The following is a 57,671-nucleotide window of genomic DNA, read 5'->3' on the forward strand; positions in this document are numbered from 1 at the left end:
AAACGTCCAGGATATTTTAAAACATATTCAAAAGATTGTGAACGTTTCCCGGAACTCTCCCCAGTTTTTCCTGGAGAAGCCTCTAAACTCTGTTCGTTCAGAGATTCCATTACTTCGTCTGCTGAAATATTATAAGCTGTCAGACGATCCGGTTTCAGCCAGATACGCATTGCATATTCACGGGTTCCAAGAATATCCGCAAAACCTACTCCACTTACCCTTCTCAATTCGGACATTACGTTGATGTCTGCGTAGTTGAAAAGGAATTTCTGGTCAGCTTTGGGATCATCACTGTACAGGTTAATATACATCAACATATTGGGTTCTTCCCTTGTAATCTTTACCCCTTCACGTACTACCAACGGCGGCAGTTTGTTTACTACCGAAGATACACGGTTTTGTACGTTTACGGCAGCAACATTGGGATCGGTTCCCAGGTCAAAAACCACCTGAATGGAAGCCTCCCCGTCATTTCCTGCATCAGAGGTCATATATTTCATCCCAGGAACTCCATTTAGCCCCCTTTCTAAAGGGATAACTACAGATTTGATCAACAATTCGTTGTTGGCTCCGGGATATTCCGCGGTAATATTTACTTTGGGTGGAGAGATAGACGGGAACTGTGTCACCGGAAGTTTTACCAGCGACAGAATTCCTAAAAATACAATAATCAATGAGATTACTATAGACAGAACAGGTCTGCGAATGAATTTCTTAAACATACTACTTCACTTTAGAGTCCCTACTCTGCTTTTAATTTCAATGTCTGAAGAACCTTTTTAGGATCCTGGAATTTTGTTTTTACCTTCTGATCATCTTTTACTTTCTGAACACCTTCCAGAAGAATCTGATCTCCTTTTGAAATTCCTGAGCCTACCACATACAGATCCGGAAGTTCGTATGCTACTTTAATGTTTCTGGATTTTGCCATTCCGTTTTTATCGATGACAAATACATATTTCTGGTCCTGAATTTCATAGGTAGCTTTTTGCGGAATGATCAATGCATTATGAACCGGCATCGTCATCTGAACTTTTCCGGTTTCTCCGTTTCTCAGAAGTTTATCCGGGTTAGGAAATTTGGCACGGAAAGCAATATTTCCGGTTTCGTTATCAAATTCTCCTTCAATAGTCTGAATCTCCCCTTTCTGCGAATAGGTTTCTCCGTTTGCTGTAATCAGGGCTACCTGGTTGCTTCCTCTGTCTGCCGCGTGCATCTGATAGCTTAAATATTCAGGTTCTGAAACGTTGAAATAGGTGTAGATGCTTGTATTATCTGACAATGAGGTCAACAGATCTCCTTCGTCCACAAGACTTCCCAATTTCAAAGGGATTCTGTTGATGATACCGGAAAACGGAGCTTTAATGTCTGTAAATGACAAATGGATCTGAGCCAGTTTCATTTCTGCATTGGCGGCATCCAGTTTTGCTTTTGCCATGGCTTTTTCATTTTTAGAAACAATATTGTTTCCAGCCAATGTGCTTGCATTTTTTAGCTCGATAGACGCCTGTTCTACCTCTGCTTTTGCTTTTAATAATTCTGCCTGATACAGTTTAGGCATAATCCTGAATAAGGTCTGTCCCGCATGTACATATTGTCCTTCGTCCACAAAAATCTTCTCGAGGAAGCCTTTCTCCTGGGCTCTCACTTCAATATTTTTTACAGACTGGATCTGGGCAACATATTCTTTGTTGATGACAGTGTCCATTACTACAGGAGAGGTCACCGGATATACCGTAACTTCTTCTTTTTCTTCTTTTTTCTTATTGCAGCCAACCGCCAATAAAAGGGCACTCAACGCAATTCCCGAAGCAACTCTTTTTATCATAATTCTAGAGTTTGTATAAATCGTTAATGTTTTTGAATAGAAATAAAAGGGCAATAAAGTGATGACACGAAGTGATGATTACCAACATACACAACGCAAAATATTCTTACCTGAAATCAGGAAGAAAACTGAATGGTAAAACGAAATTTTAGATTCTGATAGAACGAATCAGAATAAATCTTTTGGTAGCCAGATCATGTACAAAGCCATGAATATCCGGTTTCAGCGTTTTATAGCTTTTTAATCCGAAAATATAGACCAGACTGAAAACTCCGGCAAAAACAACAATAGCCTGCCATACATCAGACAGCTGAAAGTCGTTCTCGGTAAGTTCAAAAGTAGATTGGTCAACATTATCCGCCATTTGCTGAACTGAAAGTTTTTCATAGGTCTGGTTCAGACGGTTGGCTCTTTTCGGCATATGATGAGAAACATGACCGGAATAGTCATTTCGGAGCGTTTTAACGTCGAGTCTGCTTTCCACTACAAAGAGCAGAAAAAGGCCGGTTAAAAAGTATACTATAAAGTTTCTCATTTTGAAGTCGCAAATGTACATCCTGTTTATGATATTATCATAGCGGATTAACAAAATTTAACGCTTCTTTAAAATACCTGAAATAGTTGATATGGTAAGATTCGTTTTTTTCCTTTATTCAAGGCAGATCAGCACAATCTATACCTTTATTCAGATATAGGCTGCTCTTCTAAAAATATCCTCTTTTTTTATAAATTATGAAAAATACTTCTATAAACTTGTTGCTTTTTTTGACATTTTCGAGAAGGTTTTCATTAAAATCTGGTTTTGAAAATAATTATTTTGTTAAAAAAACTAAATTTTATCATGATGTCAAATAATTAATACACCCTTATTGGTATTCTCTGATTTTTGAATTATTTTTGCCGGAAATTTACACAACAAATGAACGATGAAAAAAATACAATTTACTCTATTGAAAATAAGATGTTTAAAAAAACGCCCTTAGATCTTTCAATCACCAGTTTCTGACTATAATTATTACTTTTTGTTTTCCTGAAAAATGTTTGTAAAAAAGGCCTGCTAGTGCTGTCTTGATTAAAACATAGTGTTAGTTTATGTAAAATTAACATATATTTATTAAAAATATTCGTATTTTTATATAGTATTAACATCACATTTCATGAAACACTTTAAAATCACTTATCACTATGAAAAAATTATTAACACCAATCCTTTTGGGATTGACCATTATTACCTTAACAGCGTGTAAACATCCGGGAAAGGAAGCTGAAAACGTTACCGCTACTGCTAGTCCTGAAAATACGGACGAAATTTCCAAAAATGTATATGTTGACTCCTATGGCGAAAAAATAGAAGTCACCATCAACAAAACCAAAAATACGGCGACCATCCATTTAAACGGCAAAACTTATGACCTTAAAAAAAGTGATGCTTTACCTGAGTACACAGCCTCCAATGAAGAGTTCCAATACTCTGATATTAAAGGAAATATAACATTCTTAAAAAAGAATGTAGATATGGTGCTGTTTCATCTTAAACAGGCAAAAAAAGAATCAGGTCCGGCAAAAATGGCATCGTATTAGCATAACGTATCAAAATTCATATAAAAAAATAAAGAATTAAAAATTATGAAAAGTTTATATTATTATTTATCCGCTCTTGTTATAGCTACATTCCTGGTTGTATCTTGTAAACCACAAGCTACTGCACAAAAACCAACTAATGATATTACAGGGAAAACATGGAAATTAACAGAGCTTTACGGAAAGCCTATCAATCTGAAAAATCCTAAAAACAATCCTCACTTCAAGCTGAATATGGACGGGATGAGATATGAAGGTAATGCCGGATGTAACGGATTTGGAGGAACATTTGAGATCAAACCTGAAATGATGAGAATTAAATTCAATCAGGGAATGTCTACCATGATGGCGTGCGAAGATCTTGACATTGAAAACCAGTTTACAAAAGCAGTTCTTGCAGCAGATAATTATTCTGTAAATGGAAATACATTAACTTTGAACAAAGCAAGAATGGCTCCTTTAGCCAAGTTTGTTCTTGAATAATTGTATTTTTCCATACAATATAAAAAAGACGCCTTATTTCTATAGGGCGTCTTTTTGTAAGTATATGATTCTTTATTTCTTTTTATTATACATAAAATAACAAAGCAAAAGACTTATATTGACAAGAACAGCAAATGAATTCGATAAAATAATAGGCCATTCCTCTTTTACAATCCCGTACCATATCCATAAAGATAGCCCGGAAATCAGGATCAGCAGCATCAGTAAAGAAACGTCTTCCACATCTTTCTCTCTGATCACTTTCACCAGCTGAGGAATCATTGAAACAGATGTTAGAACTCCCGCTATTATACCTAATACATTTTCATTCATATCATGCCATTATACTATTGAAATCTGCTCAGGGAAACTTCTTTATGCAACGGAATATCTTCTTCTATAAAACGGATTAAATCTCTTGAGAAATAACATCCGTTCAGAATTCCGCGGGCTCCCAGTCCGTTGAAAACATACAGGTTATTAAACGTTTCATGTCTTCCGATAATCGGTCTGCGGTCTTTTACGGTAGGACGGAACCCAAAATTCACTTCCTCCACTTCAAAATCGTAAGGATAAAATTCAGAAAGTCCATTGACCAACTGAGTTACCGCCGATTCATCAATATGATGATGCAGCTGCTCTCTGTCATAGGTTCCTCCGTAAAAATAAAGTCCGTTTCCGGTTGGAAATAGGAAGTGTTTCTTTTTGATGGTTATATTTTCAGGGATCGGCTGGGAAAGTTTGACCTTGATGTGATGCCCTTTATTAGGATTCACCGCAATTTCAGAAAAATACGGATTGTCTTTCACTCCCATTCCTTCACAAAAGATCACATGTTTAAAAATAAAATCTTTGTAGGAGGATTCAGAAGGGTTCAGTTTCGTATAATCAAATTTTTCTTTTACCAAATGTCCGTTTTTTTCAAAAAAACCGAATAGAACGGCAAAAAATCCACTAACATTCAACCTCGCAGACTGATTCACCTTTCCTGTGAGAAAGTCGTTTTTTACTATGTTTAAATGATCAAATTTTTGATCAAGAAACTGAGCTAAGTCTTCATTTGCCGATTTCTTCAGCCAGAGATTTTGTTCATTTTCATCATGAAAGATCCTGTGAATAGGAGCATTGATCAGATAGTTTTCTCCGGTATAGGATTTTATTTCTTCAAGGCTCTCTTTCAGGAAGTCAATCTGCTCCTGAGCTTTCCAGAACGTCGTAAATTTTTTAAGCACAACAGGATTGATGATGCCTGCCGAAACCTGTGAAGCACTCTTTCTTCCTTCTGAGAAGATCACAAATGATTTGTTATTCTTAATGAGCTGATGGGCTAAAAAAAGCCCTGTATACCCGTCTCCTACAATAATATAGTCTACATTCTTCATATGAGAAATTTCATTTATTTAAAGGTCATATGCAATCCCCTATTTCTTTGATTATTGATTGACAATAAACAAAGGGACATTACATAATAAAAAAACCTGAGTAAAAATACTCAGGTTTTGTATAAATATCAAGTGAAATCTAGTAATTCCACATATCATTTTCCATTTCAAGAATCTGCGCTTTGATTCTATCACTTTCTTCTAACTGATCATCAGCATTTTTAGGGATATAATCTTTGATTGTACCGTCTCCTAAACCGCTTGAAGATTTATAGATGATGGAAGAGAATCTTCTTGCATTGATAATATCATCAAATGAAAGGTCAGCAGATGAATTCTTTCTGTTGAAAACATAGTTGTTTGCTAAAATATCTCTTGCATTCGGATAGAAGATCCAGAACAGGTCGATCAATTCATCGTTCCCTGCAATAGGCTTACCATCTGGTCCTATTACTCCCTGTACAGCAGGATCTGGTCCCATTGCTGCAATACCAAGAGGTCTGTATTTCATTTGTCCGTCTCTCTTATCGATGAACCACATTCCCATGATTTTAAGAACTTTTACTTTATCGGTAGTAGTCTTAAATACATCGGTGTATTCTTTTTTCTCCTTTTCAGTAAGTTGTCTTCCTGAGTTTAGAATATCGATAGCAGCATCGTTGATTCTTACATTCTCCAGTCTTTTCTGAATTCCTTCAGGTGAAAGTTTTACAGTAAAGTTTTCATCATCATATACCTGTTCTATTTTACCGGTTAAAGCCGCATCTAATAATAACTGGTATAGAGATCTTGTTGGTGTAGAAAGAAGACCGTCAGGATTATCATAATAGAATGGCTGATTGATCTTATCATTCATATCAATAATTTCCCAAACAAACATACTCTTAAGGATGTCTTTTTCTTCAACAAATCCGTATTCAAGAGGCTTTACTGTTTTATCTATAATAGTATCACCAACTTTTTGTTTGTTCTCCTCTCTCATCTTTCTAAACTCTTCCGGAGAAGAAGCGTTCAGAATAGTCTGGGAAAAAGCAAATCCCGAAACTAATACTAAAAGGGTGCTAATATATTTTTTCATAATAAATTCCAATTTTAGTCCTATTGAACGTTAATTAATATAGGAGTAATATTTTTGATCTGCTGTCCTTCAAGACCTTGTGCAGTTGCTTTAATATCAAAGATAGAAACTACATCTCCGCTTCTCAGGTTCTTGATCAATCCTGCAGCATCATTCAATGAATTACCGTGGATCAATAAAGCTGCTCTACCAGGTACTCTTACCATGAACTGAGTTACAGTAAACGATACCGGGAAGTCGAAGTCAGGAATAGCTGCCTGTACAGATTGGTTCGGGATAGAAGTTGCCGGCATCGACAATACATTCATACCTCTCATCTGACCTTGAGGTGGCGGAACATTCTTGATTCTATATTCAAATACCTGAGATACAGACTTACCATAAGGATCTATTCCGGATAGTGTTAACTTCACCGTAGTACCTGTTGTAGGTTTTACAATCCATTTACCAGGACCTGTACTTCTTACAGATGCTCCCGGAGCTGATAATGAAAGTTTAGAATTGTCAGCACCTAAGATTGATCCTGAAACAGGGTTCTCAAGTCCTCTATACATTACATTCATCTTATCTGCAGAAAGTAATAATCCTTTTTCAAGTTTTACTTCTCTAGGTCCTGCAATTACATTATAAGTATGCGTCCAAGGGAAAGACTGTGGCTTACCTGTAGCATCCGTCAATGTAATAGTACCTCCTAATTTATGTTCTCCGATACCAGCACCAGAAATAGGAATAATACCTTTTCCGTTTTCCTGCTTGCTCACTCCGGAAATACTGATCTTATTACTGTTAGAATAAGTACCCAGCATTACTTTTACTTCAGCCTGTTTACCTGCCTGAATATCTGTAGGTCCGGAAACGATAGGCTCATAGCTTGTAAATTTGATGCTCGCATCTACTTTTTCCTGAAGTAATAATGCTAATGCATCAGACTGAACGTTTCTGGCATCATTTTGGATAATTTCCAAATTGGATATTGCAGCAATAAGCGGCTGGTGATAAAATTTATTCTGAAACCAAGTCTTATCATTCGGAGATTTTCCTTTAGGATACTCTGCAATCAGAGACTTGTTAGCTCTTTCCACAAGATCTTTAAGCTGTGCATTGTTTCCAAAAGTAGCGTTGATATAATTTCTTACATCATCGATTTTTGCTTTCAGATCCAGTGCATTCTTTGAAGGTGAATTTTCATCTCCTTCTTTGAAGAAATATTCGGTAGTAGCCTCGTTATTGTTAAGTGCAGCAAAATTCTCACTTACATCAATATCTTTTCCTGTTTTAGGATCTTTATCATGGAACTCAGATTGTTTTTTCAACAAATCTTTTACATCCTGAGCATGTTTTACCAATACATCAATCTTGGTTTTCAACACTTTATAGTCTTCCCAAGGTTTTGCATAGGTATCCGGAACCTGCTGAGCTTTAGCTTCAAGTGTTCTTTCAAAGATCTTTTCGTTCTTTCTTTCCGTTAAAGTTCTGGTTTCATTTAATGCTCTGGTAGAATCATAATATGACCTGATGATTTCTGCATCAATATTGAGGGCCATCATCGCGATGAACACCAGATACATCAGGTTGATCATCTTCTGACGAGGGGTCTGTTTTCCTTGTGCCATTCTCTGTTCTTTGTTTTTTGATTAAGTAGTTAAATTTAGAAATGGTTAGGAATTAAGACTTCATCGCAGTTAGCATACCACCATAAACTCTATTTAAGTTATTAAGATTAGAGGTTAAACCTTGTAGCTCTTGGTTGAATTTTTCAGACTGCTCTGCAGATTTCTGCATATCAGCAACATATTTGTTAGCAAATTCAGACTGCTTTTTACCATTCTCAAGTTGAATTGCGTATAAAGCATTCATGCTTTCCATATGCTGAGCTGCTTTGTTTAGCTGCTCATTATATTTATGTGTAGAAGCAGAAACATCAACAGTCTGGTTGATCTGATCTACTGAGCTTGAAAACTTATTGATACCTGTTCTCAGACTTTCGAATAACTGAACATCTAATTTAGCATCTTTAAGCATCTGATCTAATTTGTTGGAAAGAGAGTTTTCTAATTCAGCAAATTGAGCATTTGTATTTTTAGTGGTTACATTAGAATGCAATGGGTTTGGGTTTGCATGTTTATCTAATAGTTCAGGATAAACATTTTCCCAAGCATAAGACTCTTCAGTTTTTGGAGGGTCGAATGCGAAAATGATAAAGATAATAGCCTCTGTAATAAGCCCTACGGTAAGAGCGATATTACCATTAATGGGTCCCAGAGTAATGTGAGTAATTTTAAGCCAAGCTCCAAGAATTACAATTGCAGCACCGAATGAATAGAAGAAATTCATCCAAGCATCTTTAGTCTTAAACATATTGCGTTAGTTTTTTTAATGTTAAATAAAATTGTATTGAAAAATAATTGTTTTGGTTTTATTATCTGTTAACTCTTCTTGGCTTAACAGCTGCTTCAGGAATATCCTGTACAGTTCTAAATCCGATATAGCTTCTTGCTGAATCCTTTCTTTCCCAATCTCTTGCACCCGTCATTAACGCATATCCTATATCTTTCCAAGATCCACCTCTTACAGATTTCTTCGTATCCAACTTGTCTTTAGTAGAAGGATTTAATGTAGAAGAGAATCCGTATGAAGAGTTATTATACGCAGATGATGTCCATTCAGAAACGTTTCCAGCCATATCAAATAACCCAAATCCATTTTTCTTAAATTTCTTAACTGGAGCTGTATATGTATAAGTACCTTTTTTCTCGTCTTCCATGTAGTTACCTCTCTTAGGTTTGAAGTTGGCAAGGTAGCAACCTCTGTCATCCATTAAGTATGGACCACCCCAAGGGTAAGTAGCATTTTGCATTCCACCTCTTGCAGCATATTCCCATTCAAATTCTGTAGGAAGTCTGAACTGCAATGGTCTTTGTTTTTTTCTTTTTAAGCTTTCGTTGTAATCTGTTTTCAATTTAGATCTGAAGTTACAGTAAGCTCTTGCCTGATCCCAGGTTACCCCTACTACAGGATAATCTTTGTAAGCTTTGTGCCAGAAATACTGTTCGAACAATGGCTCATTGTAAGCAAAGTGGAAGTCTTTTACCCAAACGGTAGTATCAGGATAAATCGCGATACTTTCGCTTTTCAGGTAGTTAGCTCCTCTTTCGTTATCTGCAACTGCAGCGTCCATATCTCCCCAACGGTAAGTATACTTCAGTTTACTTACGTCTAAAATTCTTTCGTTTCCAATTCTTGAAGAAGAAGGCAGATACATAGATTCTAAAACTTCTGCGTATTCTACATCCGGATATTTTGATGTACTCCAGTGTAATGGAATTTTCCAATCTAATCTTTTGCTGGCATCATAGCTTCCGTCTTCTCGGCCACCCTGGCCTTCCATATATTCTTGATAAGGTGTTAAATTTTCTTCTTTTTTAGCAAGGTATGCATAATCTCCTATAGCTGCTCCTTTACGTCCGCCTTCATCACCACCTTCTCCGGCAGCTTCAGCAAGTAAAGTTCTAGCGATAGAGTCTCTTACATAGTTGATAAATACTCTGTACTCCGCATTCGTAGTTTCTGCTTCATCCATAAAGAAGGAAGAAACAGTAACGGTCTTCAATGATGCTTTTTCAGGAGTATTTGTCGGATCCTGATCTGCTAAACCAGCAACAAATGAACCTGCAGGAATTGCAACCATTCCGTATGGTCTTTCCGCAACAAATGATTTTGTTTTTTCTCTTGGTATCAATTCTCCTTTTGTTCCTGGCTTCCCTACAGAAGAGCTGCCACCACCTGAACAAGATACCGATGCTACTGACGCAGACAATAATAAAAGAAATATCCTTTTCATGTTAATTTTTATAATTAAGCCGTAAATATATAATTTTTTTAAGAAACTTTTAAGATTTTTTTTGAAATAACGGAAGAAATCTAAATTTATTTTATTTACAACAACTTTTTATTCCACGGTTACAGATTTTGCTAGGTTTCTCGGTTGATCTACGTTGGCTCCTCTATATACTGCAATGTAGTAAGCAAGCAGTTGCAGAGGCACGGAAGCAACGATTGGAGAGAAACATTCTGATGTTTCGGGAATTTCAATAACATAATCTGCCATTTCGCTTACCTGACGGTCACCTTTATTAACGACAGCAATAATTTTACCTTTTCTCGCTTTAATTTCCTGAACATTACTTACAATTTTATCATAATGTCCTTTTTTAGGAGCAATGATTACGATCGGCATATTTTCGTCGATAAGAGCGATTGGACCGTGCTTCATTTCTGCAGCCGGGTACCCTTCTGCGTGGATGTAAGAAATTTCTTTCAATTTAAGAGCACCTTCTAAAGCTGCAGGATAGTTGTATCCTCTTCCTAAATAAAGGAAGTTTGTAGCTTTTATAAAATCTTTGGCAATATTCTGAGTCAGCTCATGGGTCGTATTCAACACTTCTTCGATTTTCTTAGGAATTGCATCAAGCTCAGCAATTAAGCTCATAAATTCTGCATTTCCTAAATTTCCGTTGTGTTTTCCTAATTTAAAGGCAATTAAAGTAAGGATCGTAAGCTGTGCTGTAAATGCTTTCGTAGAAGCCACCCCGATCTCAGGACCGGCATGCGTATATGAACCTGCATCAGTGATTCTCGCAATGGAAGAATCTACAACATTACATATACCATATATAAATGCACCTTTTTCTTTTGCTAATTTCAGAGCAGCCATTGTATCTGCCGTTTCTCCTGACTGAGAAATTGCAATCACAACATCTTTATCTGTAATGATAGGATTTCTGTATCTGAACTCTGAAGCATATTCTACTTCTACAGGAATTCTCGCATACTCTTCAATAAGGTATTCTCCGATAAGACCTGCATGCCATGAAGTACCACAGGCAATGATGATAATTCTGTTGGCATTTTTGAATTTTTCAACATGATCCCAGATCCCCGCCATTTTGATGATTCCTTCATCTACAAGAAGTCTTCCTCTCATGGTATCATGTACAGATTTTGGCTGTTCAAAGATTTCTTTAAGCATGAAATGCTCATATCCTCCTTTTTCGATCTGCTCCAAGCTAAACTTAAGCTCTTGAATTTCAGGCTCAATTTTAGAGTTTTCTTTGATCGTTCTAATATCTACTCCACCTTCAAGAGAAATGGTAGCCATGTGTCCTTCTTCAAGATAAATAGCTTCTTTTGTAAATTCTACGAAAGGAGAAGCATCAGAGGCAATGAAGTATTCTTTATCCCCGATTCCGATAGCCAGTGGAGAACCTAATCTTCCTACTACCAAAACTCCCGGATAATCTTCGTGAAGTACAGTAATAGCATACGCTCCGTATACTTCGTTTAATGCATATCTTACAGCAGTCGGGAAATCAATATCAGGATTCAGATCCATAAAATACTGGATAAGGTTTACCAATACTTCTGTATCTGTTTCAGATTTGAAAGTAAATCCTTTTTCTGTAAGCATTGTTTTAATGGTATCATAGTTTTCGATAATCCCATTGTGTACAATTGCTATTTTTCCGTTATTTGACAAATGCGGGTGTGAATTTCTGTCACTTGGAACTCCATGGGTAGCCCAACGCGTGTGCCCCATTCCAATTTTGGAAGTTCCTTTCAGTGCTTTCGAAATATTCACTAAATCCTCAACTTTACCTTTTGTTTTTTCTACTTCAAGCTTATTGTCTGAACCTTCTAAAACAATTCCGGCACTGTCATACCCTCTATATTCTAATCTTCTAAGACCATTGATTACAATTTCGTAAGCGTCTTGAAAACCTGTATATCCTACTATTCCGCACATATTTATTTTGTCTAGTGTTTATTGTGTTTTATTTCTTTGTTCCGTAAGTTATTATTAACTGAGCTTTATTAGCATTCGATGCATCTGACCCAACAAGAACAACTCTATTCATATCCACAGCTCTGGAAGTACTCCATCCACTGCTAATCTTCCCTGATGATCCAGCAATAAATGATCCCATACTAATATAAAAAGGTTTATTGGTTACCGTTACTTCCTTCCCATTTATATCATTTACCTTTTGTTCTTCAACAATAGCTTTTATGGTCTTTGTCACTACGAAATCATAATACTTCTTATCAGAATTATAATTATAGAGATTAAGTCCGTATAATGTATCAAATGATAATTGAGAAAGATCCAATTTTCCGTCATCAGTCTTAAGAAGAGGAATGATTGTAAATTTATTAGTAGTAGTTTTATTGTTATAGTTCCAGCTTGCAGGATCTACATACAATCTGATCTTAGCCCCTACGATACCGATTTTATTACTCGCATATAAAGCTTTAAGATCATTAATAATCCCATCCTGAATTTGTACTCCTACAGAAGGTCCCCCCATTCCCTGAACAAAAAGCCTAGAGTCACCGGTAGTTGTATTATTATTCATCAATGCAGTTTCAACAGCTGATCCGGATCTGTTATAGTCGTATTTTCCGATATGAGCATTTGGTGATGCCAAGTTAAATCTAAGTGCTGTTTGTGGTCTTGTTGTGGTACCGTTCTCCGTTTTATCATATTTGTAATACATGATCAGTTCCGTATCGTCTGGTGAGATTTGGAAAAGGTAACGGTCTGTTTCATCTACGGAAATCTTTATTCCTTTAAAATATCTGATGAAGTTGGCTGGATCACTCAATTCCGGTTTTCCTTTTTTATCAAGAATATGAGTCTGGAAGAAATCTGTATTAGAGAGTTTCATTCTGAATCCTAGATTTCCTGTAAAAACATCAGATCCATCTGATTTTCTTCTAATAGCTAAAGCGCTTACGTTTCCGTCGAAAGTTCCTGAACCTAGAAGTTCTCCAGTAGCCACATTGGCATTAGAACGTTTGAAAGCATCATCATTCGTATCTAAGAAAGTCGTAATCTCATTTACGTTGATTTTCATATTCTTGTAAGCCTGTCCTGCTTTTCCATACCTGTAAACCGGATAAGTCTTTTTCTCAATATTAACAGCTACATTTTCAGTTCCTACCAGAAAATCACTTTTCTCATAATTAGTAGTCGTCAATGAGTCTTTTTGGAAAAAAGTATTACTATCTGTATTGGCAGGCATTCTAAGTACCAAAACAACTGAATCTACTTTTGCGTTAGCTCCTCCAAAATCATTAGCAAAATTACTTGGCATTCTCAACTGAGTAATATAAGATGCCTTCTGCGTTCCAAACTGGCCTTCAGTAAAAGCACCTAGAATTGCAGTTCTAGATGTTGTGATAGAGCCATCCTGATTTTGAATATATCCGCTGATCAATCTGGAAGCATCACTTCTGATCGAGTCATTATTATTGATGTTATAAGCAATAACAGGAAAAGGGACCTCAGTACCTTGTGCTGCATCCGGATTGAATAACTGCTCTCCAAGAGCATCCGGATCTGGTTCACAGTTATAAAGAAGTGTACTTCCGAAAATCGCCAGTAAAAGCATGGCGAAAGTCCTTTTAAGAGTATGAGTCATTAAAAATGTGTTTTTTAATAAAGTTGATTTATTGAATCTATGTCAAGATATTCCGACTTCTGAGTTGCAGTTTCGTTGAAAGCCTGATCCAGGTCTTCATCAAGGAATTCATCACCCTTCACCACCATATCTACATAGTTCATACTTTCGATAACGAAGCTTTTGATCGTTGGGTTATCTAACGCTTTTAATCCTGAAATATTATCAAACTGCAGCTTTTCATCGATCTTTTTATCCAGAGCAGCGTCTTTCTCATTGTATAGAGAAAGGACAATTTTAGCGTCTTTAAAGTAAGTATCTGATTCGTAATATGTTTTAAGGTAAATTGGAACAAAAGAAGACATCCATCCGTTTAAATGAATTACATCCGGCACCCAGTTCAGCTTCTTGATTGTTTCAATCACTCCTCTTGCAAAGAAAATCGCTCTTTCGTCATTGTCATCGAAAGGGTTTCCTTCATCGTCGAAATAATATTGCTTTCTTTTGAAGTATTCTTCATTGTCAATAAAGTAAACCTGAAGTCTTTCCCCCGGAAGAGACGCTACTTTAATGATAAGAGGCTGATCCAGGTCATTGATAATAATATTCATTCCTGAAAGGCGGATCACCTCATGAAGTTGGAACTTCCGCTCACTTATTTGTCCAAATCTTGGCATAAAAACTCTTACATCATTGCCTTCTTGGTGCATCTTAAGTGCCATTTTGTTTACCACTGCAGCCATATTTGTATCTTCCTGATATGGATACATCTCTGTAGTAATGTACAGTATTTTTTGATTCGGCATAAACTTTCTATCTAATTTTTGTAAAAATGCTTTAATGTGCAAAATTACAAAAAAACATCCAACATTATTTTAATTAACATTTTTTTACGAAAATTCCGTTTTTCAAATTATTAAAAACACATATTATTGTGTGATATTTTTAGTATTTTTGAAATAGCATTTAAATAAACTATGGAAGTTATAAAAAACAGAAAAGTCCTTCAGGATTTTATTGAAAGACAGAAAGAAATGGGAAAAAAAATTGGTTTTGCCCCTACAATGGGAGCTCTGCACAAGGGCCATCTTTCGCTGTATGAAGAGGCAAAAAAAGAGAATGACCTTGTGATTTCTTCAATTTTTGTAAATCCGACTCAATTCAACAATGCGGAAGATCTTGAAAAATATCCAAGGGACATCAACCGAGATATTCTGATTCTTGAAAACTCAGGTCTTGTAGATGCCGTTTACATCCCCGAAGTTTCAGATATATACCCTGAAAAAGCAGAGAGTCAGCATTATGACTTTGACGGACTGGAAAATGAAATGGAAGGCAAATCAAGGCCGGGGCACTTTGACGGTGTAGGAACTGTGGTAGAAGAGCTTTTCAGACAGGTACAACCTGACAACGCCTATTTTGGAGAAAAAGACTTCCAGCAGCTTGCTATCATCCGAAAAATGGTAGAAAAAAAGCAACTTCCTGTAAAAATAACCGGAGTATCTATTTACAGAGCAGAAAACGGACTGGCATTGAGCTCAAGAAACCAAAGACTTCACGAAGACCGTAAAGAAGCTTCTAAAATTATTTATGAAACTCTGAAAAAGGTAAATGACTGGTTCAGAACCGTGACGATACCGGAAATCAAAGAAAGAGTTACCGATATTTTTGATAACCAACAGGGAATGAAATTAGAATATTTCCTGATTGCCGATGAAAAAACGCTGCAAGAAACTGACTTTTTCTATAAGGACAGAAATTTCAGAGCATTCATTGTAGTAGTGGTAGACGGAGTAAGATTAATTGACAATATGCATTTGGATTAACAACAAACTTATATTCTATAAACAAAAACTCTGAGGATAACTTCAGAGTTTTTTTGATTTATTATAGAAAAAACCGGTTAACCCAATAATTACGGGAGATGACAATAATATTATTATGAGTATTTTTACTTCAAGACCGTCATCCATCTCGTCTCCCATTCCTAGAAATAAAATATAAAAAAACTCCAAGCTCATTATAACTGCGCCTCCTAAAATATACCCGAATGATCTGGTATCTCTATACCTGATCTTTTCTCTTCTGGATTTTATGTAAGCAAGGATTAAATGATATACAAAAATAAAAAAAGAGATTCCTACTGAGCATAATACAGCAAAGATGATCCATACTGTAGCCTCATCAATTATACTAATATCACTCATGCTTTATCATATATGGTTAAATACAAAAATCAAAGGCCTCCGGAGGGAAGCCTTTGAAACACCAAATCACAAAATATTAATATGAAAAAAATTTACTTTTCAGTAAACTTGTGACCCGGCTGGGATTCGAACCCAGGACCCATACATTAAAAGTGTATTGCTCTACCAGCTGAGCTACCGAGTCGGCCACAATTAAGATTAAAATTAATATTTATTTCTTAATTATAAAAATTTTCTTTGCAGTGCCTGCGACTGGACTCGAACCAGCACATCCTTAGGAAACCACCCCCTCAAGATGGCGTGTCTACCAATTTCACCACGCAGGCAATAAAATTACAATTTTCAGTAATTTTCTTGCTAGTGACCCGGCTGGGATTCGAACCCAGGACCCATACATTAAAAGTGTATTGCTCTACCAGCTGAGCTACCGAGTCGGCCACTTTGTCAACAAGTTTTCATTTAAGTAATGTCCCTTGTTTTAAGTGGTGCAAAGATATGACTTTTTTCTTTATCTCAAAACTTTTTCGCAAATTTGTTTAAAAAAAATTCATGGTAATTTCATTGATCGGATACATGGGAAGTGGCAAATCTCACATTTCCAAAATATTAAGCGAAAAAATCAATTTTAACCTCATTGATCTGGATAAGGAGATTTCCAGGAGAAATAAATTAACCATTCCCGAAATTTTTGAGAAAAAGGGAGAAATTCACTTTAGAAAACTGGAAAGAGAGGCACTGGAAGAAATACTGGCTTCTAAAGAAAATGTTGTTTTAAGCCTGGGTGGAGGAACACCCGTCTACTATAACAATATGGAGATCATCAATCATAATTCTAAAAGTGTTTTCCTGAGAACCTCAGTGGGAACTTTGGTGGAAAGACTGTCTAAACAGAAAGAAAAAAGACCTTTGATTGCCAATATATCGGATGAAGATCTGCCGGAATTCATTGCTAAGCATTTATTCGAGAGAAATCAGTTTTATAGTAAAGCCCAGTTTACTGTAGGAACGGATTCCAGAGAACCGGAAGATATTGTGAACGAAATAATAGAAAAGCTCTATCTCTAGAGCTTTTTTATGTTTAATCTTCTGTTTCAGTTTCGTCACCTGTCTCACCAAAGAAATCATCCCAATCTGTAAAATCAGCGGCAATATCATTTCCCACATACTCATCCATCTCTCTTCTGTCTTTTTTGGTAGGTCTCCCCTCTCCTTTGCTTCTGTAATAATCCTGTGACATTTTACGAAGTTTCAGCAATTCGTACTGTTCTTTGTCTGTCACATCTTGTATATGGAGCGGAACCAGTTTTGCCCCAATTCTGCTTTTAGGAATCTGAAGTACCTTTATTTTATAGTCGATCTGGTTCTTACGAATTTTAATAACATCCCCCTCTTTTACCTCCTTAGATGACTTTACGGCAGACGTTCCTATAGAAACTCTGTTCTTTTTAATCTCCTCTGCTGCAATATTTCTCGTCTTATAGAAACGAATGCTCCATAAAAATTTATCTATTCTCATAATTTTTTATACTTTTGCCGTTATATTATTTGTAAAGTAATTAAAGTTTTTTGAAATGAAAAAAATATTTTTATATATCCTTGCCGGATCTTTATGCTTTTCTGCATGTAAAAAAGATGATGATGGTCCAGAACCATATAAAGAGCCAGAGGACATTGCAACGCAGAACAACTATGATGATCAGGCCATAAAGAAATTCATGGATGAAAACTATCTTGATGTACAGGGAAAAATAAAACCCTTCAGTGCTACAGATACCGCTGATGATCATGAAAAAAAATTATCTGAATTATCTCCTGTAACGTTACCTTCAGGTACCATCTATATTAAAAGAAATGGAGCACAACCTTCAGGTACAGATGTTAAAGACATTAAAGATGCAGACATCATAAAGATTATGGGTACAGGTATTGCTTATCTGGCGGGTGATAACAATGGAACAATTTCATTTTTACCCGAATCTAATAATATTACGTTGCTCAATACAATTACTGGAAATGTAGTTCCTTATATTGATCCTCCATATTATTATGTAAAACAATCAATTCTGAAAAAGGGTACAGGACCTGCCTCTAAAGCAGGTTACTACCAAATCCCTGGTTTCAGAGAAGCATTGCAAAAATTTCAGGCATTTGATCTTTCAAGTGGAGCTCAATATAATCTTCAGGGAGTAATTATTGTACCTTCTAGAGCTGCTTTTGCGAGAAATCCTCACTACCCTTATCTGAATATGTCTTACAGAAACAGAACATTTATCTTCAACTTCCAGATTTATGGAAGACAAGATAGACCTACTGATGACATTCAAGACCCAAATAACCAATAAATCTAAATAAAAATCGATCTCACAACCCAATAATGTGAGCCAATAAAGATTATAAAAAATAAAAAAACCACCTTTCTCAGGTGGTTTTTTTATATCTACAATTATATCTTTTTAAGATCTTGCTTTCTGCTTTACATTCCCTAAAATATCCGGGAAGTAGAGATCTGCAAGATGATCAAATTCATCACCTCTCATAAACATGGTAGCATCTACTTCTTCATAAGAACTTCTTCCGGCAGCCGCAATCAGTTCATTACAGGTATGCAGTGTATTTTTATGGAAGTGATATACTCTTTCTGCCTTATCTGTCACATCAAGCCCTTTAATAAGCATCTTATCCTGTGTAGCAACTCCCGTAGGACAATTGTTTGAGTTACATCTCAAAGCCTGGATACATCCTAAAGAGAACATAAATCCTCTTGCATTATTACACATATCTGCTCCCATGGCAACTGCTCTCAGAATATCTAAGCTGGTAAGTACTTTACCGCTGGCAATGACTCTCAGTTTATTTCTTACGTTATAGTTGTTCAGTGTTCGGTTGACAAAGATCAAAGCTGGTTCCAGAGGCATCCCTACTCCATCTGAGAATTCAGGCGGTGCTGCTCCGGTTCCTCCCTCTGCACCATCGATCGTAATGAAATCCGGATAGATCTTCAATACGTTCATTTGTACACATATATCTTCAAATTCTTTTGTATCTCCTATACAAAGCTTAAATCCTACGGGTTTCCCTCCTGAAAGCTCTCTTAACTGCTGTACAAACCTCAACAATCCGGCTGCATCAGAGAAAGAAGTATGTGATGGAGGTGAAATAACAGTCATTCCCGGTGTTACGTGACGGATGGCTGCAATTTCAGGAGTATTCTTAACTCCCGGAAGAACTCCTCCATGCCCTGGTTTTGCTCCCTGTGACAACTTGATCTCAATCATTTTCACATTAGGAAGCGTTGAATATTTAGTAAATAATTCAGGATTAAATTTTCCTTCATCATCACGGCATCCAAAATACCCTGTTCCGATCTGCCAGCATAGGTCTCCTCCTTCAAGGTGATAAGGTGAAATACCTCCTTCTCCCGTATTATGATAGAAATTTCCTTTTTTTGCCCCTCTGTTCAGGGAAATCTGTGCTCTGTCACTTAATGCTCCAAAACTCATTGCTGAAATATTGAATAAAGAAGCGTGATAAGGCTGTGTACACTGCTCTCCTCCTACCCAAACTCTTGGAAGTTCTTCTGACGGAGATTTCGCATAAATAGAATGCTTGATTCCTTCATACTTTCGGTGGTTCACTTCCAGCTGTGTACCGAATGCTACTGTATCACTCAGATTTTTAGCACGTCTGTATACTGCAGAACGCTGATTTCTTGGAAATGGTTTCCCATCGGTCTCCCTTTCGATGAAATACTGCTGCATTTCGGGTGAAATACTTTCGAAAAAGTACCTGAAGTATCCCAATACAGGAAAGTTCCTCAAAATAGCATGTTTCGACTGGTAAGCATTGTACACACCCAATGCATAAATGGCGGATAACAGTATCGGTATCCAATAATGCGCTCTGATCAGCAGTGCTATAATCCATGTAGCAACTACTAATACAATTCCCCAAGATAAAAACTTATCTCTCATGAATGTAGTATTTAAAAGTTTAAAAATAAATTTAGTGGAAATTTTGCAAAGAGCCTATGCTTTTGCTAAAAAATTTTGGTAGGAAGATTGCACAGAAACCGTGCCATCTGACAGGATTTTTTCTAAATTTAGAAATTCGATTTGATTTACGGATGCAGGGTCAAAGTCTTTCTGAACTCTCACATAGTTTTCTGTGAAGCCAAACATTTTCCCGTCTTTATTTTCGTGCTCCCAAAGTACAGGAAGCGTTTTACCCAGCTGGGTCTGATAAAATGCCATTTTCTTCTTTTCAGAAAGAATTCTCAGCATTTTGTTACGTTTTTTTCTTTCAGCTACCGGAACAACGCCGTTCATTGCAGCTGCTTCTGTATTTTCTCTTTCAGAATAAGTAAATACGTGAAGATAGGTAATAGGAAGTTCATTAAGGAAATTATAGGTTTCCATGAATAATTCCTCTGTTTCTCCCGGGAATCCTACAATCACATCTACCCCAATAGCCGCATCAGGCATTACCTCACGGATTTTGTTGACTCTGTCATTGTAAAGTTTTGTCAGATAACGACGTTTCATTTTTTTCAACAAATCATCGCTTCCGGACTGTAGCGGGATATGAAAATGCGGAACAAAGCTTCTGCTTTTAGAAACCAGTTCGATACTTTCATCTTTCAAAAGATTAGGTTCAATGGAAGAAATACGGATTCTTTCAATACCTTCTACCTTATCCAGTTCTGAAATAAGATCAAGGAAAGTATGCTCATGGCGTTTATTTCCAAATTCACCTTTACCGTAATCACCGATATTTACTCCGGTAAGAACGATTTCTTTTATATCTTTTGCTGCAATTTCTGTAGCATTTCTGAGAACATTTTCGATGGTATCTGAACGGGAAATTCCTCTGGCTAACGGAATGGTACAGTAGGTACATTTGTAATCACAGCCATCCTGTACTTTCAGAAAAGCTCTGGTTCTGTCTCCTATGGAATAACTTCCGATAAAGAAGTCAGTTTCTTCGATCTCGCATGAATGAACAATTCCTTCATTCTCGGATTTTTCAAGATCATCAAGGTAGCTCAGAATATTGAATTTTTCTTTAGCCCCCAAAACAAGATCTACTCCTTCGATCTGAGAGATTTCTTCAGGTTTCAACTGTGCATAACATCCAACAATCACCACCAACCCATCAGGATTGGCTTTCATTGCTCTTTTTACGTGAAGTTTACATTCACGGTCAGCATTTTCAGTTACCGAACAGGTATTGATAACATATACGTTCGCCTTTTCGTCAAAGCCTACTTTATCATAACCTGCATCTGTTAATTGACGGGCAATAGTAGATGTTTCCGCAAAATTTAATTTGCAGCCAAGTGTATGAAATGCGGCAGTTCTGTGAAAAGTAGACATTTGTTACTCCTGAATTTTATGGGTGCAAAGATAGTAATTTTAATGAGAACTCAAGATTGATTCAGTCTATTGTTTATATTCGTCCCTTACTTCAGGGCTGTTGATAAAGCATACGGACGAAAAATTAATTTCAGTATCATTTTCTTCAGGTTTTTGCAGATCTGCAATGCATTTTTCCCTTATCTCCCATATTTCATCTAAACTATAGCTGATTTTCTCATCATTAAGCCATTTTTGAAGAAATTTTTTGTGAATAGCTATTTTCATTGTAGTAATCTGATCATATTCTATCTCCACCTCCGCTAAGATGCTATCTTTAAATTTGTTATAATCTGATTGAGGTTTTGTAAAATCATAATACTGATCATTGATTTTTAAATAATTATGCGCTTCAGGAATGTAGGAAAGCTCATATTGACGGAGGGTATTTTTTATAGACGCAGCATATTCTGAATTCATTTTAAATATCCCGAGCATTAACTGTACCTGAGCTTTATTATTTTCCAACGCCAGTTTTCGCAATAGCGCATGCTTTGTACTACAGGTCCCTCCTATGTCTTCAAAAACACAGAGAATATTATTTTTATCCAGGTTTCTTTTATAAGGAAGTGCAGCAATATATTGACATGCAGCCTCAAAATCATGGATATTCAATTCTGTAAATTTTTCCGAGACACGCCCTTTTTCTCCATTTATTGTAAAATTCTCCCTTTCCATGACTTTAATTTTTCAGAAACCGATCTTTCATTTTATCATTAAATTCTCCGGATTTATTTCTGGCAATGGAAAGGGTCTTCCAATCTTCATTCTTGATCATTTTAGCGATGTAAACAATCTGGCCTATATGGTAAGGATAATGGGCAAGCTGTCTGAAAACAGCATCCATCACCGAATGAGCCTCTCCTCTGATATAAATGGTTGCATTGATATTTTCATCATTGATCTGTTCTAAAGCCTTAAAAAAGCAGTTCCATCCTTCTTCCCAGAAATCAACAATTTCTTTTTTGGTGGTAAATGTATTCATAAATTCTTCATCCCGGTTGCGCCACGACTTCTCTCCGTCTTCCGTAAGGAAATTGGTCCATCTTGAAAGCATATTTCCTGCAACATGTTTCACGATTATGGCAATAGAATTACTTTCTTCATTATACTGCCAGAAAATCTGTTCCTCGGTGAGCTGATCAAATGTTTTATCTCCAAGAGATTTATAATATTCAAAACGTTTTATAAACAGGTCTTTCATTTTTTCTAATTTGATAACGAATGTAAATATTTTCAAAAACAAAACCACCTCGGATGAAGTGGTTTTATCTATACAATTTATTTACAATTATTCTCTGTTTTTCACCAATACCCACCCTGAAAATTTCACAGGAGTACTTTTCTTATCATTTTCATTCCATGTTACAGAATACCAATATGTTCCGGTAGGCACTCTTCTTCCGCCCAGAGTTCCGTCCCATTTATAACCGTTAGATTTATCTGCCTGGAAAATTTTACCTCCGTAACGGTCAAAAACACTCAGGATCAGATTCTGTTTATTACCCAATGCGGAATAATCGATCACATCATTTATTCCGTCTGCGTTTGGGGTAATGACATTTACCAGATTAGGGACAACAATTCCTACTTCCATAGGGTCACAATCGTAGGCATCTTTTACCAATACTTTATATTCTCCTCTTGAAAGGTTGGTGAAAACATTGGAATCCTGCCACACAATATTGTCTATTGAATATTTATAAGGCGGAGTACCTCCCATTACAGATATAGTAATGGTATTGCTGGAAATATCAATACCGGAAATAACAGGCTGCTCAGAAGGAAGTACTCTTACAGTCTGCGTAGTAACGCAATCACCAGTCTTAAGCTTCACCCAATACACGCCAACACCTACTCTGATGGTTTGGGTAGTGGCACCTGTGCTCCATGCATAGCTTTTAAACCCTGGACCGGCATCCAATACCGTCTGGTCTTCTATACAGATGGTTTTATCTTTAAGAAGATCGGAATATACCGGCGGGATCACCTCCAGCGTAATTTTAGCAACATTGTAACATCCCTGTGCATTGATCACTCTTACATAGACAACTCCATTAGGAGCAATATAGGCACCGGCATTCAGAATTTCATTGGTCTGATTGACAGCATCCGTCAGTGAAGGGTAATATTTTTTGACAGGAATAGGATTCTGCTGAACAGCTACAGCCGCATTCGTCAGATTAAAGGATGCTGTAGATGGATTGGTTTCTATAAAGCATGATTTCAGTGTCACATCTTTCACCTGTACTACCGGATGGAATTTTAAAGTAATCTGTGCTACTGCACTACAACCAAACTCAGAAGTTACTTTCACATAAATAATTCCTTCTGCAGAAACAAATGCCATAGGAGTTGTAATCTCATTGATCCCGGCATTCAGATCCGACATTGTATGGTAATATTTCTTGGTCGCATTGGTTCCGGCAAAAACATCAGCGATTGTCAGATCAAAAACTGCTGTTCCTGCATTATTATTGTTACACTGCGTTAACGTTGCATTTTTAGTTGTAATAGCACCATTTTTGAATTTAAATTTCCCAACCTGTCTGCACTTATTAAGAGGATTATTGGTATTTGAAGGGTCTGTATAATTAATACTGTAAAAATAGATGGTACTTGTATTTACAGTTTGTGGAACGGTAATAGGATTATTTCCTGTCAGTGCATCATTCTGATTCACATGATAGCTTACGCCAAAATTCTGATTCCCGTTGATGATGCCGCCTGACAATGTAGAAAAATCAAATGAAACCGTGTTAGCACATATAATTACCTCTCTTGGATCAGCAGGGTTAGCGGCCGGAATTCCAGGAGGATTAAAGGGATGGGGTTGAATCGTAGGATCTGTGAACGGCGATGCCAGACTTGCCGTACCTCCCCACGTTAAAGAAAATGGGGCTGTTGTACTGCTTGTACTGCTTACCCAGTTATCGATAAACAAATAATACGTTTGGCCCGGCAATACATCCAGATATCTGCAATAAGGTGTAGAGGACCCTCCAGCAGCATTAGTAATAGTACTTGTCATATTCAATCCGGTAGCGGGACCTGGGCCTATCACTGTTGCAGCATTACAACGTATGGGTGATCCTAAAGCTCCACAGTTTACATTCGGGCCGAAAATCGCCCAGTCATAATCTGCATCCGGATTATTCGGAATAAGATCAAAAGTCAATGTTCCTCCGGTTGCAATCGTAATTTTATACCAAATTGAATTATGCTCACCCGTAAAGTCTATACAACTTCCGGAATTGACCAATTCCTTGATATTACCATAGCCTGAAGGACTATAAGTAATATTAGAATTCCCACAAACTGACAATGCGGTGGCACAATCTGCCTGGGAATAAAAAAGCTGCGATATACACAGCAGAATAAAAAATAAAGTTTTTTTCATAGATATATAATTTCATGGTTAAAAACAATAATGCATCAGGTTGATATTCAACCAATACCAAATATACCTATATTTTAATTACAAACAATAAAATTCCAATAATTTTGAAATGTTTCAAATAAAAACACTTATATATTAAATAATACCAACTGTAAAACCTATTATTTTATACTTGTAATATTACCACAAAGATTTTCAAGGTGAAAAATTTTATGGAAAGGGCTCTTTACTTCATTCAGGTGCTCTTTATCCTGGATAAATGTATATCTGGAGGCAATAGAATTCATGTCTGAAACAATGACCAGCCAGCATTCGTCAACGGATGTATCGTAATAAGGGAATTTTTCATTTTTCTTTTCAATAAGTTCCAGGATTTTCTCGGAACAGAGTTCATCAAAAAGATTCATACTATATTCATGAGTAATAAAGACGTTTCTTCTGTGAAAAGATTTTCTGATGCTTTTCACACAGCCTGTCGGTTTATTTTTTTTAATACTTTTATAAATACTGATAATATTTTCCTGCTGGGTTTCCAGATTATCCAACTTGGTATCTGCATGGAATTCTAAAAAATAAACACCACGATATTTCGTAGTGTCTTCTTGTTCTAATAATATTTCGGCCTGACGGAACATTTTATTCAAAGTACTTTCCACTTTCTTCATTTCCAGATGGTTGATTACTTCGGTCAATTCTATTCCGATTTTTTTGTCGTTGAGTTTGGCGATAAAGTCAGGACTTTCGCAGGTAAGGTTTTCAAATTTCACCTCGGGGAAATGATGCATAAAAGAGTTGAGAAGCAAAATCTCCGACTTCTTTCTGTATTTTTCACGGTCGTGAAGCGGGGATTCATCTATGGTACGGTGATATTTCTCTATGGGCTTTTTTTTCAAATGCCTGTTCAGGTAATATAAACTCAGATTCTTAATCAGATCTTCATCAGAAAACGTCTTTTTCATGTGTGATTTTTTTATTTAATTAAGAACACATGCAGCCATGGGCTTTCATCATTAAAAGTTTTTGATAATCAAAAATTTACACTCTTAAAGATAAGTAAAAAAACTATTCAACCCTTAGTTTTATCATTAATTTATTGATTAATTAATGTAAAGTTTATTTTCATTATTAATACCTTTGCTCTTTATAACACAAACCCGCATTTATGGATTTTAGGAATTTCAAAATACCCTACAACATCAATCCCCAATATTCCAAAAAAACTGCCTATTTTTCGATGGAATTTGCCCTTGAACAGGTACTGAAAATATACTCCGGAGGCCTTGGATTCCTAGCAGGATCTCATATGAGAAGTGCTTACAACCTTAAGCAGGATCTTATCGGAATCGGTATTCTATGGAAGTTCGGATATTATGATCAGGCAAGGAATCACGACCAGACATTACAACCGGTATGGACAAGAAAGCTGTACAGTTTCCTTGAAGATACGGGAATAAAATTTCAAATCGAAATCCACAGTGCCCCGGTTTGGGTAAAAGTATGGTATCTTGATCCGGAAATTTTCAATACAGCTCCTATGTTTTTCCTTTCTACAGATGTTCCTGAAAACGATCACGTTTCAAAAACCATCTGTCACAAATTATATGACGCCAACGAATCTACCAAGCTGGCCCAGTATATTTTATTAGGAAAAGGAGGCGCAAAGCTTCTGGATGAGATGAACATTGAAAGAGATGTCTATCACCTGAATGAAGCACATGGGCTTCCCGCAGCATTCTATCTGCTGAAAAAATACAATGGAGACCTAAGTAAGGTCAAAGAAAAGCTGGTTTTCACCACCCACACTCCGGAAGAAGCAGGTAATGAAAAGCATAATTTTAAACTATGCCATGATATGTCTTATTTCTCAGGATACAGCATGGAAGAAGTAAAAAGCATTGAGGGAACAGATGATGACCGCTTCAATCATTCGCTTTGTGCTCTGAAAATGGCAAGAATTGCCAATGGTGTTTCCCAGCTTCACGGAGTAGTTTCCAGAGCGATGTGGAATAAATATCCTGGAATTTGTGAAATCAAGTCCATTACCAATGCTCAGGAATTCAAATACTGGGCTGATAAACCGCTTTACAATGCTAAGGATGAAAATGACGAAACGGTTTTCGATTACCGTAAAAAGCATTTAAAGAAGAAATTATTCAGCATCGTAGCAGATCAGACAGGAAACCTGTTCAACCCTAATGTATTCACCATTGTATGGGCAAGAAGGTTTGCCGGCTACAAACGTGCAGACCTCCTTTTACATGATAAAGAAAGATTCTACAGACTTCTGAACAATCCAAAATACCCTGTTCAGATCATCTGGGCTGGAAAGCCCTACCCTATGGATTATTCTGCAATTTCTACTTTCAACACATTGGTTGAGGAAAGTAAGAATCATAAAAATATGGCTGTTCTTACCGGGTATGAGCTTTCATTAAGTAAATCCTTAAAACAAGGTTCGGATCTTTGGCTGAACAACCCAAGAGTACCAAGAGAAGCTTCCGGAACTTCCGGAATGACGGCAGCAATGAACGGCTCTGTCAACTTATCCACAGATGACGGCTGGATTCCTGAATTTGCAAAACATGGAGAAAATTCATTCGTAGTTCCAAAGGCTGATTACCTGAATATGAGTATCTATGAACAGGACAATTATGACCTGAACGCTTTATACGAAATCCTTGAGAACCAAATCCTGCCAACGTATTACGATCATCCTGACCAATGGAGAAAAATCCAGCAGAATGCGATGAATGATGTAAAAGACCAATTCAATAGTGATAGAATGGCGGATGAATACTATAGGGTGCTTTATGGTGAGGGGAAGTAATAAAAGGCGAAAGGGTGAGAGGGCTGAAAGGCAAATGAAGTAAAGAAAGCTAAGGAAGTGAAGAAGGCTGAGAGAGTTTAGAGAGACAATGTGAAAATGGCTAAAATTTGATAAAAAGGATTTGTTCTGTTTATTATGACGATTTTGCTGTTTGGCTTTTTTGCAGTTTTGCTTTTTGGCTTTTGGCTTCAACATAAAAAATGCCTGGGAACTTTCCCGGGCATTTTGTATGGTGAATTATTTACTTTTTTTTCTTCGGTGGCACTTTCAGGCCTTCTTCTCTTGCTTCAGAAATACCGATGGCTATAGCCTGTTTCCTGCTTGTCACTTTCTTTCCGGAAGAAGATTTCAGTTTTCCTTCCTTGAATTCGTGCATTACTTTTCCTACTTTGTCCTGAGCTTTCTCTGAATACTTGGTCTTGCTCATGATATTTTTTTTAAGATTTTGGCAGGGATACCCCTAATTCATAAACTCTGGCATGTTTCAAATACTTTGAACGTTCTCTGGAAGTTACCGACTCAAAATGTTCATTTTTGATCACAATGATCGGGTCTTCGATATTTTCGATCTCAAAATTGGCAAAATACCGCTCATCCGGACTTGTTTTGTCATTTTTTGCTTTTATTTTTTGCAGTTCTTCTGCATATTTTCTAAACCCCGGTTCTGAAGAATGAATAAATTTATATTCATCCCCTGCATCTACATAGTAATGAAGTTTTTTTTCTATCAATCCGGCTTCATCCGTAATTTCAGGGTTATCATTTCCATCTTTGAACCCTACTTCTACCAAAGTCCCCCCTTTTTTATGGGCACATTCTTCCGCATCTTTAAAACTGGAAAAACCTGTATAAACAATCTGATCGTTCAATACATAACGGTTTAGTTTCTGGTTGTATGCATTTGTTTCCATAATTATTATTTGATTTGATTATATCTTAATGATATTCAATTTTTTTGCCAAAAAGCGTATTTGAAAAGCTTTTTTATAGATTTTAATAAAATTATTATCTTTGAAATCCATTTACTATTAGAAATGAAAAAACTACTCTTAACTCTTACTGTAGCGGTGGCATTCCATAATGTATCCGCACAGGAAATCACTTTAGATAAAATATATTCGGGATATTACCGAGGAAAAGGTATTGCAGGAATTACCTCCATGAAAAATGGTGAGAATTATCTTGTTATTGAACCTACAGGAATTGCAAAATATTCTTATAAAACTTCTCAGAAAGAAGGGAATCTTGTTGATGGGAAATTTGAAAGCTATATTTTTTCTGATGATGAGTCTAAAATCCTTTTACAGACAGGAAGTCAGCCTATCTACAGACACTCTTTCCTTGGGAAGTTTGATGTAAAGGATTTAAAATCCGGAAAAGTAATCACCCTGAATGACGGAAAACCCGTTCAGGAGCCTTCATTCTCTCCTGATGCTACGAAAGTGGCCTTCATTTCTGACAATAACCTGTACTATCAGGATCTTGCTTCAGGAAAAATTACTCAGGTGACTACTGATGGAAAAAAGAACTCTATTCTTAACGGATTGGCAGATTGGGTATATGAAGAAGAATTCGGACATGCCAAGCAATACGAATGGACCAAAAATTCTGATGCCATTGTATTTGTAAAGTCTGATGAAAGCCAGGTTCCGGAAATCTATATTCCTATCTACGGAAAGAATCTTTACCCGGTTGAAATGCGTTATAAATATCCGAAAGCAGGTGAGAAAAACTCTGTAGTTTCTGCACAGCTATATCGCCTTGACACCGGAAAGATCATGCCGCTTAACTTAGGCTCTTTCAAAAATTATTATATTCCTAATGTATTCCAGACAGCAAAACCTGATGAAATGGTTCTGATTACGTCTGAAAGAATTCAGAATGCTTCAGATATTTTAAAAGTTAATACCAAAACAGGAGCCGTACAGAAGTTGTTCACGGAGACGGATGAAAAATGGATCGATACGGATAGTCCTACTTTGGAATTCCTGGAAGACAATTCTTTCCTTTGGGCATCTGAAAGAGACGGAAACCGTCATCTTTACTGGTATGACAAGGATGGTAAACTAAAAAAACAGATTACAAAAGGAAACTGGGAGGTAACCGATTATTATGGTTTCAATCCGAAATCTAAAGAAATTTATGTTCAGACTACTGAAAAAGGAAGCATCAACAAAGTGGTTTCCAAGGTCAATATTGAAAATGGAAAATCTCAGCTGATCTCTAATGCGGAAGGAAACAATTCTGCCAATTTCAGTAAGAACTACAATTATTTTATTGAAACTTCTTCTACAGCAGCAAAACCATACACTTATGTTTTAAAAGACGGAAACGGAAAGGCTGTAAAAGAACTTCAGAACAACAACGATCAATTACAGAAATTAAAGACTGATAATTTTGCTGAAAAAGAATTCATCACGATTCCTAATGCTGTAGGAGATCAGATGAATGCATGGGTACTGAAGCCTAAAAACTTTGATCCTAATAAAAAATACCCATTATTCATGTTCCAATATTCCGGACCGGGATCTCAGCAGGTTGCCAATTCATGGGATAACGGAAATGCCATGTGGTTCAATCACCTTGTACAGAAAGGATATATTGTAGCTTGTGTAGATGGACGTGGGACCGGCTATAAAGGGGCTAAGTACAAAAAAGTAACTTATATGAACTTAGGGAAATATGAGATTGAGGACCAGATTACTGCTGCAAAGTGGTTCGGAAACCAGTCTTATATCGATAAAAGCAGAATCGGGATGTTCGGTTGGAGCTTTGGTGGGTATATGACCAGCCTTGCCATGACTAAAGGTGCAGACGTTTTCAAAATGGGAATCGCTGTGGCACCGGTTACCAACTGGAGATATTATGATTCTGTCTATACGGAAAGATTCATGAGAACTCCTCAGGAAAATCCGGACGGATATGATAAGAACTCTCCTACAGAATATGCGAATCTTTTGAAGGGTAAGTTTTTATTAATCCACGGAACTGCTGATGACAACGTACATTTCCAGAATTCTATGGAATTCTCCGAAGCTTTGATTCAAAACAAAAAACAGTTTGACTTCATGGCTTATCCGGATAAAAACCACGGAATTTACGGTGGACAGACCAGACCGCAGCTGTATCAGAAAATGACGAATTTTATTTTAGAGAATTTATAAAAAATATAGATTTAAAAATCAATCGAGCCCCCTTTCAGAATCTGAAAGGGGGCTCTTCATCATACAAACATTCACTAAGGATATTTTACAGCTTTATCTAATTCAATAGGGTTATTATTAGATTTTATTTTTTGGCGTTCTCTGGCTTCTGCGGGTTTTAATTCTTCTTTTGAAAGAATAGTTCCGTCTTCCAGCAAGAGTTTCTTCCCTTCAGGAATCGTCAATGTTCCATTCAATGCATATTTAAAGGGATTGGAATAAAGGTCTAATCTTAATTTATTCAAATCTTTCTGACTAACGGGAATTGCCCTGGATATAGAAGCATTTAATGAATTACGCTGATAGTCATCCGGAATCTTTTCACTTTTAATGACAATGAAATAGTAGTCTTTCTTTGCATCATACAATTCCATGATCAATCCCGGCAATCCGTTAAACTTATAGGGTCCATAAGGTATCGGAATCTCTTTAGAAAACCAGGCAATCCAGTTTCTGCCACCGAACTGAGTGGTAGCTTTTTGAAGCCGGAGATTATTAATAACTTTTGTACTGTCCGTAATATTCCATTGTTGTTGGGCTTCTTCGGATATTTTATAAAAGTTGGCATCGCCGATATATTCATAGTTTTGATAGATATTCTTATTCTTCTTTTTGATAAGAAATGAAGTCAGCCTGTTAATTGCATATTTCCCGGTGGCACTTAATATGGAATCATTAATATAGTTGAGTCGGTTATAATAAGCTATATCGTTTTTTGTAACATCCAGATAGTAATTTTCCCGGATAATATCTTTTGAGGTTGAATCTTTCTTATATTTAACCTCATAGATGAACCTGTTGTTCTGGGAAAAAAACATCACCGTTCCCAGCAATATAAATAATAAACTTTTCATAATTTATTTTAATTTTCAGATAAAAATTCCGGGATAAAATACTCCAGATCGGCTCTTTCGTATTGGATAGGATATTCTCTGTCATTAAGAAAAATATTGGGTGTAAAGTGTACCCCATTATTTCTTACCCACTTTTCATGCCGCTTTAGTACTGTGATTGCATGTTCTGAATTTCCAAAGTATTTATCATATTTTTTATACCATTTTTCTTTGTTTTCACTATATCCCTGCACATCGTACCAACCACTCAGCGCTTCCAGAAACTCCGTCTTATTTTCACTGTTGATATAAATATTGCTAAGGTTAACATGAACCGTTCTGTTATCCTGATCATTTCTGCTAAGATCTATATCAAAGAAAATATTGATTCTGAGCTCGTCAGAATACTTCTGAACCAACTTTAGAAAAACAGGATAAAATTCTTTACAATGTTTGCAGAAAGGATTGGTAACAAAAGTCAGATTTTGATCTGAATTCTCATTTCCAAATACAAAAGCACTTGAAAAACCGGTATCCATCAGTTTCTTTTGAAGAGATAGATTATTTTTGAAAAACATGTAGTTTCTCCTGAATTTCAAATTTTTCTTGATTATATTTTCATTTTTCTGTGCCGCCTCATTTTTTCTTCTCAAATTCAGTAATACCATTAATGAGCTCAATGCCCCGATTAAAAACAAGGCTAAACTCCCTATATCCACACCTTTATTACCAAAGGAAATGAGATTGGCAGCTAATAACTGAATAAGTACAGAGATTATAATGACTATGCATACCGGACAATATTTTTCCACCACAAACACCTGATAGTACAGCGATAAAAATGCTACGGGTATAAAAACAAATAAACCATACTGATAAACCGTAAAAAAGAAACCCATGTTTTTTGAAAGAGAGAATAAAATAAAACAGGCAATCTGACTGGTAAAAAACAATAATGAAATCTCAGATAAATCTATTTTGTTGAAGAGTTTCCACTTTTTTGAATTAAAAACCATGTCACAATCCGTATTCAGATACTCACTTCTGCATACCCCAACCGGAATAAATGTGCCTTTTCCATGAGTTTTTTTGTAGGCTTCATTTGCAAATACAAACCCTATTAAAGCGGTAGCGGCAAAGGTTAATTTTAAAATAAAATCGGAAGAGTCATACCCTAAAAGAAACAGGATCAACAATATAAAAACGCCCCAGTTTAGGTAAGTATAGTCAAATTTTGGCTTTGTCCCTGTAAATTCGCTGTCTTTTTCTATAACAAGTATTATATTCTCCCATTTTTCAAAAAAATCATGGGCAGGAGAACCATCAATTGTAAGTTGATTATTTTTATTACTGACCACTGCCAACTCCCCTTCTACCAGAGCCAAAAAATCTTCAGGTAAAATATCTTTTTCATCATTACTTATTCTGTAGCTATCATTTTCTATATTGAAAAAGTTCAAAGCATCAGAAAATGCCAATAAACTTGGAAAATCCGGATGCCCTTCCAGCTGAAGTTCAAATTCGTCATTATCTATGGGGATTTTATGAGACTCAAGGTAGTTTATAACAGCAGTATAACTTTTGTGTGTCATTTTTCATCTTGGTTTTTTATTAAGAAAACAGCAACAGTTTCCTGTTGCCATTTTCAAAGAAGTGATTTCAGCTATCCACAACAAAATGTACCATTGCAATACGAATCACCATTACCATTATGCGTATTTGCACAAGCTGCATTGGTACATGCACAACCTAAACCATTAGGATCCGGTCTTCTTAACCCTCCTTTAATTGTTCTCTGTTCATCTCTGGATAAACTTCCTTTCAGTTTTTTTAAATCAATTTTTTTCATGATGTTTTTTTTAAAAATTGTTTTTTGTCACTATTGACATCTCCGAAACTAGAAAACAAATATCACTTGTAAGAGAAATAGACTTGTATATTTCATGTACAAACAGTCATTTACAACATGTACAAAGGCCGTACACGTTTATTTTAATAATAAAAAAAGTGCTCTAGAGTTAAAATTTTATATTTATTTCATTAATCGTTTACGAAGGAATTATTTATTTTATCAATTGAAATTAAAAACTTATTTTTGAAGAATTTGAAATTTGAATATATGAAGACTAAACATCCTAAAGGGCTGCCCTATCTATTCTTTACAGAAATGTGGGAGCGTTTCGGGTACTACCTGATTCTTGGAATCTTTGTTCTGTATGTAATTGAGCCTACCGGTATGAAAGGAGGGCTTGGGTTGCCAGACAAAACCGCTGATGACATTTTCGGAACTTATATTGCCTTGACGTACCTTACTCCTTTTATTGGAGGGTTTCTGGCTGACAGGGTTTTAGGATATATCAAATCTATTTATCTGGGAGGTTTTCTAATGGCTGCCGGATATATAGGAATGGGTGTTTTCAAAGATCTTCCTTTATTTTACGCTTCCCTGGCATTGATTATTATCGGTAACGGGTTCTTTAAGCCTACAATTTCCACTCTTTTAGGAAATCTTTATTCTGAAGAACCTTATAAGGCCAATAAAGACTCGGGATACAATATTTTCTATATGGGAATCAATATCGGAGCATTCATCTGTAACATTATTGCGGCGTTTATGCGTAATAAATTCGGTTGGGGTGAAGCTTTCATCACTGCGGGAGTCGGGATGCTGATCGGTATGGTTATCTTTACCATCGGAAGAAAACATTACATCCATGCTGCAGAAATGAAACCTGTACAGGAAGGAGATACCAAGCTTTCTGAGATCATGATGAAGGTATTTGTTCCTGCTATTGCTGCCGGAGCTATTGGTTGGTTTATTCCTAATAACATCTTTGGAAGTGACAGTACAGATGCCTTTATTTTCGCATGTATTCCTGTTATTTACTTCTATGCTTCTCTTTACTTTAAAGCTAAACCTGATGAAAAAGCATCGATTGGTGCATTACTTTCTGTATTCCTGATCAGTATGTTCTTCTGGGCTGTTTTCAAGCAAAACGGTACAGCGTTAACAAGATGGGCCAATTATTATACGGACAGAAGTGTTCCTGCTTCTCTTGAAAAACCATTGGAAGGCATCTATATGGTTGACGGAAAAAGCTATGAAGATAAAGAAACACCTGTCTATGACAACCAATTCCGTTCTCAAAAGGATGATAATGGAGATACTAAAAAAGAAATGGGCAAAGATGTCTATTTTAAAAATATTTCTCCTGAGCAACGTGCCGCTCTGGAAAAGAATCCGGAAAGTAAAGTATACTTATACAATACCGAATTATTTCAGTCAATCAACCCATTCTGGGTCATTGCACTTACTCCGGTTGTTGTAGGATTCTGGGCGTTGCTGAGAAGAAAAGGAAAAGAACCTCTGACGCCTACCAAAATTGTTTTAGGGTTATTTATTTCCGGGCTATCCTGTCTGGTAATGGTTTTAGCCGTAATGGCGGGAGATAACGGAGCGGTAAAAGTTTCTCCATTATGGCTTGTAGCGAGTTACGGAGTCATTACCATCGGGGAGCTATGTCTTTCACCAATGGGACTTTCTTTTGTTTCCAAGCTTTCCCCTGCAAGAATCACAGCATTGATGATGGGTGGATTCTTCCTTGCCAACTCGGTAGGAAACAAACTATCCGGAATCCTTGCAAGTACGTGGTACAGCTACGAGAATAAAACAAATTATTTCCTTGTCAATTTCGCTTTGTTAATATTTGCTACCCTTTTAGGACTTTCAATGTTAAAAAGGCTCAACAAAATCATGAAGGAAAAAGGACATTAATCCTTAATATTATAAAGAATATCAAGCTGCAGAAGTATCTGCAGCTTTTTTATTTAAAAATAAAATTAAAACCTTGTCAAAAACCCAAAATAAACTATATTTGTCAGTCTTAACAAAAATTAACAGTAAAAATGGATAATATTGAAGCATTGAGTCCGAAACCGGATGAATTTGTAGAGAATAAGAATTCCAGACATCCAAAAGGGTTATGGGTTCTTTTCGGAACGGAAATGTGGGAGCGTTTCAACTTTTATGGGATGAGAGCACTTCTGACGCTCTTCATGGTAAATTCCTTATTAATAAAAGAAGCGGATGCGGCGATCATTTATGGTGGATTCTTAGCTTTGTGTTATTTAACACCTCTTTTAGGAGGATTTATTGCTGATAAATATATCGGAAACAGATTCGCCATTATCGTGGGGGGATCACTTATGGCAATTGGTCAGTTTTTACTGTTCATCAGTGCCTCAACTTTTTCTGCGGATCTTGGAAGTGCCAAGCTTATTATGTGGCTGGCTTTATTTGTTATCATTTTTGGTAATGGATTTTTCAAACCGAACATTTCCTCAATGGTGGGAAGTCTTTATCCGAAGCAGGAAAAGTCTAAGCTGGATTCAGCATTCACCATTTTCTATATGGGGATCAACATCGGAGCATTCCTGGGTCAGTTTATCTGTCCTTACGTAGGGGATGTAAAAGATGCTACCACCGGAGTAAGAGATATTTTTGCTTTCAAATGGGGATTCCTGGCAGCATCAATTGCAATGTTAGTAGGAACTGTAACATTCTTTATCCTTAAAAATAAATATGTTGTCACTCCGGAAGGAAGACCTATCGGAGGATTACCAAAAAATAACAGTACTGCAGATTTCGAAGAAGGAGAATCTCAGACAGCTAAATTCTCTGGAGTATCTCTAGGAATCACTGTAGGTATATTTGCTGTTCTGTTCTTCGTATTCAGATATTTACTGGTAGGAGAACTTGGGTTCAACTCAATGGAAATGGGACAAATGATCAAAGGAATTATCTATCCTTTCATCTATGCAGCAGGTATTTCCTTAGCATTCCTGATCATGTCTTCTGCTGAAAACAAGATTGAAAGACAAAGAATCTGGGTAATTTATATTGTTTCATTCTTCATTATCTTCTTCTGGGCTGCATTCGAGCAGGCAGGATCTTCGTTAACGTTTATCGCGGATAACCAGACAGACAGAAATATTTTCGGATGGAATATGCCGCCTTCAATGGTTCAGATCTTTAACGGGATCTTCGTAGTTATTTTGGCTGTTCCTTTCAGTTTATGCTGGGATAAGCTTAGAGCTAAAGGAAAAGAGCCGGTATCTCCATTCAAACAGGCAATGGGATTAGCATTGATCGCTCTTTCTTATTTCATCATTGCACACAATGTAAAAGATCTTGGAAACTCAGGATTATTAGCCATCAAATGGTTAATGTTACTTTATTTCATCCAGACTTGTGGTGAGCTTTGTCTTTCTCCAATTGGTTTATCATTGGTAGGTAAATTAGCTCCAAAAAGATTTGCTTCATTATTATACGGTGTTTTCTTCATTTCTAACGCTGCCGGTTATGCACTAGCAGGTTCATTGGGAGCGCTTATCCCTGCAACAGGTGATAAGTTTAAAAAAGCTCAGGAAATAGGCGTTAACTTACAGGATGTTTTGGACAAAAAAGTAACCTTGACAGCTGACCAGGTAGCAGCATTTGAAAAGGCTCAGTTACCATTACACAACCCTACATTCGTAGGATTTGAAATCCACAACTTATTTGAATTCTTCATGGTATTCGTAGTACTTTGTGGTATTGCTTCTGTAATTTTAGGCTTACTTTCACCGATCTTAAAGAAAATGATGCACGGTGTAAACTAACTGCATTAACAAAATATGAATAAAACCTCTGCCAAGTCAGAGGTTTTTTTTATTTTCGTATGATGGAAATTTCCGAAGATTCTTTATTCCAATCCGTAAAGGAAATCATTAGACAGTCGCGCGAAAAGGTATTTCGAATAGCGAATTCTACTCTACTGCTTACTTACTGGCAGATTGGAAAATTGATTGTGGAAGATGAACAACAAGGTAAAGAACGTGCTGAATATGGAAAGTATACGTTAAGAAATCTTTCTCAAAAGCTTACTTTAGAGTTTGGAAAAGGGTTTGATTATACCAACCTATCTAACATGCGTAAGTTTTACACCGCATTTCCAATTGTTGACACATTGTCTCAACAATTGAGCTGGTCTCATTACAGACTTCTTTCCAGTCAGGATGACAAAAGTAAAAGACAATATTACCTTAATGAAGCCGTACAAAACAATTGGAATGTACGTGACCTGAAAAGACAGATCAATTCTCTCGCTTACGAAAGAGTTCTTGAACATAAAAAATCCCCTGCTGAAAATATCCAGAGTGTTTTAAAAGACCCCTATATTTTTGAATTTCTAGGTTTAAAAGCAGATGAACAGTTTTCTGAAAAAGAAATCGAAACCGCCATTATCGACCACATTCAAAAATTTTTACTGGAATTTGGAAAAGGGTTTGCTTTTGTTGCCAGGCAACAGCACATTTCTACAGACACTTCAGATTTCTATATTGACCTTGTATTCTACAACTATATTTTAAAATGTTTTGTCCTTATTGACCTGAAAACAGGAGAACTTTCCCATCAGGATATTGGGCAGATTGATATGTATGTAAGAATGTACGACGATCTGAAACGTGGCGAGGGAGACAATCCTACCATTGGAATTTTACTATGTTCCGAAAAAGACGAGACGATTGTAAAATACTCGGTTCTCAATGATAAAAATAATTTATTTGCCAGCAAATACCTGCTGTACCTCCCAAAAGAAGAAGAACTGAAACAAATCATCGACCAGGACAGAATTCGCTTTGAACTGGATCAAAATAATAAAAAACCTTAATTAAAACTTAATCATACATCATTATGAGTGTAACTTTAGATGAAATACAAAATTTCAAAGGAAAATATCCCAGACAGATCTGGAGCCTGTTTTTCTCTGAAATGTGGGAACGCTTCTGTTTCTACGGAATGCGGGGAATGCTTACTTTTTTTATAGTAAATGTGCTATTTGAAAACTCGCATTTAAAAATTGCAGAAAAAAATGAAATTGCTAATCTGCAATATGCTGCAATTCAAGCATTCGTTTATGCATTTACTTTCTTAGGAGGAATATTTGCTGATAAAATTCTCGGTTTTAGAAAATCTTTGTTTTGGGGAGGTATTTTAATGATTGCGGGAAGTATTATCTTATCGATCAATCCACATGAATATTTTTTCCTCGGAATATCTTTTACTGTAGTGGGAACTGGTTTTTTCAAACCTAACATTTCAACAATGGTTGGCTATTTATACAAACCTGATGATGAAAGAAGAGACGCTGGTTTTTCACTATTCTATGCAGGAATCAATTTGGGAGCTCTAATTGGAGGTTATGTATGTATTGCAATTGGTAAAGGAGAAATGCTTTCAAATTATATTCCAGAAAACCTGAGATGGAATATTGCATTTAGCCTTGCTGCTTTTGTAATGGTAATTAGCTTAATTAATTTCGTATTTACACAACGTAGACTTGGAACAATAGGATTACAACCAGGGCATCCGATGTCAGATAATCCCGAAGCTAAAATCAGCAAATGGAAAGAATATGCTGTTTATATTGGAACCTTCGCTTTGATTCCAATTATTCAAATAATGGTTCATAAAACAGAATATACAGATTACTTCATGTATATCATTGGGCCACTTACCCTAGTTTATTTATTTTATGAAATGACAAAGGTAACACCATCTGAAAGAAAAAAACTTTTAGCTGCTTTAATTTTTATACTCTTTTCAATCTTATTCTGGGGAATTTATGAACAAAGTGGAGGCTCGTTAAGTATTTTCGCGGCAAACAATCTTAATAAAGACTTATTGGGACTAGATCCAAATGGTGTTAATAATTCCGGAGGTGCCTTTTTCATTATATTTCTTGCTCCCATATTTGGTTTATTATGGCTTTGGCTTGGAAAGAAAAAAATTGAACCTAATACCATAATTAAATTCGGACTAGGGTTTCTATTTCTAGGATTAGGTTATTATGTTCTTTTTGCTACGAAATTTTTTGCGAATCTACAGGGTATTACCTCCCTAAATGTATTTACAATTGCACTTCTTGTTATTACATTTGGAGAGCTTTGTTTATCTCCAATTGGACTTTCAATCATGACTAAACTTTCCACAAAAAACTTACAGGGAATGATGATGGGAATGTGGTTCTTAGCGTCAGCATATGGACAGTATGTAGCTGGGCAAATCGGAGCTGGAATGGCAAAAGTTAAAGATGGAGCAACAAACTATGATGCTTTGATCACTTATACTGATGGATATAAACAATTGGGATTATATGCTATAATTGCCGGAGTGGTATTAATTTTGATATCTCCGTACGTAAAAAAATTAATGCAGGAGGTCAAGTAGAAAAATAAGTAATTATGCTTATTTTTACGTAAATATCAAATTATGAAGAAAATTTTAAGCATAGTTCTCTTATTACTATTAAATTTTAGTTTTGCCCAGGTAAAATGGATGACCATTGAAGAAGCTTTAAAAGCGCAAAAGGAAAATCCTAAAAAAATACTGATTGACTTTTATGCAGACTGGTGTGGCCCTTGCAAAATCATGGACAAAAAGACATACGGACATCCCGTACTTAGCCAGATTTTGAATGAGAACTATTATCCTGTAAAATTCAATGCAGAGGAAAAGAAAAGTATTGAGATTTTTGGAAGAAAATTTTCCAATCCCAATACAGAACAAAGGAAAGGAAGAAACTCACTGCACGAGTTTACTCAGTATATGAATGTAGGGGCTGTCCCGAGTACCGTATTTCTGGATGAAAATGGTGGCCCTATCACCATTTTGCAGGGGGAATTGTCTGCCAAAGAACTGGAACCTTATCTTGAACTGATCTCAAAAGATCTCTTTAAAAAGATCCGCTCCAGAGAACAGTGGGAAGATTACCAGAAGAAATTCAAATCTAAAATCAAGGATTAAACTTTAATCCTTTAGGATAAAAAATAAAAAGGCTTATGGAATGATCTGTAAGCCTTTTTCATATATACCCACTAAATACAGTGTTTTCACCCTATATATTCCATAAAAATCCTCTAACTGTTATTCTAATAAATATCAACCTTTGTTGAAGAGTTAAGGAAGGCTCTCTTTCTATTTTATTTAACTAAACAACAAAGACATCATGAAAAATTTAAACATCCTGAAATTGATTCTATTTATTTTTATGTATCAATTTTCAACCGCTCAAAAAGTAGAAACAGTTTCTACCGTAAGTAGTTCTAAGGCTATAAGATCTTTAAAAACTATGAACGAAGATACTCCTATTGCAAAATATATAGATGGGAGTCTGACATTTTCAATGTCTAAAGAAGTACTTCAAAAGGCTGTACAGGAAGCTGTAAAAGGTTTCAACTCCAATATTACAGTAGAAGATGTTAAAATTGCAAAGACTAATATCGGAACCTATTATCTGGGGATTGTGGCCAGTAATGCCTCTATGGAAAAAGCCACTATATTTCTACCGATAAGTAATACAGGAAATTCACCGGATTACTTTTTTGTTCCCGGTCCAGGGCATGTGGTTACCTGTATCAATATTGTAGGCTGCCCTAACAATTGTTCTATTGTAAAATATGGTCCCCAGAATCAACTCACAGGTTGCAATTGTGGTGGTTTCAATCCTGGCGAGTTACCTGCAAACGGAAATAATTCTACTGTAGGGTGCAATTTCAAGATCAACAAATATATTTTAGAAAAGGAACTTTGTATGGCCATAAAAATAAAAATTGTAGCTCTTCTGGAGCCATAATCCTATCGGAAACGACCTTTATTCTAACAAAAAAACCTTTTAAAAAAATTTTAAGAGGTTTTTATTTATACTAAGTTTTAACGATATTCGCACTTGTAAATTCACAGTTCTGGAACTGAATACCTCCATAGAATACGTAAAAGGAATAGGTCCTGAAAGAGCCAAACTCATTAAGAGTGTGTTAGGATTATCTACCGTAGAAGATATGCTGAACTTCTACCCTATCCGCTATCTGGATAAAAGTAAAGTTTACAAAGTATCCCAGCTTCAGGAAGAAAGCAGCCAGGAAATTCAGCTGAAAGGAAAAATCACTCAGGTTCAGGAAATCCAGACCGGGAAAACCAAAAGACTGTCGGCGAAGTTTAATGATGATACCGGCAGTATGGATCTGGTATGGTTCCAGTATTCAAAATGGCTGAAGGAACAGTTACCCATTAATCGGGAAGTGTATATTTTCGGGAAGATCAATGTCTTCAACCGGCAGTTTTCGATGCCGCATCCGGAAATAGAAGCTGTAGAGGAAAAGAAAGAGGGAGATACCCGTCTGAAACCGATTTATCCAAGTTCCGAAAAATTGACCAAAAGAGGGCTTAATCAAAGATTTTTTCAGAATGCATTAAAGAATATCTGCAAAGAAATTCCCAATCTGATTGAGGAAAATTTTCCGGAATACCTGATGAAAACGTTCAAATTCATGTCAAGACAGCATGCCTTTCTGAATGTTCATTTTCCCAGAGATATGGAACATTTTGACAAAGCTGACTTTCGGTTAAAATTTGAAGAATCTTTCTTTTTCCAATTAGGATATGGCTTAAAAAAGCTACACCACAAAACACAGTCCTATGGTAATCCGTTCCCTATTATTGGGGATCATTTCAACGGTTTTTACGAAAACCATCTTCCTTTTGAGCTCACCAATGCACAGAAAAGGGTTTTAAAGGAAATCCGGATGGATATGAAAAGACCGATTCAGATGAACAGGCTTTTGCAGGGAGATGTAGGATCAGGAAAAACAATGGTCGCATTACTTACCATGCTTATTGCCATGGATAACGGATTTCAGAGTTGTATGATGGCTCCTACTGAAATTCTCGCGCAGCAGCATTATAACGGAATTAAAGATCTCCTTGAAAAAACGGGGATCAATGTCCGTCTTTTAACAGGTTCAACCAAAGCTGCCGAAAGAAGAATCATCCACGAAGAGCTTGAAAACGGCACTCTTTCCATATTGGTGGGAACTCATGCTGTGCTAGAAGATAAAGTTAAGTTTAAAAACCTTGGTTTAGCTATTATTGATGAACAGCACCGGTTTGGGGTTGCTCAACGGGCTAAACTTTGGGCTAAAAATAAAATTCCGCCCCATATTCTGGTCATGACCGCCACTCCTATCCCACGAACGCTGGCGATGAGTTTTTATTCTGATCTGGATGTTTCTGTCATCGATGAAATGCCTGTGGGAAGAAAGCCTATTATCACCGCTCACAGACGTGAAAAAGACAGACTTTATGTTTACAATTTCTGTAAGGATGAAATCAAAAAAGGAAGGCAGGTTTATTTCGTATATCCATTAATTGAAGAGTCAGAAACTTTAGATTATAAAAATCTGATGGAAGGGCTGGAGCATGTGATGGATTATTTTTCAGAATACAATGTCACCATGCTTCACGGAAAGATGAAACCGGATGAAAAAGATGCTGCTATGACTTATTTCGCTTCCGGAAAGGCTGAAATTATGGTAGCCACTACGGTAATTGAAGTGGGCGTAAATGTTCCCAATGCTTCTGTAATGGTGATTGAAAGTTCGGAGAGATTCGGTCTTTCACAGCTTCACCAGTTGAGAGGGCGTGTAGGAAGAGGAGCCGAACAAAGCTACTGTATCCTGATGACTTCTGATAAATTATCTAAAGAAAGCAGAACCCGTATCAAAACAATGACGGAGACCAATGATGGTTTTAAAATTTCTGAGGTTGATATGCAGCTCCGTGGTCCCGGTGATATTCTGGGAACGCAACAAAGCGGTGTAGTAGATTTTAAAAGACTGGATCTGATCAATGATTCGGCGATCATTAAAACGACCAAAAATACGGTTGAAAAAATTCTGGAAGCTGATCCTATGCTGACCAGACCAGACAATCTGATCATCAAAAACTATTACATCCGGTACTACAAAGGAAAAAATAAGTGGAGTAAAATTTCATAAAAAAAACCGCAGAAAAATTTTCCTGCGGTCCCCTTATAAAACTGTTATTTAGAAGAAATTACTTTTGGTCTGCGTAAAAAATTTATTTTAATAGTTTTGGCTTAATATTTTGTGATGTGGTGTGAAAATACTTATATATTATTTGAATAAATCAAGGCCGCCACTATTAAAATAAATTATAAAAAACAAAATGAATTATTTTTCCAACTTGCTTATTATAAAAACTAACTGTGTGTAGCAGGAGATGAGGGAATGAAACGAATAAAAATACCTCCAACTACCTTAAGTTTTCATGATTGTACCGTTTTGTTTAAAGATCTTCTATGCTTTAAAATTGGAAATCAATATAATTCATTTTGTTAACTAACATCGTGATATATATATTTTGTTTTTTCAGAAACAATTAATCTTCATTCATCTGCATCTTCTATATAGTCAAATTTGTGTCACTGAGCTTACTGATACAAATGTCAGAATATTAATCGAAATCTATTTTATATTATTTTAATTATTAGTTATAAAATTTTCACTTATTTGTGAATAGTATGCTGTAAATACAAATCCCTTCTTGCGCATTAAAATTAAAAAAATCAAGTATTCATCATACTTTCAGGATAAAGTTCTCTTTATTGAGTCCTGAAGTATAGTACTGCCAATTGATCGTAATCACTTCGGCAAGCACCTTTTTTAAGGTATCAAAAGATTCAGTTTTTTTCATATAAATATTAGCACCTTTTACAAAAATATCTTCAATTTCAGCTTCAGGTATTGGCTCGGAATAAATAGCGGTTAACATATTGCTGAATTTCAGATCTGCCCGAATTTCATCCAGACATTCCATACTGTCTTTTCCGGGAATTCTGTATTTTATAAAAACAAGTTCAGGAACTACTGCATCATCATTATTCAAATATTCCATCAAACTTTTTCCGTTGCTGAAGCATTGAACTTTTATAGAGATTTTCAGCTCTTTCAAAATATTTTTAAAAAAAATCAAAGTGTTTTCGTCGTTATCTGCTACTATGACGTTCAGAAATTCTTTATTCATACTGCATTTTTGGATTTATGGCCGCGCTTTGGGCTCTTCTTCGCCTCCCTACAATTTTTTGAAACTGGGAGGGCGTGATTCCAGTGGTATTTTTAAATTGGGTACTTAGGTGGGCCACACTGGAGTAATTCAGTTTGTGGGCTATTTCTGTAAGGCTCTGTTTATTTCGAATGATCAGAGCTTTTGCATGTTCTATTTTCTGAAGAATAATAAAATTTTCTATGGAAGTATAAGCTACTTCAGAAAACAGGTTAGAAAGGTACCCATAGCTGTGGTTCAGTTTTTCAGAAATATAAATGGATGCCTTTACCGGAATGATCTCATCAGAAAAAACAAGCTCTACAATAGCATCTTTTATTTTCTGAACCAAAGCGGTCTTCTGACTTTCTATGATCTCAATACCATATTCGCCAAGATTCTTTTTAAAAAGATGATGTTGCTCCTGGGTAAAGGGTTCATAGAATTCCACTTCACCAAAATTCAGCAACCGGTACTTCAGACCGTGCTCTTTAAGTTTCTCGTCCAACACCTTTTTGCAAAGGGCGTTGAAATCAAATTTAACATACATTTTCATCCTAGTAATAAATAAGCCAAATTTTTAGTAAATATAATAATTTATTTCAATTAAAAGTGAAATAGGCTTATATTTTTTCAACATTACATAAATACAAAAAACTCCTGTATCTGAGAATACAGGAATTTAAACACTAAGGATGAAAAAAATATACTGATAAAAAGCTATGTCAGCTCAAAACCAAGCATATGAATGTATTGTTATAAGTGATTTGGTTCTGAAGCAAAGATGGTTCAAAAAAAGAAGTCACCTGTTATAGAATTACAGGATAAAGTTACAAAATTTTAAGTCATTTATATGTGAATTAGAAATTCCATCAAATAATCGTCCATTACAAACCCGTTGCCAATATCAAAAACACCCTCGTCATAAACCTTGTATCCCTGAGATTCATAGAAATTTCTGGCAGCATTATGTTTATTGACATTCAGAATAATCCTTTCGTTACCATTTTCCGCGACTTTATCGTTGAGAAACTGAAGGGCTGCTTTTCCCAAACCTTTTCCTTTGCTTTCCGGAACCAGGTAAATACGGTGCAATTTCGTGGTTTTTTCTTCATAATCATGTTCATACCCGATAAAGCCTTCATAGGAATCCTGATCCTGAATCAGGTAATAATGATAGGCAGGATTCAGAAGATGGTTTTTAATTTCGTTCTCGGAATACATTTCGGAAAGCATATAGTCCATCTGTTCTGCTGAAAGAATATCTGCATATGCATTTTCCCATGACCTTCTGGCCAGATTCTGAATCAAAGGAATGTCTTTTTCTGTTGCTTGTATAAATTTCATATTCTTATAAAACTATTATATTGTGCTATGATGATTAAAAAAAGTGAAAAGCCGGAGCCTTTCACTTGAGTTTATTTTGAATAATGATCATTGAAAATCACCTGAATTTGCAATCCATTGCTGAGTATTCATTGTTCACTTTTCTTTTTTTTAAATGTTGCTCATTTCAGCTTTAATTTTTGCATAAAGTCCTTCTGAAGCAGCAACTAAAGGAAGTCTTAAATAATTTTTAATGATTCCCTTTTCAGCCAGAATTACTTTAATACCACAAGGATTTCCTTCTGCAAAAATAAGACGGGTAATTTCTACCAGTTTGTTGTGAATCTCATAAGCTTCATTCACTTTACCATCCAATGCCAATTGTACCATGGTAGAAAATTCTTTCGGATATGCCTGTCCTATTACAGAAATCACACCGTTTCCGCCTGCCAGTGTTACTGGAAGTGTATATTCGTCATCTCCGGATACTAAAGAAAAACCTTCAGGTTTCTTTCTCAGAATATCAAAATACTGTAAAATATTCGGCGCCGCTTCCTTGATCATGAAAAGGTTAGAAAACTCTTTTGCAAGACGGATTGTAGTATCTGCCTCAATATTCTGTCCCGTTCTTGAAGGTACATTATAGATGATAATCTTTTTACCGGTAGATGCTAAAACTTTATAGTGCTGATAAAGACCTTCCTGATTAGGCTTATTGTAGTACGGTGATACGGAAAGTACAGCTTCAAATGCAGAAAGATCTGCCTCCTCAATCTGTTTCTTGACCTCCAGAGTATTGTTGCCGCCAATTCCCAATACCAAAGGAAGACGTTTATTATTTACCTTAATGATATGCTCAATTACCTGTTTCTTCTCTTCATCAGAAAGCGTTGCGGCCTCTGCCGTAGTTCCCAATACTACCAAATAATTGGTTCCGTTTTCAATATTATACTCCACCAGTTTTGTCAAACTATCGAAGTCAACGGATAAATCTTCATTAAAGGGTGTTACCAATGCAACACCTACTCCTTTTAAAATGCTCATCTGTTCGAATTATTTTTGTCAAATTTAGTCATTTACCTTAAGAATTTATAATAAATAATAATGTTTTATTATACATATAGTTATATTTGCATATACTAAAAGATTGTATGAAATCGTTATGACCGAAATTGTTTACAAAAGAATCAGCGATTGCATATGACCTTATAAAAAATAATTTGCAACATATGAAAAATAAATTCTTATTACTAGGAATTGCCCTGGCCTCGCTTACTGCCTGCAAAACAGCTTCTACGCTACAGCTTGCAGAGGTGAAGACCCAGAAAAATATTTCTATTAATAATGAGCTGAAAAATGATGAGGAGTTTGTAAAGTTTATTGCACCCTACAAGCAGAAACTGGACAGAGAAATGAACCAGAAGATCTCCCATACGAATGTAGATCTTACAAAGCAGGGGGACAATAGCAATCTGGGAAATCTTCTAGCCGATTATACCCTTGAAGGCGGTGATCAGTGGGCGAAAACTCATCTTAAACAGAATGCAGATGCCGCCCTTATCAATATCGGAGGAATCCGTACAACGATCGGGAAAGGAGATATTATGCTGAAAAATGTTTTTGAAGTAATGCCTTTCGAAAATGAGCTGATCATTGTAAAAATGAAAGGAACAGACTTACCAGCGCTTTTTGAATATTATGCAAAAACACAGGTAAACAATCCGGTTTCTCATTTATATATTGAAACCAACAACGGGCACCTGACTCAATCTTTGATTAACGGAAAAGCTATAGATCCGAACAGAGACTATTATATTGCCACTTCGGATTATCTTGCGCTGGGGGGAGATAATATGAAATTCTTTGCAAAAGGAGAAGCTATTCCTACAGGAGTGAAACTCAGAGATCTGTATATTGAATATTTCAAGAAAAATCCTGAAATTGTTCCCAACACAGATGTTCGTTTAAATTTTATCGGTAAGAAGTAATGGATAGAAAAAGTTTTTTAAAAGCAATAGGCGGCGGATCTTTAGCAATGGCTTTAGCTCCCAATATGATGATGGCGGAAGAATTGAAAATCCTTGATTTAAAATCCGCAAATAAACTGACCATTCTTCATACCAATGACCAGCACAGCAGAATAGAGCCTTTTGATGCAAGCTATACCAAAAATCCCAATCAGGGTGGTTTTGCAAGAAGGGCAAGCCTGATTCAACAAATCAGAAATCAGGAAAGCAATGTGTTACTTCTTGATTCCGGAGATATTTTTCAGGGAACCCCTTATTTCAATTTCTTTGGCGGTGAACTGGAGTTTAAATTAATGTCCATGATGAAGTATGACGCTTCTACCATGGGAAATCATGATTTTGATAATGGACTGGAAGGTTTTCTGAAGGTACTTCCTAATGCAAATTTTCCGTTTATCTGCTCTAATTATGATTTTAAAAATACCATCCTGGACGGAAAAACCTCGCCCTACAAAATCTTCAATAAGAACGGGATTAAAGTAGGAATTTTCGGAGTTGGAATCCAGCTGGATGGTCTTGTAGGCAAAAAACAGTATGCTGAAACCGTTTATAGCAACCCTATCGACGTTGCACAGCATTATTCGAATTTCCTGAAAAAAGAGCAAAAATGCGACCTTGTTATCTGCCTGTCCCACATAGGCTATGATTACAAGGAGGAGCCTACTAAAATAAGTGATAAAATATTGGCTGCCAATACTGAAAATATTGACATTATCTTAGGCGGTCACACCCATACATTCCTTCCGGAGCCTCAAACCTTCACCAACAGACAAGGGAAAAACGTACTTGTCAACCAGGTGGGATGGGCAGGTCTTCTTCTGGGAAGAATAGATTTTTATTTTGATACAAACAAAAACGTACAGCATATCTCCTGGAATAATCAGGTAATAGACAGCAGCATAACAGCATAATATGAAAAAACTCTCTATAATTTCTCTTGGTATTTTAGCCTCTCTGCAGTTTACTAAAGCACAGGTCATCTCATCCAAAAAATGGGCGGATCTTTTTTCCTACAACAATGTCATCGCTATGAAAGAAGACAATGGAAAGATTCTGGCAGCCACAGAAAACGGAATATTCTATTATACAATATCAACGGGAGAAATTACGAAGTTGTCTAAAGCTAACGGATTGCACAATATCGGGATCACCGCTTTCGATTATAATCCGAAAACAAAAATGGGTCTTATTGGATATGATAACGGTTCTATGGACGTTATTACTCCGCAGGAGATCAAGTATGTTGTCGATATACCTATTGCTGCCGGCTATAGTGGAGATAAAAGAATCAACCATATTTCCATCAATGGAGATCAGGCAGTGATTTCTGTAGGCTACGGTGTTTCTATATTTAATATGACGAATAAAGAATTTGGAGATTCTTCGTTTTTCATTTCGGGTGGTGCTTACGAAGCGAGTAACGAAGCCACCATATTCGGCAATAAAGTATATTCTGTTACCAATAGTGGTCTGAAAAGCCATGAACTGAATACGACCTTTCCGGTATACACGACTTGGACTAAGGAAGTTTCAGGTTCTTTTAAGCATATAGATTCGAAGTCTGAGCTTGTATTTTCATCCGCAACCAATGCATATATCTACAACAATGGTGTCCCTATCCAGCTTCCTACTGCTTTCGGGAATATCCGGGATCTTGTTATCTCATCCAACAATATTGTAGTGACTGATACCAGGATTTATACCTATGGAATGAATGGAGTGGCTTTAAATGCGGTAAGCCCTGGGGAAGAGTGTAATACAGCCATTATAGCCGGCGGAAAAATATTGAGCGGAACGGTATTATCAGGAATAAAAGACGAAAGTAACAATACCTATAAACCTTCCGGCCCACAGTTCAATTTCGCTTATAACATCAATTTATTCGACAATAATCAACTCTTGGTGTCCTCTGGTGCCAGAATCAACAACTATAACCACCCTGTTAATAATCCTAAAAAACCAGGATTCTATTACTTTAACGGCACAGAGTGGATTTATCCTTCATTTTTCATCAATAATCCAAGATATATCAATGTACTGGATGCGATCTTAAGCCCATTTGATAGTAATGAGGTCTTATTTACCAATTATACAATGTTTGATAATGGGGTCTACAAGATGAAATATAATGCCAGCAATAAAGATTTTGATCTGGTAAAATATTATAATTTGGCGGCTAATCCTTATACCCGTCGACCGGTAGGTTTTGCTGTGGATCCACAAAATAATCTTTTTGTATCTGTCGGATTTAACAACGGAGTAGCAGCTTCTATGGGAATCTATGATAAAGCCGCAGATGACTTTACTATAAAACCACTTGTACTTTCAAGTGAAACGACACAGAAACCTGTTTTTTATGAAAACATGCTGTGGGTTCCGCTACCACGATCGAATAACTTCTGGACCTACGACTATAAAAACCCTGCCAACCTTTCCGATGATACAGATTATATCATGGGAGAAGCGAATGGATTTCCGGAAGGAACAGTCTCTGTAGCATTCGATAAATCCGGAGATGCCTGGATTGGCACCTACTCTGGGATAAGAGTATTGCAGAATGCTGCATCCGAAATAAAAACGCCACAACCTAAGGCAGAACCTATCATCATCGAACAAAATGGCCTTGGTGAAGAGCTTTTCAGAGAATCCCTGATTTTACAGATCACCGTTGATACCGGAGATCACAAATGGGTATCTGTAGACGGAGGTGGAGTCTATTATCTGTCTCCTGACGGTCAGAAAACGATCAAACATTTTACCAGAGAAAACTCTCCCCTTCCTACCAACAGTGTTACAGACATCAAAATAGATAAAAAAACAGGAAAAGTTTATTTCGTTACCTATAATGGTATTGTAACTTACCAGGGAGATGTAGCGGACGTAACAGCCAACTTCGGAGATGTTCTTGTCTATCCCAACCCTGTCGTTTATTCTAATTTCAAAGGAAAAGTGACCATCAAAGGCCTGGCAGAAAAAACCAATATAAGAATCGTTGATGCTGCAGGAAATGTGGTACATTCAGCAGTGGCGAGAGGAGGATATTATGAATGGGATCTTAACAATCAGAAAGGAGCAAGAGTGGCTTCAGGAATGTATTTTGTTCTGATGACCAATGAGGACGGATCTGATAAAGCGACAGCCAAAATAGGAGTGGTCAATTAATGAATTCACAAAACGGTTTTTTACTTTCATTCATTAAATACGGAGAGAATGATGCAATACTGCATTGTTTCACAGAAGAAGAGGGTTTTCAGAGCTATTTTTTAAAAGGTATTTATTCTAAAAAGAATAAAAAGAAAGCCCTTTTACAGCCACTGAACAAACTCAACTTTTCCATTAATCCATTGAGGGGTAATGGAATTCCTTCTGTTTCAAAATTTGAACTGGTTCATACTATTGATATGTATACCGATATAAAGGCGAATACTGTCATATTCTTCATTTCAGATTTTTTACGCCAGATCCTTAAATATGAAACTAAAAATGCTCATATCTATTTTGAGATTGATCTTTTGATTAAGGAGCTGACCCATAAAAACTATCAGGCGCATCTTCTTTTTTTGCTTGCCGTACTAAAGATTCAGGGAGTGGCTCCTTTATTGGGTGATGGAAATTTTTTAGATCCGGAAACCGGAAATTTTTCTGCCAGCCCCAGCCACCAAATATTTAATGAAGAAGTTTCAATATTGTGGAAAACGGCATTGAGCACTGAAAACCTGTACACAACCAAAGTACATTCTTCTTTAAGAAAAGATTTTCTGGACAGTCTTCTGGTCTACTATCATTATCATATTACGGACTTCAAAACTCCGACCTCACTGGAAGTCATACAACAGATCTTTGAATAATTAAAAGCAAAGAAAGCTGATAACCGAAGACTAATAAGCAGATACAGTATTCCCTATTTACCTATTTTCCACTTTTACCACCTCATCTATCAGACTCTCTTTACTTTTGAGTTTTTATTTGTTCTTTTCACTTTATAAGAGTTTTCAGTCTCCTTTATCTTTTATATCTTCAGGCATCTCTGTTTCAGATTCGGCCATTTCTTTTTTAGAAAATCTCGGTTGCAGAATTTTGGCAATAAGCCCTGTCCATCCTGTCTGATGTGATGCTCCTACCCCACGGCCGTTATCTCCATGAAAATATTCATAGAACAAAATATAATCTTTAAAATCAGGATCGGTTTGAAATCTTTCATACTGCCCGTTTACAGGACGTTTTCCGTTTTCATCTTTCAGGAATATCTTCGCAAGCCGTTTATTCAGTGAATCAGCGATCTGATCCAGATTTGAATAATTTCCGCTTCCTGTAGGATATTCCACCAAAAAATCAGGACTGTAATAGAAGAAAAACCGTTGAAGGCTGTCTATGATCAGAAAGTTGATGGGAAACCACACCGGCCCTCTCCAGTTGCTGTTGCCACCGAAAATTCCGCTATCGCTTTCTGCAGGAGTATATTTTACACAATAATCTGTTTCATTAAGGTTCAGGGTATAGGGGTTATTTTCATATTCTTTAGAAAGAGCTCTTACCCCGTAATCACTTAGAAACTCTTCCGGATTCAGCATTCTTTTCAAAAGTCTTTTTAAGCGGTGTCCCCGAAGCAGTGATAAAAGGTGCTTGGAATCCTGTCCTTTAACTTCCCATCGGGAAACAAGGGATGCCAGTTCAGGTTTATTATCCAGTACCCATTTCATTCTTTTTTTAAAGTTGGGTAGATTTTCAATCATTTCATCATCAATGACCTCAACGGCAAACATGGGGATAAGTCCTACGATGGTTCGCAATTTTAAATACATGTGGGTTCCGTCACTGGAAGCTATGGCATCATAAAAAAACTCATCCTCTTCATCCCAGAGACTGAAATTTTCATCCCCCATATTATCCAGTGAGTTGGCAATAGACAGAAAATGCTCGAAAAATTTCATCGCCATTTCTTCATACACATTGTTGTAGAGTGCCAGTTCCAAGGCAATCCGCATCATATTCAGGGCAAACATAGCCATCCAGCTTGTTCCATCTGCTTGTTCCATCTGCTCACCGTTGGGAAGAACAGAATTTCTGTCGAAGACCCCAATATTATCCAATCCTAAAAAGCCTCCTTCAAAAATATTATTTCCATTGGTATCCTTTTTATTGACCCACCAGGTAAAGTTCATCAATAACTTCTGAAAAGCACTTTCCAGAAATTCCAGATCCGGTTTATCGTTTAGATACTCGTCAATTTTGAATACTCTGAAAACAGCCCAGGCATGTACAGGAGGGTTCACATCACTTAAGTTCCACTCATAAGCAGGTAGCTGCCCGTTAGGATGCATATACCATTCAAAAAGAAAAAGTTTCAGCTGATGTTTGGCAAAATCCGGATCTATGAGTGAAAAACTGATGGTATGGAAAGCCAGATCCCAGGTAGCATACCATGGGTACTCCCATTTGTCAGGCATAGAAATGATATGCTCATTATTAAGATGCTTCCAGTCATAGTTCCTGATCTTTTCACGGGATTTTGGAGGTCGAATCTCAGCAGGATCACCTTTCAGCCATTTTTCAACATTATAATGGTAAAACATTTTATTCCACAACATTCCGGCAAAAGCCTGTCTCTGTACCAGCTTTTCATCTTCTGAAGCAATTCCTTTCTGAATTTCAGCATAAAAATCATCCGCTTCCTTATGCCTCGATTCAATGGTTGTCTCAAAATTACTGAAAGGGTCTTTTAATTCTTTATCTGAAATTCTGAATTCAAATACCTTGGATTCCTTGCCTTGAAAAGATTCTTCAATAAAAAAAGAGGCCTTTGTTCCGGTATTTTTAGGATTTATTACTTGTGAATTTCCAGTCAATACAAAATCATTGATCCCGTCTTTGCAATATCTTGATTCATTAGGAGACTGATAAAGCCTTTCATTATTGCTTTCATTGTCACAAAACAACACCTTTGCAGATTGCCTGGCGTATATATTTTTTATTTCAAGATCCTGATGATTAATTTTTATATGGTCCGCTTCTTCTGCAGACAACTGAGGTTTATAATCATCATAGCCCCAGTTCCAGGTATTCCGAAACCAGACGGAAGGTAATATGATAAGAGGAGTTTCTTTTTCTGATTTATTGATAACAGTGAGTCTGACGAGTATGTCGTTCTGACTTTCTTTGGCATATTCAATAAAAATATCAAAGTATTCATTATGATCAAAAATACCTGTATCGATCAACTCATATTCCGGTTCGTTCTTACTTCTTTCTGCGTTGGTTTTTATCAGATCTTCGTATGGAAATTGATTTTGAGGATACTTGTACAGCATCTTCATATAAGAATGGGTAGGTGTAGAATCTAAATAATAGAAATATTCCTTCACATCTTCCCCATGATTCCCCTGCCCGTTGGTAAGGCCAAAGAAACGTTCTTTGACCATTTTATCTTTTTTGTTCCAGAATCCCACAGAGAAGACTAACTTTTGAAGATCATCACAGATCCCGCATATTCCTTCTTCTCCCCATCGATACGTTTTAGCTTCTGCCGTATCATGGCTGGTAAAATTCCATGCATCTCCATTTTCACTGTAATCTTCACGCACGAGTCCCCATTCACGGTTGCTGACGTAAGGTCCCCATTTTTTCCATGAAATATCTGAAATTCTTTCTTTTTCTGACATAAATCTTGATTATGAATAATGAACAATCTTCTCAATCAGGCAGGAAACAGCTTTAAGCCAGAAGTTTCTCTACCCTCCGGTCGAAAAGCTTTCAAACGTGGTCATTCCGCCATCAACGAAAATACTGGTTCCGGTGATGTAGTCTGCAAGGTCACTGGCCAGAAATGCAGCCAGGTTTCCTATATCCTGAGGCTGCCCGATCCTGTTGTAAGGAATGAGTGTAAGGAGCGAATTGAGTGCTTCCGGCGTACTCCATGCATTTTTATTGATTGGGGTTTGGATGGCTCCCGGGCAAATAGAATTGACCCTGATCTTATCTGCACCATACTCCTGAGCCAGAGTTTGCATCAGCATTCTGATTCCTCCTTTGCTGGTAGCATAATTGGCATGTCCTGCCCAGGGAATGATTTCATGCACAGAACTGATATGAATAATCTTTCCACAAGCCATGGAACGGGATGGATCTATCCCCCGGCGCAGAAATTCTTTAATGGCTTCTCTTGCGCAAAGAAACTGACCTGTCAGGTTTACCCCGATCACGGCATTCCATTGGTCCAGCGTCATTTCAGTGAATCCGGCATCTTTCTGAATACCTGCATTGTTGATCAGAATATCCACGGTTCCGAATTTAGCAACGACATCCTGAAACATTGTGATCACCTGATCTTCTTTAGAAACATCGCATTGGTAAGTGATCCCGTTTCCACCAGCATCCGTAATTTCTTTTAATACGGTTTGAGCTTCTTCCAAAGATCTTTCTGAAGAGTGATTGACGATGACAGTAGCCCCTGCTTCTGCTAAAGATTTTGCAATTCCTGAACCTATTCCGCTGGAGGCTCCTGTAATGATAGCGACCTGATTATGAAGTGATATTTCCATGTTCTGAGTTTGATGTTACTCAAAGTTATGGAAAGAAATCTGCAGATCGGAGATTATAATTTTAAAATTTTATTAAAGTTTTTTATACATCAGATATTGAGGACCGCTTCGCCCGATTCTGGTTTTCCCGTCATAAATATATCCCGCTTTAAGATAGATATGATAAGCGGGTTCATTTTGCTGGTTGACTGCCAGTACCAATTCATCACAGTCTTTGAAATTCTCCCTTACAAAATCATCAAGCTTCAGCATTGCCGTTTTTCCGATCCCTTTTCCCTGCATTTGAGGATTGACGGATAAAGAACGTATCAAAGCTGAACTGACATTATCCGTAAGTTCCAGTTTATCTTTTCCAAAATCAAGGACAAAAAAGCCTACAGGTTTACCCTCGTCAAAAATGGTGACCGGGAATGCATCATCGTCTTCTCTTGCCTCAATACTTTGCAAAGCCTGTTCAGCTGAAGCAGTGAAGCGCAGCTGATTTTCATCTAAAGCATAACTGACCCCCGGCAGGTCTTCCGGTGTGAAAAACTTTAAGTGAATCATAATTAGTGATGATAAATATCTTCATACATTACCCCGGCACGAATCTCAACAGGGAGTTTATTTTCTTCAGGAACAACCGGACAATTGTAGTCATAGGCATTATAAGCACAATACGGCTGATAAGAAAGGTTAAAATCCAATACAATGGTATTTCCTTTCGGAATTTTCAGATCCATATATTTTCCGCCGCCATAGGTTTCCTTCTCATTCGTTGCATCCCTGAACGGAAGAAACAGATGGTCTTTATATTTCTTTTGTTTGATCAGATCCAGACTTTGGTATAAAGTTACCGTATAAGGATTTCCGTCTAAGGTAAACGTCGCTTTTCCATACTCCTGATAAGATTTTGTTTTCCCTGAAGAAGTAGGAAGATCAAATGGTTTCGGATCTTTTGTTTTTACAAATTTTGCTGTTACTCTGTATTTCATATCCACCGGAAAGAAAGGGTGTTTTTTAAAATTTTTAAAATTATCACCTCTTAGTGGAGTCTCTTTCGGATTAAGATATTCAGCATTAAGTTCTTTCTGAAATTTCTGAACCTCGGCTTCTTCCTTTGAGAACTTTTTTTGAGAAAAAAACCATAGAGGTAGAATCAAAAAGAGCAAAATATATTTTTTCATGAATTTAAAATTATAAGTAAAGCTATGAATTTCTACCCTATCAAAAGTTAAAATTATAATAAAAAAGTATAATCTGTTTTAAATACAATTCTCTGCAATCTGTCTAGCATAGTTTTTGAGAAACCAAGCCCATGGACAGAAAGAAATTCATCAAGACCAGCGCTTTGGCCATCTCCGGTTTTTATTTTCTGCAATCCGATCTTTTTCGGGCAGCAGAACGAAGAATCGAAACAATAAAAGAAACCGTAGAAGCCCCCATTATCATTATAGGAAGCGGGTATGGTGGTGCAGTATCGGCTTTACGCCTTTGTGAGGCCGGAAAAAAAGTCCTGATGCTGGAAATGGGTCTTAACTGGGAGAAATCCGGAATCCCGTTCTCCAATCTTCTAAAACCGGGTAAAAGCTCAGCATGGCTGAAAAAAAAGACGATTGCCCCTTTTATGAATATTTTTTCACTGACCCCTTTTACGGGAACACTGGACCGGTTAGATTTTGAACATATCAATATCTGGGTAGGAAGAGGTGTAGGAGGAGGCTCACTGGTAAACGGCGGAATGGCTGTAACTCCTAAGGAAGATTATTTCAAAGAGGTTTTCCCGAATCTTGATGCTGAAAAGTTTTATCAACACTATTTTCCCAAGGTACATGAAGAGCTTAAGATAAATGTTATCGATGAACAGTTTTTAAAAGACTGTCCTTATTACAAATTTACCAGAGTAGGTGAAGGAGAAGCCCATAAAGCAGGTTTTAAAACCATAAGGGTTCCGAATGTCTATGATTTCAAATACATGGAAAAAGAATTCCGGAATGAAGTTCCCCGCTCTGCCCTTAATACGGAAGTGATCTATGGAAATAATCACGGGAAAAACAGCCTGGATAAAACCTATCTGAAAAAAGCGCTGGAAACCGGTAATCTGGAAATCCTGGACCTCCATCGTGTGGATCAGATTCAACTGAATGAAGACAAAAGCTATACCC

General features: G+C 36.6%; 52 protein-coding genes and 3 tRNA genes (2 of these 55 only partly in view). 19 read left to right on the forward strand and 36 right to left on the reverse strand.

Annotated elements, in window-relative coordinates; genetic code table 11:
* The 3 genes from AC106K_RS17460 to AC106K_RS17470 all read right to left on the reverse strand — a co-directional run.
* Positions 1-722: the beginning of an efflux RND transporter permease subunit gene (locus AC106K_RS17460; RefSeq protein WP_482446729.1), read on the reverse strand. Its footprint begins 2,470 nt before the window's first position; 722 of the gene's 3,192 nt are visible here — the first part of the coding sequence; the start codon lies at positions 720-722; the stop codon falls past the left edge of the window.
* Between the two features lie 20 nt (positions 723-742).
* On the reverse strand, positions 743-1,825 hold the full coding sequence (locus AC106K_RS17465) for an efflux RND transporter periplasmic adaptor subunit (protein WP_409333644.1): 1,083 nt from the start codon (positions 1,823-1,825) through the stop codon (positions 743-745).
* Positions 1,826-1,976: 151 nt separating this feature from the next.
* Positions 1,977-2,363 carry a hypothetical protein gene (locus AC106K_RS17470; protein WP_482446730.1) on the reverse strand — a complete coding sequence of 129 codons (387 nt, stop codon included), beginning with the start codon at positions 2,361-2,363 and terminating at the stop codon, positions 1,977-1,979.
* A gap of 650 nt (positions 2,364-3,013) precedes the next feature.
* On the opposite strand from AC106K_RS17470, the gene AC106K_RS17475 reads away from it, so the two are divergent.
* Together AC106K_RS17475 and AC106K_RS17480 are read left to right on the forward strand one after the other, a co-directional pair.
* Complete coding sequence (locus AC106K_RS17475) at positions 3,014-3,409, forward strand: hypothetical protein (protein ID WP_482446731.1); 396 nt, start codon at positions 3,014-3,016, stop codon at positions 3,407-3,409.
* 45 nt (positions 3,410-3,454) lie between these two features.
* Positions 3,455-3,892, forward strand: coding sequence for an META domain-containing protein (locus AC106K_RS17480; RefSeq protein WP_482446732.1), 438 nt, complete (start codon positions 3,455-3,457; stop codon positions 3,890-3,892).
* Positions 3,893-3,964: 72 nt separating this feature from the next.
* On the opposite strand, the gene AC106K_RS17485 is transcribed toward AC106K_RS17480, so the two are convergent.
* The 9 genes from AC106K_RS17485 to AC106K_RS17525 all read right to left on the reverse strand — a co-directional run bounded on the left by AC106K_RS17485 (position 3,965) and on the right by AC106K_RS17525 (position 14,618).
* Positions 3,965-4,225: a SemiSWEET transporter gene (locus AC106K_RS17485; protein ID WP_482446733.1), complete on the reverse strand. Its 261-nt coding sequence runs from the start codon at positions 4,223-4,225 to the stop codon at positions 3,965-3,967.
* Positions 4,226-4,239: 14 nt separating this feature from the next.
* Entirely contained in the window at positions 4,240-5,274 is a 1,035-nt protein-coding gene (locus AC106K_RS17490; RefSeq protein WP_482446734.1) for an NAD(P)/FAD-dependent oxidoreductase, read from the reverse strand.
* Between the two features lie 139 nt (positions 5,275-5,413).
* On the reverse strand, positions 5,414-6,352 hold the full coding sequence (gene porN, locus AC106K_RS17495; protein ID WP_482446735.1) for a type IX secretion system ring subunit PorN/GldN: 939 nt from the start codon (positions 6,350-6,352) through the stop codon (positions 5,414-5,416).
* A 20-nt stretch (positions 6,353-6,372) separates the two neighbouring features.
* On the reverse strand, positions 6,373-7,965 hold the full coding sequence (porM, locus tag AC106K_RS17500; protein ID WP_482446736.1) for a type IX secretion system motor protein PorM/GldM: 1,593 nt from the start codon (positions 7,963-7,965) through the stop codon (positions 6,373-6,375).
* Positions 7,966-8,017: 52 nt separating this feature from the next.
* Complete coding sequence (gene porL / locus AC106K_RS17505; protein WP_482446737.1) at positions 8,018-8,710, reverse strand: type IX secretion system motor protein PorL/GldL; 693 nt, start codon at positions 8,708-8,710, stop codon at positions 8,018-8,020.
* 61 nt (positions 8,711-8,771) lie between these two features.
* Complete coding sequence (gene porK / locus AC106K_RS17510) at positions 8,772-10,193, reverse strand: T9SS ring complex lipoprotein PorK/GldK (protein ID WP_482446738.1); 1,422 nt, start codon at positions 10,191-10,193, stop codon at positions 8,772-8,774.
* A gap of 108 nt (positions 10,194-10,301) precedes the next feature.
* Entirely contained in the window at positions 10,302-12,155 is a 1,854-nt protein-coding gene (gene glmS / locus AC106K_RS17515; RefSeq protein WP_482446739.1) for a glutamine--fructose-6-phosphate transaminase (isomerizing), read from the reverse strand.
* A 28-nt stretch (positions 12,156-12,183) separates the two neighbouring features.
* Positions 12,184-13,833: a DUF4270 family protein gene (locus AC106K_RS17520; RefSeq protein WP_482446740.1), complete on the reverse strand. Its 1,650-nt coding sequence runs from the start codon at positions 13,831-13,833 to the stop codon at positions 12,184-12,186.
* Between the two features lie 14 nt (positions 13,834-13,847).
* Complete coding sequence (locus tag AC106K_RS17525; RefSeq protein ID WP_047094793.1) at positions 13,848-14,618, reverse strand: glycogen/starch synthase; 771 nt, start codon at positions 14,616-14,618, stop codon at positions 13,848-13,850.
* Between the two features lie 171 nt (positions 14,619-14,789).
* Between AC106K_RS17525 and panC the strand changes: the two genes are divergently transcribed.
* Positions 14,790-15,638 (forward strand): pantoate--beta-alanine ligase, encoded by an 849-nt coding sequence (gene panC / locus AC106K_RS17530; RefSeq protein WP_482446741.1) that lies wholly within the window; start codon positions 14,790-14,792, stop codon positions 15,636-15,638.
* 42 nt (positions 15,639-15,680) lie between these two features.
* On the opposite strand, the gene AC106K_RS17535 is transcribed toward panC, so the two are convergent.
* From AC106K_RS17535 to AC106K_RS17550, 4 genes are all read right to left on the reverse strand, one after another.
* Positions 15,681-16,019 (reverse strand): hypothetical protein, encoded by a 339-nt coding sequence (locus tag AC106K_RS17535; RefSeq protein ID WP_482446742.1) that lies wholly within the window; start codon positions 16,017-16,019, stop codon positions 15,681-15,683.
* Positions 16,020-16,130: 111 nt separating this feature from the next.
* Positions 16,131-16,203: transfer RNA gene (locus AC106K_RS17540), tRNA-Lys, on the reverse strand.
* A gap of 59 nt (positions 16,204-16,262) precedes the next feature.
* A tRNA-Leu gene (locus AC106K_RS17545) sits at positions 16,263-16,345 on the reverse strand.
* A gap of 35 nt (positions 16,346-16,380) precedes the next feature.
* Positions 16,381-16,453: transfer RNA gene (locus AC106K_RS17550), tRNA-Lys, on the reverse strand.
* A gap of 115 nt (positions 16,454-16,568) precedes the next feature.
* Between AC106K_RS17550 and AC106K_RS17555 the strand changes: the two genes are divergently transcribed.
* Positions 16,569-17,084 carry a shikimate kinase gene (locus AC106K_RS17555; RefSeq protein ID WP_482446743.1) on the forward strand — a complete coding sequence of 172 codons (516 nt, stop codon included), beginning with the start codon at positions 16,569-16,571 and terminating at the stop codon, positions 17,082-17,084.
* Positions 17,085-17,097: 13 nt separating this feature from the next.
* On the opposite strand, the gene AC106K_RS17560 is transcribed toward AC106K_RS17555, so the two are convergent.
* Positions 17,098-17,535 (reverse strand): RNA-binding S4 domain-containing protein, encoded by a 438-nt coding sequence (locus AC106K_RS17560; protein ID WP_482446744.1) that lies wholly within the window; start codon positions 17,533-17,535, stop codon positions 17,098-17,100.
* A 55-nt stretch (positions 17,536-17,590) separates the two neighbouring features.
* Between AC106K_RS17560 and AC106K_RS17565 the strand changes: the two genes are divergently transcribed.
* Positions 17,591-18,361, forward strand: a complete 771-nt coding sequence (locus AC106K_RS17565) for a hypothetical protein (protein ID WP_482446745.1) — start codon at positions 17,591-17,593, stop codon at positions 18,359-18,361.
* 111 nt (positions 18,362-18,472) lie between these two features.
* Here the strand turns inward: AC106K_RS17565 and AC106K_RS17570 are convergent, their stop codons facing one another.
* The 6 genes from AC106K_RS17570 to AC106K_RS17595 all read right to left on the reverse strand — a co-directional run bounded on the left by AC106K_RS17570 (position 18,473) and on the right by AC106K_RS17595 (position 25,789).
* Positions 18,473-19,990 carry an FMN-binding glutamate synthase family protein gene (locus AC106K_RS17570; protein WP_482446746.1) on the reverse strand — a complete coding sequence of 506 codons (1,518 nt, stop codon included), beginning with the start codon at positions 19,988-19,990 and terminating at the stop codon, positions 18,473-18,475.
* Positions 19,991-20,044: 54 nt separating this feature from the next.
* A complete protein-coding gene (gene mtaB, locus AC106K_RS17575; protein WP_482446747.1) occupies positions 20,045-21,391 on the reverse strand; it encodes a tRNA (N(6)-L-threonylcarbamoyladenosine(37)-C(2))-methylthiotransferase MtaB in 1,347 nt (448 codons plus the stop codon).
* A 66-nt stretch (positions 21,392-21,457) separates the two neighbouring features.
* Complete coding sequence (locus tag AC106K_RS17580) at positions 21,458-22,108, reverse strand: hypothetical protein (RefSeq protein WP_482446748.1); 651 nt, start codon at positions 22,106-22,108, stop codon at positions 21,458-21,460.
* Positions 22,109-22,112: 4 nt separating this feature from the next.
* Positions 22,113-22,634 (reverse strand): DUF1572 domain-containing protein, encoded by a 522-nt coding sequence (locus AC106K_RS17585; RefSeq protein ID WP_482446749.1) that lies wholly within the window; start codon positions 22,632-22,634, stop codon positions 22,113-22,115.
* 87 nt (positions 22,635-22,721) lie between these two features.
* The gene (locus AC106K_RS17590) at positions 22,722-24,830 is read right to left on the reverse strand and encodes a T9SS type B sorting domain-containing protein (RefSeq protein ID WP_482446750.1); all 2,109 of its coding nucleotides are present in this window, start codon (positions 24,828-24,830) and stop codon (positions 22,722-22,724) included.
* 161 nt (positions 24,831-24,991) lie between these two features.
* Positions 24,992-25,789 carry a hypothetical protein gene (locus tag AC106K_RS17595; RefSeq protein ID WP_482446751.1) on the reverse strand — a complete coding sequence of 266 codons (798 nt, stop codon included), beginning with the start codon at positions 25,787-25,789 and terminating at the stop codon, positions 24,992-24,994.
* Positions 25,790-25,992: 203 nt separating this feature from the next.
* Between AC106K_RS17595 and glgP the strand changes: the two genes are divergently transcribed.
* The gene (gene glgP, locus AC106K_RS17600) at positions 25,993-27,657 is read left to right on the forward strand and encodes an alpha-glucan family phosphorylase (protein ID WP_482446752.1); all 1,665 of its coding nucleotides are present in this window, start codon (positions 25,993-25,995) and stop codon (positions 27,655-27,657) included.
* Between the two features lie 241 nt (positions 27,658-27,898).
* Here glgP and AC106K_RS17605 read toward each other — a convergent pair whose 3' ends face one another.
* Both AC106K_RS17605 and AC106K_RS17610 read right to left on the reverse strand, forming a co-directional pair.
* Positions 27,899-28,084: a DUF6496 domain-containing protein gene (locus tag AC106K_RS17605; RefSeq protein ID WP_482446753.1), complete on the reverse strand. Its 186-nt coding sequence runs from the start codon at positions 28,082-28,084 to the stop codon at positions 27,899-27,901.
* 10 nt (positions 28,085-28,094) lie between these two features.
* Positions 28,095-28,568 carry a hypothetical protein gene (locus AC106K_RS17610; protein ID WP_482446754.1) on the reverse strand — a complete coding sequence of 158 codons (474 nt, stop codon included), beginning with the start codon at positions 28,566-28,568 and terminating at the stop codon, positions 28,095-28,097.
* Positions 28,569-28,691: 123 nt separating this feature from the next.
* Between AC106K_RS17610 and AC106K_RS17615 the strand changes: the two genes are divergently transcribed.
* Positions 28,692-30,821, forward strand: a complete 2,130-nt coding sequence (locus AC106K_RS17615) for a S9 family peptidase (RefSeq protein WP_482446755.1) — start codon at positions 28,692-28,694, stop codon at positions 30,819-30,821.
* A gap of 74 nt (positions 30,822-30,895) precedes the next feature.
* On the opposite strand, the gene AC106K_RS17620 is transcribed toward AC106K_RS17615, so the two are convergent.
* The 3 genes from AC106K_RS17620 to AC106K_RS17630 form a co-directional block, all read right to left on the reverse strand.
* Positions 30,896-31,714, reverse strand: a complete 819-nt coding sequence (locus AC106K_RS17620) for a GLPGLI family protein (protein WP_482446756.1) — start codon at positions 31,712-31,714, stop codon at positions 30,896-30,898.
* Between the two features lie 8 nt (positions 31,715-31,722).
* Positions 31,723-33,285, reverse strand: a complete 1,563-nt coding sequence (locus AC106K_RS17625) for a vitamin K epoxide reductase family protein (protein ID WP_482446757.1) — start codon at positions 33,283-33,285, stop codon at positions 31,723-31,725.
* Between the two features lie 71 nt (positions 33,286-33,356).
* Positions 33,357-33,542 carry a hypothetical protein gene (locus AC106K_RS17630; protein WP_482446758.1) on the reverse strand — a complete coding sequence of 62 codons (186 nt, stop codon included), beginning with the start codon at positions 33,540-33,542 and terminating at the stop codon, positions 33,357-33,359.
* Between the two features lie 270 nt (positions 33,543-33,812).
* Between AC106K_RS17630 and AC106K_RS17635 the strand changes: the two genes are divergently transcribed.
* From AC106K_RS17635 to recG, 7 genes are all read left to right on the forward strand, one after another.
* Positions 33,813-35,468 carry a peptide MFS transporter gene (locus AC106K_RS17635; protein WP_047094811.1) on the forward strand — a complete coding sequence of 552 codons (1,656 nt, stop codon included), beginning with the start codon at positions 33,813-33,815 and terminating at the stop codon, positions 35,466-35,468.
* Between the two features lie 131 nt (positions 35,469-35,599).
* The gene (locus AC106K_RS17640; RefSeq protein ID WP_185288885.1) at positions 35,600-37,354 is read left to right on the forward strand and encodes a peptide MFS transporter; all 1,755 of its coding nucleotides are present in this window, start codon (positions 35,600-35,602) and stop codon (positions 37,352-37,354) included.
* Between the two features lie 59 nt (positions 37,355-37,413).
* On the forward strand, positions 37,414-38,406 hold the full coding sequence (locus AC106K_RS17645) for a PDDEXK nuclease domain-containing protein (protein ID WP_482446759.1): 993 nt from the start codon (positions 37,414-37,416) through the stop codon (positions 38,404-38,406).
* A gap of 23 nt (positions 38,407-38,429) precedes the next feature.
* A complete protein-coding gene (locus tag AC106K_RS17650) occupies positions 38,430-39,965 on the forward strand; it encodes a peptide MFS transporter (RefSeq protein WP_482446760.1) in 1,536 nt (511 codons plus the stop codon).
* A 42-nt stretch (positions 39,966-40,007) separates the two neighbouring features.
* Positions 40,008-40,541: a thioredoxin family protein gene (locus AC106K_RS17655; RefSeq protein WP_047096581.1), complete on the forward strand. Its 534-nt coding sequence runs from the start codon at positions 40,008-40,010 to the stop codon at positions 40,539-40,541.
* Between the two features lie 202 nt (positions 40,542-40,743).
* A complete protein-coding gene (locus AC106K_RS17660; RefSeq protein WP_482446761.1) occupies positions 40,744-41,370 on the forward strand; it encodes a hypothetical protein in 627 nt (208 codons plus the stop codon).
* Between the two features lie 109 nt (positions 41,371-41,479).
* Positions 41,480-43,570 carry an ATP-dependent DNA helicase RecG gene (gene recG / locus AC106K_RS17665; RefSeq protein ID WP_482446977.1) on the forward strand — a complete coding sequence of 697 codons (2,091 nt, stop codon included), beginning with the start codon at positions 41,480-41,482 and terminating at the stop codon, positions 43,568-43,570.
* Positions 43,571-44,171: 601 nt separating this feature from the next.
* On the opposite strand, the gene AC106K_RS17670 is transcribed toward recG, so the two are convergent.
* The 4 genes from AC106K_RS17670 to dapA form a co-directional block, all read right to left on the reverse strand.
* Positions 44,172-44,618, reverse strand: coding sequence for a response regulator (locus AC106K_RS17670; protein WP_482446763.1), 447 nt, complete (start codon positions 44,616-44,618; stop codon positions 44,172-44,174).
* Positions 44,611-45,192: a helix-turn-helix domain-containing protein gene (locus AC106K_RS17675; protein ID WP_482446765.1), complete on the reverse strand. Its 582-nt coding sequence runs from the start codon at positions 45,190-45,192 to the stop codon at positions 44,611-44,613. Before AC106K_RS17675 ends, AC106K_RS17670 begins: the two co-directional genes overlap by 8 nt.
* A gap of 293 nt (positions 45,193-45,485) precedes the next feature.
* Positions 45,486-45,983, reverse strand: coding sequence for a GNAT family N-acetyltransferase (locus tag AC106K_RS17680; RefSeq protein ID WP_482446766.1), 498 nt, complete (start codon positions 45,981-45,983; stop codon positions 45,486-45,488).
* 150 nt (positions 45,984-46,133) lie between these two features.
* Positions 46,134-47,006 (reverse strand): 4-hydroxy-tetrahydrodipicolinate synthase, encoded by an 873-nt coding sequence (gene dapA, locus AC106K_RS17685; RefSeq protein WP_047096575.1) that lies wholly within the window; start codon positions 47,004-47,006, stop codon positions 46,134-46,136.
* A gap of 185 nt (positions 47,007-47,191) precedes the next feature.
* On the opposite strand from dapA, the gene AC106K_RS17690 reads away from it, so the two are divergent.
* From AC106K_RS17690 to recO, 4 genes are read left to right on the forward strand one after another with little or no spacing between them, the layout of a single operon-like run.
* Positions 47,192-47,950 (forward strand): 5'-nucleotidase C-terminal domain-containing protein, encoded by a 759-nt coding sequence (locus tag AC106K_RS17690; RefSeq protein WP_482446767.1) that lies wholly within the window; start codon positions 47,192-47,194, stop codon positions 47,948-47,950.
* A complete protein-coding gene (locus AC106K_RS17695; RefSeq protein ID WP_482446768.1) occupies positions 47,950-48,900 on the forward strand; it encodes a bifunctional metallophosphatase/5'-nucleotidase in 951 nt (316 codons plus the stop codon). Before AC106K_RS17690 ends, AC106K_RS17695 begins: the two co-directional genes overlap by 1 nt.
* Position 48,901: 1 nt before the next feature.
* Positions 48,902-51,151, forward strand: a complete 2,250-nt coding sequence (porZ, locus tag AC106K_RS17700) for a type IX secretion system anionic LPS delivery protein PorZ (RefSeq protein ID WP_482446770.1) — start codon at positions 48,902-48,904, stop codon at positions 51,149-51,151.
* Positions 51,151-51,837 carry a DNA repair protein RecO gene (gene recO / locus AC106K_RS17705; RefSeq protein ID WP_482446771.1) on the forward strand — a complete coding sequence of 229 codons (687 nt, stop codon included), beginning with the start codon at positions 51,151-51,153 and terminating at the stop codon, positions 51,835-51,837. Before porZ ends, recO begins: the two co-directional genes overlap by 1 nt.
* 144 nt (positions 51,838-51,981) lie before the next feature.
* Here recO and AC106K_RS17710 read toward each other — a convergent pair whose 3' ends face one another.
* From AC106K_RS17710 to AC106K_RS17725, 4 genes are all read right to left on the reverse strand, one after another.
* A complete protein-coding gene (locus AC106K_RS17710) occupies positions 51,982-54,648 on the reverse strand; it encodes an MGH1-like glycoside hydrolase domain-containing protein (RefSeq protein WP_482446772.1) in 2,667 nt (888 codons plus the stop codon).
* 69 nt (positions 54,649-54,717) lie between these two features.
* On the reverse strand, positions 54,718-55,527 hold the full coding sequence (locus tag AC106K_RS17715) for a glucose 1-dehydrogenase (RefSeq protein WP_482446773.1): 810 nt from the start codon (positions 55,525-55,527) through the stop codon (positions 54,718-54,720).
* 72 nt (positions 55,528-55,599) lie between these two features.
* The gene (locus AC106K_RS17720) at positions 55,600-56,073 is read right to left on the reverse strand and encodes a GNAT family N-acetyltransferase (protein WP_482446774.1); all 474 of its coding nucleotides are present in this window, start codon (positions 56,071-56,073) and stop codon (positions 55,600-55,602) included.
* 2 nt (positions 56,074-56,075) lie between these two features.
* Positions 56,076-56,693, reverse strand: coding sequence for a DUF1684 domain-containing protein (locus tag AC106K_RS17725; protein WP_482446776.1), 618 nt, complete (start codon positions 56,691-56,693; stop codon positions 56,076-56,078).
* 131 nt (positions 56,694-56,824) lie between these two features.
* Between AC106K_RS17725 and AC106K_RS17730 the strand changes: the two genes are divergently transcribed.
* A protein-coding gene (locus AC106K_RS17730) for a GMC family oxidoreductase N-terminal domain-containing protein (protein WP_482446777.1) crosses the window boundary here: on the forward strand, positions 56,825-57,671 show its 5' portion. The gene runs 734 nt beyond the window's last position; the window shows 847 of its 1,581 coding nt (coding positions 1-847); the start codon lies at positions 56,825-56,827; its stop codon lies beyond the right edge, outside the window.

The sequence above is a fragment of the Chryseobacterium sp. FR048 genome, from assembly GCF_056844665.1.

Coding starts and splice junctions, on each gene's coding strand:
- AC106K_RS17470 (WP_482446730.1), bottom strand. CDS start 2,363: ATGAGAAACTTTATAGTATACTTTTTAACCGGCCTTTTTCTGCTCTTT.
- glmS (WP_482446739.1), bottom strand. CDS start 12,155: ATGTGCGGAATAGTAGGATATACAGGTTTTCAAGACGCTTACGAAATT.
- AC106K_RS17630 (WP_482446758.1), bottom strand. CDS start 33,542: ATGAAAAAAATTGATTTAAAAAAACTGAAAGGAAGTTTATCCAGAGAT.
- recO (WP_482446771.1), top strand. CDS start 51,151: ATGAATTCACAAAACGGTTTTTTACTTTCATTCATTAAATACGGAGAG.
- AC106K_RS17565 (WP_482446745.1), top strand. CDS start 17,591: ATGAAAAAAATATTTTTATATATCCTTGCCGGATCTTTATGCTTTTCT.
- AC106K_RS17620 (WP_482446756.1), bottom strand. CDS start 31,714: ATGAAAAGTTTATTATTTATATTGCTGGGAACGGTGATGTTTTTTTCC.
- AC106K_RS17480 (WP_482446732.1), top strand. CDS start 3,455: ATGAAAAGTTTATATTATTATTTATCCGCTCTTGTTATAGCTACATTC.
- AC106K_RS17640 (WP_185288885.1), top strand. CDS start 35,600: ATGGATAATATTGAAGCATTGAGTCCGAAACCGGATGAATTTGTAGAG.
- porM (WP_482446736.1), bottom strand. CDS start 7,965: ATGGCACAAGGAAAACAGACCCCTCGTCAGAAGATGATCAACCTGATG.
- AC106K_RS17610 (WP_482446754.1), bottom strand. CDS start 28,568: ATGGAAACAAATGCATACAACCAGAAACTAAACCGTTATGTATTGAAC.
- AC106K_RS17670 (WP_482446763.1), bottom strand. CDS start 44,618: ATGAATAAAGAATTTCTGAACGTCATAGTAGCAGATAACGACGAAAAC.
- panC (WP_482446741.1), top strand. CDS start 14,790: ATGGAAGTTATAAAAAACAGAAAAGTCCTTCAGGATTTTATTGAAAGA.
- AC106K_RS17675 (WP_482446765.1), bottom strand. CDS start 45,192: ATGAAAATGTATGTTAAATTTGATTTCAACGCCCTTTGCAAAAAGGTG.
- AC106K_RS17720 (WP_482446774.1), bottom strand. CDS start 56,073: ATGATTCACTTAAAGTTTTTCACACCGGAAGACCTGCCGGGGGTCAGT.
- porZ (WP_482446770.1), top strand. CDS start 48,902: ATGAAAAAACTCTCTATAATTTCTCTTGGTATTTTAGCCTCTCTGCAG.
- porK (WP_482446738.1), bottom strand. CDS start 10,193: ATGAAAAGGATATTTCTTTTATTATTGTCTGCGTCAGTAGCATCGGTA.
- porL (WP_482446737.1), bottom strand. CDS start 8,710: ATGTTTAAGACTAAAGATGCTTGGATGAATTTCTTCTATTCATTCGGT.
- AC106K_RS17570 (WP_482446746.1), bottom strand. CDS start 19,990: ATGAGAGATAAGTTTTTATCTTGGGGAATTGTATTAGTAGTTGCTACA.
- AC106K_RS17650 (WP_482446760.1), top strand. CDS start 38,430: ATGAGTGTAACTTTAGATGAAATACAAAATTTCAAAGGAAAATATCCC.
- AC106K_RS17475 (WP_482446731.1), top strand. CDS start 3,014: ATGAAAAAATTATTAACACCAATCCTTTTGGGATTGACCATTATTACC.
- AC106K_RS17590 (WP_482446750.1), bottom strand. CDS start 24,830: ATGAAAAAAACTTTATTTTTTATTCTGCTGTGTATATCGCAGCTTTTT.
- AC106K_RS17560 (WP_482446744.1), bottom strand. CDS start 17,535: ATGAGAATAGATAAATTTTTATGGAGCATTCGTTTCTATAAGACGAGA.
- AC106K_RS17635 (WP_047094811.1), top strand. CDS start 33,813: ATGAAGACTAAACATCCTAAAGGGCTGCCCTATCTATTCTTTACAGAA.
- AC106K_RS17715 (WP_482446773.1), bottom strand. CDS start 55,527: ATGGAAATATCACTTCATAATCAGGTCGCTATCATTACAGGAGCCTCC.
- AC106K_RS17725 (WP_482446776.1), bottom strand. CDS start 56,693: ATGAAAAAATATATTTTGCTCTTTTTGATTCTACCTCTATGGTTTTTT.
- AC106K_RS17595 (WP_482446751.1), bottom strand. CDS start 25,789: ATGAAAAAGACGTTTTCTGATGAAGATCTGATTAAGAATCTGAGTTTA.
- dapA (WP_047096575.1), bottom strand. CDS start 47,006: ATGAGCATTTTAAAAGGAGTAGGTGTTGCATTGGTAACACCCTTTAAT.
- AC106K_RS17520 (WP_482446740.1), bottom strand. CDS start 13,833: ATGACTCATACTCTTAAAAGGACTTTCGCCATGCTTTTACTGGCGATT.
- glgP (WP_482446752.1), top strand. CDS start 25,993: ATGGATTTTAGGAATTTCAAAATACCCTACAACATCAATCCCCAATAT.
- AC106K_RS17655 (WP_047096581.1), top strand. CDS start 40,008: ATGAAGAAAATTTTAAGCATAGTTCTCTTATTACTATTAAATTTTAGT.
- AC106K_RS17625 (WP_482446757.1), bottom strand. CDS start 33,285: ATGACACACAAAAGTTATACTGCTGTTATAAACTACCTTGAGTCTCAT.
- AC106K_RS17605 (WP_482446753.1), bottom strand. CDS start 28,084: ATGAGCAAGACCAAGTATTCAGAGAAAGCTCAGGACAAAGTAGGAAAA.
- AC106K_RS17680 (WP_482446766.1), bottom strand. CDS start 45,983: ATGAAATTTATACAAGCAACAGAAAAAGACATTCCTTTGATTCAGAAT.
- AC106K_RS17645 (WP_482446759.1), top strand. CDS start 37,414: ATGATGGAAATTTCCGAAGATTCTTTATTCCAATCCGTAAAGGAAATC.
- AC106K_RS17525 (WP_047094793.1), bottom strand. CDS start 14,618: ATGCCGAATCAAAAAATACTGTACATTACTACAGAGATGTATCCATAT.
- AC106K_RS17710 (WP_482446772.1), bottom strand. CDS start 54,648: ATGTCAGAAAAAGAAAGAATTTCAGATATTTCATGGAAAAAATGGGGA.
- AC106K_RS17585 (WP_482446749.1), bottom strand. CDS start 22,634: ATGAAAGACCTGTTTATAAAACGTTTTGAATATTATAAATCTCTTGGA.
- AC106K_RS17660 (WP_482446761.1), top strand. CDS start 40,744: ATGAAAAATTTAAACATCCTGAAATTGATTCTATTTATTTTTATGTAT.
- AC106K_RS17580 (WP_482446748.1), bottom strand. CDS start 22,108: ATGGAAAGGGAGAATTTTACAATAAATGGAGAAAAAGGGCGTGTCTCG.
- AC106K_RS17535 (WP_482446742.1), bottom strand. CDS start 16,019: ATGAGTGATATTAGTATAATTGATGAGGCTACAGTATGGATCATCTTT.
- AC106K_RS17695 (WP_482446768.1), top strand. CDS start 47,950: ATGGATAGAAAAAGTTTTTTAAAAGCAATAGGCGGCGGATCTTTAGCA.
- AC106K_RS17615 (WP_482446755.1), top strand. CDS start 28,692: ATGAAAAAACTACTCTTAACTCTTACTGTAGCGGTGGCATTCCATAAT.
- mtaB (WP_482446747.1), bottom strand. CDS start 21,391: ATGTCTACTTTTCACAGAACTGCCGCATTTCATACACTTGGCTGCAAA.
- porN (WP_482446735.1), bottom strand. CDS start 6,352: ATGAAAAAATATATTAGCACCCTTTTAGTATTAGTTTCGGGATTTGCT.
- AC106K_RS17690 (WP_482446767.1), top strand. CDS start 47,192: ATGAAAAATAAATTCTTATTACTAGGAATTGCCCTGGCCTCGCTTACT.
- AC106K_RS17485 (WP_482446733.1), bottom strand. CDS start 4,225: ATGAATGAAAATGTATTAGGTATAATAGCGGGAGTTCTAACATCTGTT.
- AC106K_RS17490 (WP_482446734.1), bottom strand. CDS start 5,274: ATGAAGAATGTAGACTATATTATTGTAGGAGACGGGTATACAGGGCTT.
- AC106K_RS17555 (WP_482446743.1), top strand. CDS start 16,569: ATGGTAATTTCATTGATCGGATACATGGGAAGTGGCAAATCTCACATT.